Raw genomic sequence first — 56,599 nt, 5'->3', positions numbered from 1 at the left:
CCGGCCTCAACTGCGGTTTCTTTCCCCCGCCGGACACGTTCGCGGCGCGCTGGCGGCGGGACCGGCGCTTCACCCCGCAGATGGCGGAGCCGGAACGTCATCGTCGCCTCGCCCTGTGGCGCGATGCGGTGCGCCGGGTGACCGCTCCAGTCCCGGCCGGTGGGGAACGGCCTTGACCGACGCGACAGAGTGTCGCCATCTGATGGCAAGATCCAAGTCGGGAGGAGAGGCCGTGGCACAGGACAGCAGCGCCCGGGAGCGCATGGCCGGTCCCCAGGCGGAGATCCCGGCACGGACGGGCGATGGCCAGCAGGGGGGCTTCAGTGCCGCCGAGCGGGCCGCCATCTATCGCTGCATCACCGAACGGCGGGACGTGCGGCGCAATTTCCTGCCCGATCCGGTGCCGGACGAGGTGCTGGGGCGGGTGCTGGCAGCGGGCCATGCGGCCCCCTCGGTGGGCTTCCTGCAACCCTGGAACTTCATCGTCATCCGCGATCCCGCCACCAGGACGGCCCTGCATGACGCCTTCACCCGTGCCAATGGCGAGGCCGCCCGGATGTTCGAGCCGGAGCGGGCGAAGCTCTACCGTTCCTTGAAGCTCGAAGGCATCCTGGAGGCGCCGCTGATGCTGTGTGTCACCTGCGAGCGCGATCGCGCCGGGCCGGTGGTGCTGGGGCGCACCCACCAGAGCGAGATGGACATCTATTCCACCGTCTGCGCGGTGCAGAACATCTGGCTCGCTGCGCGGGCGGAGAATCTGGGGGTGGGCTGGGTCTCCATCCTGTCGCTGGCGGACCTGCGGGCTATTCTCGGCATTCCCGAGCCCATCGTGCCCATTGCGCTGCTGTGCGTGGGCTATGTGGCCCGCTTCGAGACGACGCCGGATCTGGAGCGGGCCGGCTGGCGCAAGCGCCTGCCGCTGGAAGATCTGGTGTTTTCCGAGCGCTTCGGTGTCCTTGCCTCCGGCAAGGGGGTGAGCTGAACGGCGGGAGGAAAAGGTTCGCCGCGAAATCGGGTGGCCGGCGCCGGCACGCTTTGGTGCAATGGGCCAAGCCCGATAGGATGGAGATGCCCCGTGCTGGCGCTCGATGCTCCCGCTTTTCGCCTGTTCCCTGCCGCAGGTCCCATGATCGCGACCCCCGCCACGCCCCTTGAGATTGCCGCCTGTGACTATGACGTGGTTCACCGGGCGGTGGAGTACATCTCCCACCACATGCGCCGCCAGCCGGAGGTGGAGGAGATCGCCGCCGCCGTGGGCGTGTCGTCCCGGGCGCTGACGGACCTGTTCCGCCGCTGGTGTGGCCTCACCCCCAAGGCGTTCCTGCAGGCGGTGACCCTCGACCGGGCCCGCCGGGTGCTGGCCGAAAGCCCCAATGTGCTCGATGCCGCGCTGGAGCTCGGCCTGTCGGGGCCCGGCCGGCTGCATGATCTGTTCGTGGTGCACGAGGCCATGTCGCCGGGCGAGTGGAAGACCGGCGGCGCCGGGCTGCTGATCCGCTACGGCTTCCACCCCTCGCCGTTCGGCCAGGCGCTGGCCATGTCCACCGGCCGGGGGCTGTGCGGCCTCGCCTTCGCGGATGCGGGCGAGGAGGTGGCGGCGCTGGCCGACATGCGGGCCCGCTGGCCCAATGCGGATTATGTGGAGGATCCCGCCGCCACCGCGCCTTTGGTGTCGCGCATCTTCAACCCCACCGCCTGGCGTGACGACCAGCCTTTGCGCATCGTCTTCATCGGCACGGATTTCGAGATCCGGGTGTGGGAGACGCTGCTGCGCATCCCTATGGGCCGGGCCACTACGTATTCCTCCATCGCCGCCCACGTGGGCAAGCCCAAGGCGGCGCGGGCGGTGGGCGCCGCCGTCGGCAAGAACCCGATCTCCTTCGTGGTGCCGTGCCACCGGGTGCTGGGCAAGAGTGGGGATCTGACCGGCTATCACTGGGGCCTCACCCGCAAGCGCGCCATCCTCGGCTGGGAGGCCGGCAAGGCCGGCGCCAGCGCGTGAGCGGGGCCGGCTGAACGCGGCCCCGGCGCGCCGCGCTCAATCCCGCGACAGGGCTTCCACCGGATCCAGCAGGGAGGCGCTGCGCGCGGGCAGGTAGCCGAACACGCCGCCGATGAGGCTGGATGAGACGAACGCCAGCACGATGGAGGCGCCGGAATAGACCAATGTGAAGTTCGACCCCACATAGGTGAACAGCACGCCGAAGCCGAGCGCCGTGCCAATGCCCAGCACGCCGCCAATGAGGCACACCAGCACCGCCTCGATCAGGAATTGCTGGAGGATGTCGGAGCGCCGGGCGCCCACCGCCATGCGCACGCCGATTTCCGCCACCCGCTCCGACACCGACACCAGCATGATGTTCATCACCCCGATGCCGCCCACCAGCAGCGAGATGAGGGCGATGGCGGCAATCAGCAGGGTCAGCGTCTCGGTGGTGGAGGTGATGGTTTTCCGGATATCGTCGGTGTTGAGGATGAAGAAATCCTGCTTGCCGTGGCGCTGGGTGATGAAGTCGGTCACCGCCGTCTCGGCCAGGGCAGTATCCACATCGTCCGCCACCCGCACGGTGATGGAGCGCAGTGAGGTGGTGCCGAGCAGGCGCGCCTGCACCGTGGTGTAGGGCAGGTAGATGGACAGGTTCTGGCTGGAGCCGAAGCCGCCCTGCTGCTGCTCGGCGATGCCCACCACCCGGCACGGCACGTCGCCCACCAGGATCACTTCGCCGATGGGGTCGCCGGGGAAATCGGCGAACAGGGTCTTGCGGGTGTTCTCGTCGATGACCGCATCCTGGGCGTAGGTGCGCACCGCCTCGGCGTCAAACAGGCGGCCCTGGGCGAGCTTGGTGCCGCGGGCGGTGAAATACTGTTCGCCCACGCCATTCACCAGCGCGCTCGCCTCGATGGAGCGGAACCGCACCGTCTTGGAGGTGGAGACCGTGGGCGTCACCGCGGCCACATAGGGCTGGTCCGCCAGCGCCTTGGCATCGGCCACCACCAGCGTGGTGATCTTGCCCGAACGCACATCGCCGAAGGTCTTGCCGGGGAACACCTCCAGCGTGTTGGTGCCGAGCGAGGAGATGTTGGCGAGCACTTTCTGCCGCGAGCCCTCGCCCAGCGCCACCACGCACACCACCGAGGCGATGCCGATGATGATGCCCAGCATGGTGAGGAAGGTGCGCAGCCGATGGGCGTTCATGGCCAGCAGCGCCATGCGGAACGCTTCCTGGAAGCGCATGATCAGCGCCTGGAGGGGATGACCGGCCGGCTGCGCCGCGGCGGCCACCGCCTGCGCCTCGCCGGGGTCGGCGGCGACGACGGGGGGCGCCGGGGCCTTGCCAGTGCGGCGATCGGAGATGATGGCGCCATCGGAAAATTCGATGATGCGCTCGGCCCGGGCCGCCACGTTCATATCGTGGGTGACGATGACGATGGTCTTGCCCTCGGCGTGCAGCTCATCGAGGATGCGCAGCACTTCCTCGCCGGAGGTCTTGTCGAGGGCGCCGGTGGGCTCATCCGCCAGGATCAGGTTGGCGCCGTTCATCAGCGCGCGGGCGATGGAAACGCGTTGCTGCTGGCCGCCGGAGAGCTGGCCCGGGCGGTGGCCGGTGCGCTCGCCCATGCCGAGCCGCTCCAGCAACTCCAGCGCGCGGGTGCGTCGGGCGCCGGCGGTCCAGCCGGCATAGATGGCCGGGATTTCCACATTGCCGAGGGCGGTCAATTCGCCCAGCAGGTGATAGCGCTGGAAGATGAAGCCGAAATGTTCGCGCCGCAGCGCCGCCAGCTCGTCGGGGGCGAGGCTCGAGGTCTCGCGGCCGGCGATCTTGTAGCTGCCGGAGGTGGGGCGAGCGAGGCACCCCAGGATGTTCATGAGGGTGGACTTGCCGGAGCCCGAGGCCCCGACAATGGCCACCATCTCTCCCTGCTCGATGGTGAGGTCGATGTCCTTGAGGACGGTGAGAACCCCCTCGCCGGCGGGATACTCGCGCCGGAGCTTGTGGAGTTCGATCAGCGGCGTGCCCATGGCGGATCCGTCACAGGCCCATGGGCGGCGGCGGCATGCGCCGTGCGGCGCTGGTGCCGCCAGCGCCGGAGAGCTGACCAGTGACCACCGTTTCGCCCGCCTTCAGGCCGGAGCGGATCTCCGCCCGGGTCTTGTTGTTGAGGCCCACCTCGACGAACCGGGTGATCACCTCGCCATTGGGCTCCAGCACCCGCACCGCATAGCGCCCGTCCTTCTGCTTGGCGCCGAGCGCCGCCGAGGGGATGGTCAGGGCATTCTTGGCGCTGCCAAGCACGATATGGACCTCGGCCGTCATGTAGGTGCGCAGCTTCCCGTCCGGGTTCGGCACGTAGAAGATGCCGTTGTAGTAGATGGCGCTCGACGTGGACGTGCTGGATGAGGACTTGCTGCTGCTGCTCGAGGTGGAGGAGGTGGAAACGAGGCTGTCGCTGGTGATGGATTCCGGCGCCGGCTCGATGAACTCCAGCTTGGCCTCGTAGCGCTGGTCCGGTTCGCCGATAATGTTGAAATAGAGGCTCTGGCCCGGCTTCACCTTCACCACGTCGGCTTCGGAGATCTCGGCGCGCACCATCATGGTGTCGAGGTCGCCGAGGATGACGATGGTGGGCGTGGTCTGGTTGGCGTTCACCGTCTGGCCTTCCTGGCTGACGATGTACAGCACGGTGCCGTCCATGGGCGCGGTGATGCGGGTGTAGCCGAGGTTCACCCGGGCGGTGTCCACCGCCACCTCGGCCTCGATGATCTGCGCCTCCAGGGCGGCGATCTGGGCCCGGGTGGTGGCCACATCCGCCTGGGCGGTCTCGAAATCAGCCTGGGAGACGGCGGTCTGCGCCACCAGCTTCTTCTGGCGGGCAAGGGTCTGCTCGGCCAGCACCAGGGTTGCTTCTTTTTCCTGCTTCTGCGCCCGCATGTTGGCGACCGATGCCTCGGCGGTGCGCAGGGAATTCTGCTGGGTGACGGAATCGATCTCCGCCACCAGGTCGCCCTGCTTGAGCTTCTGGCCGAGCTGCACCTTGATGGAGGTGACGCGGCCGGACACCTGGGCGCCCACGGCCACCAGCTTGGCGGGCTTCAGGGTGCCGGTGGCAAGCACCGTCTCTTCCACCGTGCCGGTGGTGACCCGGGCGGACATGATCTTCGGCGTCTCGGGCGGGAAGAGGGTGTCCTTCAGCAGCAGTGCCGCCACCAGCGCGGCGATCACCAGCGCGCCGATGATGATGGCCCGCCGGCGCCCGGGCACGCGAAGCGCAGCGGTCATGGTCGCGCCTCCAGCGGCGGACGGGCAGGCAGGGCAGGCAGCGCGGACGCGCGCGGGGGCAGGAGAGAGGTCACGGGCGTCTCACGGTTGAAGGGCTGAGAAATGGGGGCCGGTGTTCTCATCCACCACGGCGGGGGTCATCACCTCCACGTCGCCGTCCCATCCGCCGCCCAGCGCCTTGTTGAGGGCAATATAATCGGTGGCCATGGCCACCCGGCTCTGCAGCAGTGAATCCTCTGCTGAATAGAGCGAGCGCTCCGCATCCAGCACGTCCAGGAAGCTGGTGGAGCCGTTCTGGTAAAGGGTGCGCGACAGGCGGGTGGCGTCCCGATAGGAGGCGGCCGATTCGGCGAGCTTGCCGGACTTGATGCGCTCCTGGGTGAGGGAGACCACCGCATTCTCCACATCCTCCAGCGCCGTCAGGATGGCCGCATGGTAGGCGAGGAACGACTGGTCGCGCTGGGCGGCGGCGATATCCACGGCAGCTTTGAGCTGCCCGCCGGTGAACACCGGCACGGTCAGGCTGGGCCCGTAGGACCAGCTGATGGAGGAGCCGCGGGCGAGATCGCCGAGCTTGGTGCCCTGGGTGGTGAGATTGCCGGTGAGGCTGACGGCGGGATAGCGGTTGGCCTCCGCCTGGCCCACCAGGGCGGTGGATTGGCCGAGCGTCCGCTCAGCCTGGCGCACGTCCGGCCGGTTGCGCAGCACGTCGGCCGGCACCCCCTTCGCCACCCGCAGGCGGGGGCTGGGAATGGCGCCGCCACGGCTGAGCTGCGCGGTGAGGGCGCCGGGCGGCTGGCCGGTCAGAACGCTGAGGCGATGGACGCTCTGGGCGAGGGCGGCGCGCAGCTCCGGCACGTTGGCTTCGGTGGAGGCGGCGAGCCCGGCGGCATTGGCGACATCCATGGCGCTGGCGCCGCCGGCCGCGAGCTTGGTGCGGGTCAGGGCCTCGGTCTCGCGCTGGGAGGCGGCGGTGCGCTGGGCAAGGGCCATGCGGGCCTGGTAGCCGCGCGCCTCCACATAATTGGAGGCGATGTCGCCCACCAGGGTCAGCAGCGTGCCGCGCAGCTCGTCCTCTGCCGCCTGCATGGCGTATTTGGAGGCTTCCACCCCGCGCCGGTTGGCGCCGAACAGGTCCAGCTCCCAACTGGCGTCGAAGCCGGCCTGGTATTGGGTGTAGAGGCCGCCGACGGTGACGTCGCCGCCACTGGACACACGTGACCCATTGTCGCCGCGAGTCGCCGATGCGGAGCCGTCCACCTGCGGGAACAGGCCGCCCACCTGCTGGCGATAGGTGGCGCGGGCCTCGCGGATCTTGGCCTTGGCGGTGGCCACGTCGAGGTTGCCATCCACCGCCTGGGCGATCAGGGCGTTCAGGGTGCGGTCGTTGAGGCGCTCCCACCAATGGGCGAGCTGGGGCGGTGCCGGCTCCTTGCGCTGGTGCTGCTGATCGCTCCAGCGCGCCGGCAGGTCGAAGGCGGGGGTCACATAGTCCGGCCCCACGGCGCAGGCGGAGGTGCTCAAGGCAAGAGCGAGCGCCACGAGCGTCCCGATCCGCCGGTCGACGGCGAAGCACAGGCGTGGAGAGAAGGGCGCTTGAAGCGCGCGAAGATCGACGAACCGGCTCAAAGGGCCCTCACCGGCGCACAGGCGCATGCGCCGCCATGCCGGGTGGCAGGGAGACGGAACCAGGGAAACGTTTGGGCCAAAGCCTCCGCCCTGCGGCCGTGACCAATAGGAGGCAGTGTATTGGCACGTGAAACTCGATAAGAAGCGCTATTTAAGAAACTGCTCATTACCCTTATAATCGGTAAACGAAACTGTCAATGTGGAGGAACTGCATGTCCGGGGCCGAGGCTGTCAAGGCGCGCCCCTTGAATGAGAGCCATTCCAGTTCCGGGGGAGACCCTCGCCATCGCGGCCGGCCAAAAGGGCAGGCGGATGGCGCACGGCGCACGCACGTGGTGCAGTTGGCCCATCACCTTTTCGTGTCCGAGGGCTATGGGGGCACCACCATGGACGCGGTGGCGGCGCGATGCCGCATGTCGAAGCGCACCCTCTACCGGCTCTTTCCCGGCAAGGTGGAGCTGTTCGCCGCGGTGGTGGACGCGCACCGCCAGAGCATGCTGGCCCTGCCCGGCAATTATGACCACCTGCCGCTGGCCGCCGCGCTGGAGGCGATCTTCCGTATCGACATCACGCCGGAGGAGGAGCGCGATCGCCAAGCCCTGCTGCGCCTGGTGCTGATCGAGGGCGTTCATTTCCCCGAATTGCGGGAGATCCTCGGCCGTTGCGGGGGCGAGCCCTCGCGCGCGGCGCTGGCGGACTGGCTGCGCGGACGGGCGGAGGCCGGCGAGATCCTCTGCGACGACGCCCCGGCCATGGCCGGTCTTCTGATGGACATGGTGTTCGGCGCCGCTTTGCCGAAGGCGCATGGTCGATTGGAATGGGCCGGTGGCGCCGCGCAGCGGGAGCATCTGCGCCGCTGCGTCGGTGTGTTCCTGAACGGTGTCGTGCCGCGCGGTTGAACGGCCGGCTCAGCCGTGGTGCGCTGGCCCCTTCGGGTGGCCAGCGGGGGCCCCGTGGGGGGAGGCGCCGTGGCCGGGCATGCCGTGGGGTGACGTGCCGTGGGGCGACATCCCCCCGCCATGGGGATGGCCGCCGCCCGCCGGCGGCTTCTGGGCGGCTGGGGGTGTCGCCCGTGGCTTCAGCTCCACGTCGGGGATCTGGCCCACCAGCTGGCAAAAGACGTCGCCGCGCACCTCGAAATTGGGAAACTGATCAAAGCTGGCGCAGGCGGGGGAGAGCAGCACCACCGGATGGGGCAGGCCGGAGCTTGCAGCATCGGCCGCGGCGGCGGCGACCGCCTTGTCGAGGGTGCCGACGCGGTCATGGGCGACCCGGCCGCCCAGGGTCTCGGCGAAGGCGTCCGCCGCCTCGCCGATGAGATAGGCCTTGGCGATGCGGTCGAAGAAGGGTGCCAGCGGGGTGATGCCGCCGGCCTTGGGCTTGCCGCCGGCGATCCAGAAGATGTGCTCGAAACTGGCCAGCGCCCGCTCGGTGGCGTCGGCATTGGTGGCCTTGCTGTCGTTCACGAACAGCACGTCGCTCCGGGTGCCCACCTGCTCCATGCGATGGGCGAGGCCGGGAAAGCGCGTCATGGCCACGGCGATCACCTCGGGCGCGACACCCACGGCGCGGGCCGCCGCATAGGCGGCGGCGGCGTTCTGGGCGTTGTGCACGCCGCGCAGGGAGCCGATGCCGCCAAGGTTGAGGCGGAAGCGCTCGGCGCCGCCTTCCGACACCACCAGGGTCTCGCCGTCGCGCCAGATGCCATCGGCGAGCGGGCGGCGCATGGACAGGCGCACCACGTGCTTGCCGGCCCGCTCGGCCCGGTCCGCCATAGCGGCGGAGAAGTCATCGTCCACGCCCACCACCGCGGTGCCGCCGCCTTCCACGCCGGTGACGAGCCGTTCCTTGATGGCGGCGTAATTCTCGAGGGTGCCGTGGCGATCGAGATGGTCCGGGGTGATGTTGAGCATCACGCCTACGGAGGGGTCGAGGCTGGGGGCAAGGTCGATCTGGTAGGAGGAGCACTCCACCACATGCACCCGGCCGATCTTGGGCGGGGCGAGGGAGAGGAGGGCGGTGCCGATATTCCCGCCCATCTGCACATCGCGCCCGGCCACCCGCAGGATATGGGTGATGAGGGCGGTGGTGGTGCTCTTGCCGTTGGTGCCGGTGATGGCGATGAAGGGTGAGCGGCGGGCGATGGCATGGCGCTCGCGGCAGAACAACTCCACGTCGCCGATCACCTCCACCCCGGCGGCGCGGGCGAGATCCACCGACCAGTGCGGCCTGGGATGGGTCAGCGGCACGCCGGGGGAGAGCACCAGCGCCTGCACCGGTGTCCAATCGATGGCGCGCAGGTCCTGCACGGTGATGCCCGCTTCGCCGGCCTTGCGCCGCGCGGCTTCGGAATCGTCATAGGCGATCACCTGGGCGCCGCCGGCGACCAGCGCCTGCGCGGTGGCCAGGCCCGAGCCGCCGAGCCCGAAAAGGGCGACGGTCTGGTCCTTGAGCACGGTGACGGGCGTGATGGGGTGTGGAGGGCTGGCAGGAGCAGTGCTGGCGTGCGACGTCATGGCGGGCAATGTCTCGCTGAAGGCAATGGAAGCCGGCGGGCCAATCTCGCGCCTGCTCTAGCCCTCCAGGTCTCGGGAGGGAAGAGGGTTGGCGCCCTGTCGCGACCATTGGACTGTCCGCGACACAGTGACCGTAGGAAAATCCCGAGATTGACATGATCACACATTAAAAACATTGAATGTATGATCCGATGATCGGGAGGCGACGATGACAGCGAATGTGGGTGGGATCGACCGGGTGTTGAGGTTCGTGGTGGGGATCATCCTGCTGCTGGTGCCGTTCTTCGGCGGCAGCGTTCCCGCTTTGGCCGGGCTCGGCAACTGGGCATGGCTGATCGGCGCGGTGGGTCTGGTGATGCTGCTCACCGCCATTTTCCGCTTCTGCCCGGCCTATGTGCCGTTGGGCATCAAGACCTGCGGGAAGTGAACGCGCCGTGGCAGGTGCCGTGTCAGGTGCCGCGGCCAGCGTGAAGGCGCCCGGCGGAGCTGCTCCGCCGGGCCTTTTCTTGATCAGCGCAGCTTCAGGGTGGCGAGGCCGACGAGGGCCAGCACCACGGCGATGATCCAGAAGCGGATCACCACCTGCGGCTCGGTCCAGCCGAGCTGCTCGAAATGGTGGTGGATGGGCGCCATCTTGAACACGCGCTTGCCGGTGAGCTTGAACGAGGCCACCTGGACGATCACCGACACCGCTTCCAGCACGAACAGGCCGCCCACCACCGCGAGCACGATCTCGTGCTTGGTGGCCACCGCCACGGTGCCGAGCAGGCCGCCCAGAGCCAGCGAGCCGGTGTCGCCCATGAACACCTGGGCCGGCGGCGCATTGAACCACAGGAAGCCGAGGCCGGCCCCCATCACCGCGCCGCAGATCACCGCCAGCTCACCGACGCCGACCACGTAGTGGATCTGCAGGTAATCGGCGAACACCACGTTGCCCGAGAGATAGGCGATGAGGCCGAACGTGCCGGCCGCGATCATCACTGGCACGATGGCGAGGCCGTCGAGCCCGTCGGTCAGGTTCACCGCATTGCCCGCGGCGACGATGACGAAGCCGCCGAAGAACACGAAGAACACGCCGAGATCGAGCAGCAGGTCCTTGAAGAAGGGGAACGACACCGCCGTGGCGAGGCCCGGCTTGCCCACATTCATGATGACCACGACGGCCACCCCGGCGATGACGGCCTCGATGGCGAGACGGGCCTTGCCCGACAGGCCGTTGTGGGTCTGCTTGGTGACTTTCAGGTAGTCGTCATAAAAGCCGATCATGCCGAAGCCGAGGGTCACCAGCAGCACCACCCACACATAGGGGTTGGCAAGGTTCGACCACAGCAGCGTCGCCACCACGATGCCCGAGAGGATCATCAGGCCGCCCATGGTGGGCGTGCCCTTCTTAGTGAGCAGATGCGACTGGGGGCCATCGGTGCGGATGGGCTGGCCCTTGCCCTGCTTCAGCCTCAGGGTGGAAATCATGGACGGGCCGAACAGGAACACGAACAGAAGCGCCGTCACCACCGATCCGCCGGTGCGGAAGGTGATGTAGCGGAAGACGTTGAAGGCGGAGAACGACTGGTGGAGTTCGGCTAGCCATTGCAGCATGGGTCATCCCTCGAGGAGCGCGTCCTCGCTCGTACGGAAGCGTTCGGAAAGGCTCTTCACCAGCGGTCCCATGCGGCTGCCGTTGGAGCCCTTCACCATCAGCGTGTCGCCGGCGCGCAGGGCCGCCGCCACCATGGGTTCGAGATGGCTGGCATGGGCGGCATAGCCACCACGGCGCTCGCTCGGCAGCTTCTCCCACAGGGTATGCATCAGCGGCCCGCAGCAGAACACCTGGTCGATACGACCCTGGATGAGCGGTTCGGCGAGGCCCGCATGCATGGCGGCGGCGTCCTCGCCCAGCTCCAGCATGTCGCCGAGCACGGCGATGCGCCGGCCGCGCGGCCCCACCGGGGTGCGGCTCAGCACGTCGATGGCCGCCCGCATGGAGGCCGGATTGGCGTTGTAGCTCTCGTCCAGCAGGGTGGCGGTGCCGCCCTTGAGCGCCAGGGTCACGGGCACGCCGCGTCCGGGCGGCGGCTTGAGGCGGGACAGGGCGAGGGCCGCCAGCGCCAGGTCGGCCCCCACCAGCTTGGTCGCCGCCAGCACCGCCAGCATGTTTTGAACGATGTGGCGGCCCGGCACGGAGACCTTGAGGGTCACGTCGGTGCCCATCACGTCCACCACCGCCACCGAGCAGGATGGCTGCAGCGCCACCGTTTTTAGCCGCACGTCGGCGCCGGCGCTCTCGCCGAAGGTGACGATGCGCGACACGCCCTTGGCCAGAGCGGAGGCCTTCAGGCGCTCGAACAGGGGATTGTCGAGGTTGAGGACGGCCGTGCCGGCCGGCTCCAGGCCGTCGAAGATCTCCGCCTTGGCATCGGCGATCTCCTCGATGCCGGAGAATTGGGCGATGTGCACCGGTTCCACCGTGGTGATGATGGCCACATGGGGCCGCACCAGCTTCACCAGCGGGGTGATCTCGCCGGGATGGTTCATGCCGATCTCGAACACGCCGTAGCGCGCCTCGCGCGGCAGCCGGGCGAGGGAGAGGGGCACCCCCCAGTGATTGTTGTAGGAGGCGGCCGAGGCATGGGTCTCGCCGTCGGCGCCCAGCGCCAGGCGCAGCGCCTCCTTGGTGGTGGTCTTGCCCACCGAGCCGGTGACCGCGACGATCCCCGCCCCCGAGCGGGCGCGGGCGGCGCCGGCAAGGTCGCGCAGGGCGGCGAGCACGTCGTCTACCAGCAGCAGCGGCGCCTCGGCGCCGAAGCGCTCCGCCTTGCTTTTCTCCACCACCGCGACGGCGGCACCGGCCTTCAGCGCCGTTTCCACATAATCATGGCCATCGGAATTCTCGCCGGCGATGGCGAAGAAGGCGTCGCCCGGGCTGAGGGTCCGGCTGTCGATGGAGATGCCGGTCACCCCATCGGCGGTGAACGCCCGGGGGGTGGCCGCCATGGCGGTCGTCATTTCATCGCGGCCGTAGAGACGCCGCGCACCGCTGCTCATGCCCGCACCTCCGTCAAAGCGGCGAGAACTTCCGCCGCATCCGAGAATGGATGTGTGCGGTCGCCGATGATTTGGCCCGTTTCGTGGCCTTTTCCCGCCACCACCAGCGCATCCCCCGCTTCCATCATGGCGATGGCGGTATGGATGGCCTCCCGGCGGTCGCCGATCTCGCGGGCGCCGGGGGCGGCGGCGAGGATCTCGGCGCGGATGGCGGCCGGGGTTTCGCTGCGGGGATTGTCGTCGGTGACGATCACCACATCGGCCTTTTCGGTGGCGATGGCGCCCATGATGGGGCGCTTGCCCCGGTCGCGGTCACCGCCACAGCCGAACACCACCATGAGCCGACCCTTCACCGCCCCCCGTAGGGTGTCGAGCACCGCTGCCAGCGCCTCGGGCTTGTGGGCATAGTCCACGAACACCGGCCGGGCGGGATCGTCGCCGATCCGCTCCAGCCGCCCCGGCACCCCCTTCAGGGTGGTGAGGGCGCTCAGGGCGGCGTCGCGATCGGCACCGCAGGCGATGGCAAGGCCGGCGGCCACCAGCGCATTGTCGGCCTGGAACCGACCCGCCAGCGGCAGCAGGATCTCGTCGCCGCCGCCAAAGCGGATACGCTGGCCGGTGCCCTCGGGGGTAATGTCCAGCACCTCGATGGTGGCGCCGGCGAAATCGTCGCCAAAGGAGAGGGTGCGCAGGTCCCGCGTCTCGGCCCAGGCGAGGGCGGTGGCCGCATAGGGGGCGTCCAAGACACCCACGGCGGTGGCGTCGGGTGGTAGCAGCTCGGTGAACAGCCGCAGCTTGGCCTTGAAATAGGCCTCCACGGTGGGGTGGTAGTCCAGATGGTCGCGGCCGAGATTGGTGAAGGCCCCGGCGGTGAGGCGCACGCCGTCCAGCCGGCGCTGGTCGAGCCCGTGGGAGGAGGCTTCCAACGCCATATGGGTGATGCCTTCCCCCGCCAGCCGGTCGAGGGTGGCGTGCAGGTCCACCGGATCGGGCGTGGTGAGGCTGCCATAGGTGACGGCATCCGGCGTCACCACGCCGATGGTGCCGAGATAGGCGGCCCGATGGCCGAGGGTCTCCCAGATCTGCCGCAGGAAATACGCGACGGAGGTCTTGCCGGCGGTGCCGGTGACGGCGGCGATCACCGCCGGCTGGCGGGTATGCAGCCGCGCCGCGGCGAGGGCGAGGGAGCGGCGCACATCGAGCGAGAAGGCGAACGCCACATGGGCGTAGGAGCCGCCGGCGGGCGGCGCGGGCAGCGGCGCCACCGGCTCCAGCAGCACGGCGGTGGCGCCCCGGGCCACCGCATCGGCGATGAAGCGGGCGCCGTCCGCATGGGTGCCGGGGATGGCGACGAACAAGAAGCCCGGCTTCACCTTGCGGCTGTCGGAGGTCACCCCCTCGATGCGCTGCGCGGCGGCGTGGGGCGCGAGAATGTGGGCGTGGCCGCCGAGAAGGGATCCGAGGGAGTGGTGTGTCATCGGATCTCCTCATGGCACCGGCGTGGGGCCGGGATCAAGGGTTGTTGCCGCGCGGGCGGCACAACGGGAGCGGCGCATCAGCGGCTGGCCGTCACCTTCTGTCCGGCGTTGCGCAGCATTTCCTCGGCAGAGGGCAGGTTCTGGCGCGGCGGCACGCCGAGCATGGGGGCGATGCGCTCCACCACCTTGCCGGCGGTGGGCGCCGCGTTCCAGCCGGAGGTGGCGAAGCCATAGGTTTCCGGGGTGGCCTTGGGCTCGTCCAGCATGATGAGCACGAGATATTGCGGCCGGTCCATGGGGAAGATGGCGGTGAACGAGGTGAGCAGCTTGTGCTTGGCATATCGCCCGTTCACCACTTTCTCGGCGGTGCCGGTCTTGCCGCCGACCATGTAGCCGGCGATGTCGGCCTTCTTGGCGGTGCCCTTCTCGGCGTTGAGGCGCATGATGTAGCGCATCTTGTCCGAGGTTTCAGTCTTCAGCACCTTGGTTCCCAGCTTCTGCGCCTCTTCCTGGTTGCGCTTGATGAAGGTGGGCGGGATGAGATAGCCGCCGTTGACCATGGAATTGACCGCCATGACGGCCTGCAGCGGCGCCACGGACAGGCCGTGGCCGAAGGCGATGGTGGCCGAGCTCAGCTCGCCCCAGTTCTTCGGCACGATGGGCAGCGAGCTTTCCGGCAGCTCGGTGCGCAGGCGGTCGAGCTGGCCCATCTTCCGCAGGAACGCCTTGTGGGCCTCGACCCCCAGAGACAGCACCATCTTGGCGGTGCCGATGTTGGAGGAGACGAGGAAGATCTCAGGCACGCTCAGAACCCGGTTCTCGGCGTGATAGTCGGAGATCTTGAAGCGGCCGAAATGCAGAGCGCTGCGGGCATCGAACGACGAGTTGAGGCCGATCTTGCCGCTGTCCAGTGCCATGGCGAAGGACATGGCCTTGAAGGTGGAGCCCATCTCGTAGACGCCGGTGGTGAGGCGGTTGAGATAGGCGTCGTCAGCCGGGTTGCCGGGCACGTTGGGATCGAAATCCGGCAACGAGACCATGGAGACAATCTCGCCGGTGTTGACGTCGGTGACCACGGCCATGGCGTGCAGGGCGGAGAACTTCTCCTTCGCCTTCATCAGCTCGTCGCGCACCGCATGCTGCACCCGCATGTCGATGGAAAGCTGCACGGGCTCCTGCTGGCGGTCGGTGGCGAACCCGGCCATGTGCAGGTCGGACAGGCCGCGTCCGTCGATCCATTTCTCGATGCCGGCGATGCCCTGGTTGTCCACGTTCACGCCGCCGATCACGTGCGACAGGATGGGGCCATCGGGATAGATGCGGCGGTTCTCCCGGAGGAAGCCGATACCCGGCAGGCCGAGCCGGTAGATGGCGCGCTGCTGGGTCGGGGTGATCTCCCGCTTCAGCCAGGCGAAGCCCTTGCCGGAGTTGAGCCGCTTGCGGGTCTCTTCCACATCGAGGTCGGGCAGGATCTTGAGCAGGCCCTCCAGCGCCTCGTCGGGATCGATGAGGCGGCGCGGCTCGGCGAACAGCGACGGCGACTTCACGTCGATGGCGATGATATCGCCATTGCGATCGACGATGTCCGGCCGCGCCGAGGAGACGGCGTCGGACCCGCGCCCGCGGGTGGCGCCGGGATCGGAGGTGAGCGCGAGATGGGTGAGCTGGGCGCCGATGGCGGCGAACACCAGGCAGAAGGCCCCCATCACCAGCCGGATGCGGCTGCGCCCGACGGCCTCGGCGGAGCCGCGATCAAGGCCGAACAGGCCGCGCACGAACCCGCGTCCGCTGCGATAGGCCAGCCCGCCCACGTCGGCGAATAGGCGCGCCAGCAGGCGGCCGAGGCCCAGGAGCATCGCCAGCAGCAGGGCGCCGAAGCGGCCGGCGCCGCGGGCGACGCCGCGTCCGGCGAGGATCAGGAGGCCGTTGAGGGCGTCGGTGAGGCTGGCGTCCGATGCGGGCCTGGCGACGCGGCCGTCAGGGTCGGCGGCGTTCGGTTCGGGCGCGGACGGGTCGGGGGGCAGCTGGGACGTGGGCTTGGACATGGGGACCTCGTCAACGTCCGCTGAGGAAACCGTTGAAGAACGTGCGCACCGCATCGGGCGCCTGGGCGGGCTCGGCGGCAGCGACGGGCGCGGCGACCGGCGGCAGGACGGCCGACGGGGGCGCCGGGCGCGGGGGCGCGACGGGGCGGGCCTGCGAGGGTCGGGGCGCCAGCGCCGTGTTGGCGGGCACGGTGAGCGGCTTGGAGGGCGGCGGCCTCAGGGCGGACGCGGCCGGCGCCGTACTACCCGTCGCGCCGCTGCCCGGCGCCGTGGGGGTCACCGGTCCGCGGCTGACGGAAGAGGTGACGAGCGGTGTGTCTTCCAGCGCCTCGATGATGCCGCCGATACCGTCGTTGCCGCTGCTCGGACGCTCCGGCAGGCTGGCGAGATCGGAGATGGAATCGACGTCGAGCCGCTTCAGGTCCAGGTGGCGCTCCACCAGGCCCTGTATGTACATGGGAGAGGTGCGACGGGCCCATTCCGCCTTCAGCACGCCGATAACCTCGCGCTCCTTGCGGATCTGGCTGCGCAGGGTGGCGAGCCGCTCGGCCTCGGCGGTGGACGCGTATTTGAGCTGGTACACCACCGCTGCGGTGATCAGCAGCGCGCCGACCATCACGATGTTGGCGACACGAAACATTCTTTCAACGTCTCCGCCCATGCCGTTGCGGTGAGGGGGCGGGAAGAAGCCCCATCAAGTCACCGCCCGGATGCGCCGGAGCGTTCGTACGTTCGGCCGCGCGAAGCTTCGCGGACCTGGCGCGCGGATTGTCTGCCACTTCGTCGGGACCGGGCTCCACCGCACCCTTCGCCACGAGGCGGAAGGCGGGTTCCGGTCCTTCTCCGAGCGGCAGATGGCGCGACGCGGACGGTGCCTTTACCCTGTTTGCCAGAAAAGTCTTAACGATCCTGTCTTCCAGGGAATGGAAGGTCACAACCACCAGTCGACCACCCGGCTTCAGCACCCGCTCGGCCGCCGCCAGGGCGTCCACCAGCTCCTGCAGCTCCTCGTTCACGGCGATGCGCAGGGCCTGGAAGGTGCGGGTGGCGGGGTGGATCTCCCCCGGCTTCGCCCAAACCACCCGGGCGACGATTTCGGCCAGTTGGGCGGTGCGGGTGATGGGCGCCTCGGCGCGGGCCTTGACGATGGCGCGGGCGATGGCGCGCGAGTGCCGCTCTTCGCCGAAAGTCCACAGGATATGGGCGAGGCGCACCTCGTCGAGGCTGGCCACCACGTCGGCGGCGGAAAGCCCATCGCCGCCCATGCGCATGTCGAGGGGACCGTCGCGGCGGAAAGAGAAGCCGCGCTCCGCCTCGTCGATCTGCATGGACGACACGCCGATGTCCAGCACCACGCCGTCGAGGGGCGTGAAGCCTTCCTGCTCCGCCAGAGCGTCGAGTTCGGAAAAGCGCCCTTCCACCAGCCGCAGGCGGCCGCCGGAGGCCGCCACCAGGGCCTGGCCGCCGGCGATGGCGGTGGGGTCGCGGTCGATGGCGAGCACCCGGCAGTCGGCGGCCTTCAGGATGGCGCCGGTATAGCCCCCCGCGCCGAAGGTGCCGTCCACATAGGTGCCGGCGTCCTTCGGCGCGAGATGCGCGAGAACCTCACGGAGCATCACCGGGAGATGACGGGCCGGTCCGCCTACGGCGTCGGTGGGGCCGACCCCGTGGCCCGTCGTCATTCTGTGTTGCCCCCTGGGTTCGCGGCTCGGGAGCCGATGGCCCGGCGCAGCTCGCGCACCCTTTGGGTGGCCTCCGCGAGATGCGCCTTCAGCCGCTCCGGTTCCCAGATGCGGAATTTGTGCCCGAGCCCCACGAACGCCACCTGATCGGTGATGCCGGCGTGGGCCTTGAGTGTTTCGGTCAGCACCACCCGGCCTTCCGGATCGATGCGTAATGTCTCGCTGGTGCCGTAGAGCGCGGCGGCCAGCTCCTCGCGTTCCTCGGAATAGGGCGGGTAGCGGTCGATCAGCGCGTCGATCTCGCCGATCAGCCGGTTGCCGCCCGCATCCAGCGCGGGCTCGGCGAGGCTCGGGTGGCAGTACAGGCCCTCCGCGCCATCCTTGGCGAGCACCGTCCGATACGGCGCCGGGATGGAAACCCGGCCCTTGGCGTCGAGGCGCATCGTGTAGGTGGACACGAAGCGGTCCATAGGAGCGCTCCTCGGCGCCGGGGTGCCTTCAGGTACAGCGGGCAGCTCTTGCGAGGACGCGCCCGGCGACGGCGGGAGCCGTCCGACATGTTCTTGGGTAAGAATGGGCTAACATGGGAAAACATGGGCGTCAATGGAATCGGGCGGGCGGAGGACCCTCTCGCGGCGCCGGTCCGACCGGTGATGGCCTCTGCCGTGGGGGTACAAAAGGTGGGGCTTTGGCTAGGATGGCGGCTGTCGCCGCGCGGCGTTCGGATGGGGATGAGCGCACCATGGGTTCCCGCCTCTATTGGCTCGCCACCCTTGGTGCGCTGCTCGCCGGCCTGGCTCTGCTGGTGCTGGAGCCGGCGGTGATGGGCGATGTCCGCAATGACCTGTTCGATGCCTATCAGCGGGCCGATCCGCCGCCGTTCGACGCCGACCTGCCGGTGCGCATCGTCGACATCGACGACGCCGCCCTCGCCCGCGTCGGCCAATGGCCCTGGCCGCGGACCACTCTGGCGCGGCTGGTAGACCAACTTGCGGCAGCGGGTGCGGCGGTCGTCGCCTTCGACATGGTGTTCGCCGAGCCCGACCGGCTCGATCCCGCCCGGATCGCCGCCGAGCTGCCGGCGGAGATCCGGCCGCGCCTTGCGGCGCTGCTGGCCGACCGGGAGCCGAGCGACGCCCGCCTCGCCCGCGCCTTCGCCGCTGTGCCCACGGTGTTGGGGGCGGTGCTGACGCAGGGGCCGGGCGGCGCCTATCCGGTCAAATGGGGGCTCGCCGTCGCCGGCGACGACCCAGTGGCCCAGCTGCCGCATTTTTCCGGCGCGGTGGCGCCCCTGCCGGAGTTCGCCCAGGCGGCGGCCGGCATCGGCGCCCTCAACTGGCTGCCGGATCGCGACCAGGTCGTGCGGCGGGTGCCGCTGCTGCTCGATCTCGATGGACGCCTGGTGCCCGGCCTGGCCGCCGAGGCGCTGCGGGTGGCGCAGGGCGCGTCCACCTATCTGGTACGGGCCACCGGGGCGAGTGGGGAGAGCGCGTTCGGCGCCGCGCGGGGCCTCGTCTCCGTGCGCATCGGCGCTTTCACCATCCCCGCCGATGCGGCGGGTGCGGTGCGGGTGCGGTTCGGGGCCAGCGATCCGCACCGTTTCGTCTCCGCCGCCGATGTGCTGGAGGGCCGCCTCGCCGACGATGCGATGGCCGGCCGGATCGTGCTGGTGGGCACCAGCGCCGCCGGCCTCAAGGACACCCGAGCCACCCCCATCGCCGCTGCGCTGCCGGGGGTGGAGGTGCAGGCCCAACTCTTGGAGCATATGCTGCGCGGCGCCCGGCTGGTGCGGCCCGATTGGGCCCGGGGGGCGGAACTGGCGCTGGCGGCGCTGCTCGGCCTTGGCCTCGCTTTGGCGTTGCCCCGGGTGCCGGCGCTGGCCGCCGGGGCCGGCGTCGCGCTGGTGCTGGGGGCGCTGGCGGCCGGCTCCTGGCTGGCGTTCCGCCGCGCCGACCTCCTGCTCGATCCCATGGGGCCTGCGGCCACTGCCCTCCTGGTCTATGGCGTGGGCGTGCTGGCGCTCTACCGGCAGGAGCAGCGGCAGAAGGCGTGGGTGCGCGCGGTGTTCGGCCGGTTCGTGGCGCCGGCGGTGGTGGCCAGGCTCGCCGAAGCGCCCGACCGGCTGGCCCTGGGCGGCGAGACCCGCGAGCTCACCATCCTGTTCTGCGACTTGAGGGACTTCACCACTCTGTCGGAGACCCTGGACGCGCAGGCGCTGACGCGCTTCATGAACGCCTATCTCACCCCCATGACCGAGGTGGTGCTGGCCCATGGTGGCACCATCGACAAATATATCGGCGACGCCATCATGGCGTTCTGGAATGCGCCGCTGGACGAGCCTGCCCATGCCCGCAAGGCGGCTCTGTGTGCCCTTGCACTGGTGCGCCGGCTGGAGGCGCTCAACGCCGACTGGCGGGCGGCGGCGGAGCGGGAGGGGCGGGTGTGGCGGCCGGTGCGCTGCGGCGTGGGCCTCGCCACCGGGCCCTGCTGTGTGGGCAATCTCGGCTCTGAGCAGCGGCTCGAATATTCCTGCCTCGGCGACGACGTGAACCTCGCCTCCCGCATCGAGGGGGCCACCAAGGGCTTCCACACCGACATCCTGGTGTCGGAGGCGACCCGGGCCGCCGCCGGCAGCCTCGCCTTCCTGGAGGTCGGAGCGCTGACCCTGAAGGGCAAGTCCAGGCCGAGCCGGCTGTTTCTGCTGGCCGGAGATGCGGCGTTCGCCAGCTCCGAAGGGTTCCGCCTTTTGGCCCAGCGCCACCAGCACCTGCTGGCGACGCAGGCGGCAGGCGAGCGCGCCGCCGTACGGGCGCTGGCCGCCGAGCTGGCGCGGAGCGCGCCCGAGCGGCTGCGGCCCTTCTATGAAGGCTATGGGGACCGGAGCGCCTGAGGCGCCCCGATCAGGCCGGCTCCGGCACCGGAACCGGGGCGAGCGCCCCCACGGTCTTCAAGGCGAACAGATAGACCAGGGCCACTTCGTCCAGCCGGTCGAAGCGGCCGGCGGCGCCGCCGTGGCCCGCATCCATATTGGTGCGCAGCAGGAGCGGCGCGGTGCTGGTCTTGGCGGCCCGCAGCCGCGCCACCCATTTGGCCGGCTCCCAATAGGTCACCCGCGGATCGGTGAGGCCGGCCAGAGCGAAGATGGCCGGATAGGCGGCGGCATGCACATTATCCACCGGCGAATAGCCGCGCATGCGGGTGAAGGCGTCCGGATCTGTGATGGGATTGCCCCATTCCGGCCATTCCGGCGGCGTCAGCGGCAGGGTGTCGTCCAGCATGGTGGTGAGCACGTCCACGAACGGCACCTCGGCGACGATGCCGGCGAACAGCTCCGGCCGCATGTTGGCGATGGCCCCCATGAGCATGCCGCCGGCCGAGCCGCCATGGGCGACGATGCCCTCGGGCCGGGTGAATTTCTCCGCCACCAGATGCTCCGCCACCGCGATGAAATCGGTGAAGGTGTTGGTCTTGTGGGTCAGCTTGCCGTTGGCATACCAGCGCCAGCCCTTGTCGGTGCCACCGCGGATGTGGGCGATGGCATAGATGAAGCCGCGATCCACCAGGGAGAGCCGGCTGGTGGAGAAGCTGGCCGGTATGGTGATGCCATAGGCCCCATAGCCATAGAGCAGCAGCGGGGCGGAGCCATCCAGCGCCGTGCCCTTGCGATAGAGCAGGGAGACCGGCACGGTTTCCCCATCGGCCGCGGGGGCGAAGATGCGGCGGGTGACATAATCCGCCGGATCATGGCCCGAGGGCACTTCCTGGCGCTTCAGCAGGGCGCGGGCGCGGTCCGCCATATCGTAGGACCACACCTCGGACGGCGTGGTCATGGAAGCATAAGTGAAGCGCACCTCGGTGGTGTCGAAGGCAAAGCCGGGGTGCAGCCCCAGGGCATAGGCCTCCTCGTCGAACGCCACTGCATGCTCGGCGCCGGTGTCGAGGGCCCGCACGATGATGCGCGGCAGGCCCGCCTCCCGCTCCAGCCGCGCCATATGGTGGGCAAACACCGTGTGGCTCAGGATCATGCGGCCGGGAGCATCGGGCACCAGATCGCGCCAATGGGCCCGCTCGGGGGTCGCAGTGGGGGTGGTGACGATCTTGAAGTCTTCGGCCCCGTCGGCATTGGTGAGCAACACCAGACTGTCCACGCCGGCAAGGGCGGGGTGATGCTCCACCTCATAGCGTACCCCGGGGGTGCGGGCCGCCACCAGCCGCGGCGGCGCCGCCGGATCAGCGAGATCGATGAGGTGGACCTCGGAGGTCTCGTGATCGCCGCAGGAAATGAGGCCGAAGGCGCGGGACTGGGTTTCGCCCAGCGACACGAAGAAGCCCTTGTCCGGCTCCTCATAGATCAGCACATCAGCCTCGGGGGCGGTGCCGATGTGGTGGCGGAACACCTTGGAGGGGCGGTGCTCCGCATCGCGCCGGATATAATAGAGCGCCGCGCCATCGGTGCTCCACAACAGATCGCCGGTGGTCTCGGTGATGATGTCCGGCAAGGCGGTGCCGGTGGCGAGCTCGCGCACCCGCAGGGTGTGAAGTTCGGAGCCCTGCTCGTCCACCGCCCAGGCGAAGCGCTGATGGTTGGGGCTGTGGCGCCAGCCGCCGAGGTGGAAATAGGCCTTGCCGGCGGCTTCCTGGTCGCCATCCAGCAGGATTTCCTCCGGCCCCTCAGGCCAGGGCTTGCGGCAGGCGAGGGGGTGCTGGCCGCCCTCGCGATGCCGGCTGTAATAGGCAAATGGGCCGTCCGGGGCCGGGACGGTGGAATCGTCTTCCTTGATGCGGCCGCGCATCTCCGCCACCAGCGCCTGCTTCAGGCCCTCCAGCGGCGCGAAATAGGCGTCCGCATAGGCGTTTTCCGCCTCCAGATAGGCGCGGATGTCGGCGGCGAGCAGCTTGGGGTCACGCATCACGTCGCGCCAATTGTCGGCGCGCAGCCACGCATAATCATCGGTGAGGGGGACGCCGTGAACGGTGCGGGTGGTGGGGCGGCGGTCGGCGTGTGGAGGCTCAAGCGCCGCCATAATCGGCTCCTTCATCGGTCTCGAGGGTCAAGGCGGTGCCGTTCATGCAGAAGCGCAGGCCAGTGGGCGCCGGTCCGTCTGGAAACACATGGCCCAGGTGGCTGTCGCAGCGGGCGCAGCGCACCTCGATCCGGCGCATGCCATAAGAGGTATCTTCGTGCGTCACCAGCGCCTCGGGTGAGACCGGGGAGAAGAAGCTGGGCCAGCCAGTGCCGGAATCGTATTTCGCCTCGGAGCGGAACAGCGGCGCACCGCAGGCCACGCAGCGATAAAGGCCGATGCGCTTCTCGTCCCAATAGGGGCCGGTGAAGGCGCGTTCGGTGCCGTGCTCGCGGGCGACGCGGAACTGCTCAGGCGTCAGACAGGAGCGCCATTCCGCCTCGCTTTTGACGACCTTGGCTTCGGATTCCCGGTCCGCAGGAGTTGGGCCGGACGATGGATTGGTCATGGGACCCCCGCTGTGCTCGGGATGCGACGTTGAAGAGGTAGGCACCCCTGCCGCCCGTGACAAGGCACAGGCCCGTCAAAAGCCGCGCGCCCGGCCGCTTCCGCTTTGCACAAATGCTTGACGGAAGTACATGGGCGGGGCGGAATTTCTACTTGCATTTGCGGAACGGCGAACATACCACGTCAATGATGCAGAAGGGGTGGAAGCGGTCGTTTTCCGCTTTTTCGGCATCTCGGGCCCGGATGGGGCAGGCGCCTCAGGCGTATTGCCGGTCGCGGGCATGGTTTCGTTTGCAGGCACAAAGAAAGTCCCATGAACGACGAAACGGAATCGACTCCCTTCATTGCTCTGGTCGCGGATATCGTGTCGGCTTATGTCAGCAACAATTCCGTGGACTCTGCGGAACTGCCGGCATTGATCGGTGACGTGCATGCTGCGTTGCAGCGGATCACGCAGGTGGAGAGCGAGCCGGAGGTCGAGCCGCTGAAGCCGGCCGTGCCGGTGAAAAGGTCGATCACGCCGGATTTCATCATCTGCCTGGAAGACGGCAAGAAGTTCAAATCGCTGAAGCGGCACCTGCGCACGCAGTACAATATGACGCCGGAGCAGTACCGGGAGAAGTGGGGACTGCCCGCTGATTACCCGATGGTCGCGCCCAATTACGCCGCCGCCCGCTCCGAGCTCGCCAAACAGATGGGCCTCGGCCAACAGCGCCGCGGGCGCTGAGCGTCGCGCGGCTTCAGGTCGGCGTTGATCCGAAGCGCGGGCGGCGGCGCCCGCGCTTGTCTTTCCGGCCTGGCGGCTGCGGTCGCCGCGGAGTGGCCACGAGGGTGGCGCTCGCGAACGCGTCCGGCGGCTTTGGTCCCGGCGGCTGCCGACGTCGTTCGCAGACCGATGCGAAGGGCGACCGGGGCGTTCAGCCCAGCCAGATGCCCACCAGCGCGGCGGCGATGATCCACAAGGCGATGTTGCCCCACAGCGCCCGCTTGGCCTCGGCGCGGCCGATGCCGTCGAGGGAGTCCGCCGACAGGTGGATGCCGTCGCGGGTGGCCTCGTCCAGCTGCTCCACCACCCGCGCGGTGCGGCTGAGCAGGCCAGGCAGAGTGGTGGCGAAATGGCCCACCTCGCCCAGCCCCATGCCGGCGCGCTGCAAGTGCCCCACCGGGCCGAGATTGCGGGCGATCCAGTCTTCCACCACCGGCGCCGCCGTGCTCCACATGTTGAGCTGCGGATCCAGCGACCGGGCGACGCCTTCCACCACCACCATGGTCTTCTGCAGCAGCAGCAGCTCCGGCCGCGTCTGCATGTCGAACAAAGCGGTCACCTCCAGCAGCAGGGCCAGGAGGCGGGCCATGGAGATCTGGTCGGCGCTGCGCGAATGGATGGGTTCACCGATGGCGCGGATGGCCAGAGCGAAATCATCCACCGAATGGTGGAACGGCACATAGCCGGCCTCGAAATGCACTTCGGCCGTGCGCCGCCAGTTGCGGGTGATGAAGCCGTAGAGGATCTCCGCCAGGAACCGACGTTCCTTGAGGCCGAGCCGCCCCATGATGCCGCAATCCACCACCACCAGGCGGCCCTGGGCATCCACGAACAGGTTGCCGGGGTGCATGTCGGCGTGGAAGAAGCCGTCGCGCATGGCCTGGCGCAGGAAGGACTGCATCACGATCCGGGCGATCTCCTTGGGATCATGCCCGGCGGCGATGATCGCCTCCTTGTCGGAGAGCTTGATGCCGTCGATCCACTCGGTGGTCAGCACGTCGCGGGTGGAGCGGTCCCAATCCACCCGGGGCACGTGCAGGTCGGGATCGTCCTTGGTGTTTTCCGCGAGCTCCGCATAAGCGGCGGCTTCCAGGCGCAGGTCCATCTCCATGGAGACGGAGCGGGCCAGGGTTTCCACCACCTGTTCCAGCCGCAGCCGGCGCGCCTCGGTGAAATTCGCCTCGGCAAAGCGCGCCAGCCGGCGGAAGCTCGCCATGTCGGCGGAAAAGCGCCGGTGCAGGCCCGGGCGCAGCACCTTCACCGCCACCGCGCGGCGGGTGCCGTCGGGGTCCACCACTTCGGCCTTGTGCACCTCGGCGATGGAGGCGGCGGCCACCGCCGGCCCGAAGGTGGCGAACACGGCGTTCAGGGGCCGCTCGAAGGCGTCGGTGACGATGGCTTCCGCCACCTGCTGGCCGAACGCCGGCATGCGGTCCTGCAACACTTCGAGGTCGCGGGCCACCGCCGCGCCCACCACATCCGGACGGGTGGCCAGGAACTGGCCGAGCTTCACATAAGAGGGGCCGAGCCGGGACAGAGCGGCGGAAAAGCGCGCCGCCCGCGTGCCGGCATCCTTGCGGGCGATAAGGCGCGCGAGCCGCAGCAGCGGCCGGGCCAGCGGCGGCACGGTGGCCGGCGACACCAAAGAGAGCACGCCCTCGCGCGCGAGCACGTAACCGGCACGGGCGAGCCGTGCCGCATCGGCGACAAGAAAGATCACGTCAGGCGCCTTTCGGCCGGGTCCGCCCGGCCATCAGATCCGAAAACCCCAGTGCAGCGCCACCACGCCGCCGGTCATGCGCATGAAGTCCACCCGGCCGAAGCCGGCGTCGCGCATCATCTGGGCGAAGGTGTCCGCATTGGGGAAGCGGCGGATGGATTCCACCAGATACTGGTAGGGCTCGGCATCGCCGGCCACCCGCCGGCCGATCTCCGGGATCACCTTGAAGGAATAGGTCTCGTAGATCTTGTCCAGCAGCGGCACGTCGACCTTGGAAAATTCCAGCACGAAGGCGCGGCCGCCGGGCTTCAGCACCCGGCGCATCTCCTGGAGCGCCTTGGGGATGCGCGGCACGTTGCGGATGCCGAAGGCGATGGTGACGGCGTCGAAGCTGCGGTCGGCGAACGGCAGCTCCTCGGCGTTGGCGTCCTGGAAGTCCACCTTGGTCGAGAGGCCGCGCTTCTCGGCGCGCTCGCGGCCCACCTGGAGCATCTCGGTATTGATGTCGGCCACCGTCACCCGGGTGCCGGGGCCGCCAGCCTCGGCGACCCGGAAGGCCACATCTCCGGTGCCGCCGGCGAGGTCGAGCAGGTGGAACGGGCGGTCGTTCACCGGCGGGCGCAGCTTGGAAACCAGCGCGTCCTTCCAGACCCGGTGCATGCCGGCGGACATGAAATCGTTCATGATGTCGTAGCGACGGGCCACCTTGTGGAACACGTCGTCCACCAGCGCCTGCTTCTCGACGAGCGGGATGGTGCGATAGCCGAAATGGGTCTGAGAGACCTGCTCGGACGCCTGCGGGGCAGGCTCGGCCGCGGCCGACGTCGGCGACGGGAACGGGGCGGAATTCGGGTCCGTCATGATGGGTCGACACCACGTACGCTGTTCTTAACGGGGCGGGACCTTAACGGATGATGGCGCGCGATGCCATGTCGGTGGACATATCGCCCGTGCGCCCGAACGTCTCCGGGCGCGGCGCGCCGCAGCGGGGCGCCGGAGCCGAGAGAGTGGGAGTGGAGACGTGAACGGAAAGCTGCCTCCCCCGCTCAGCGTGACGAGCGGGAGGGCTTGCCGAGGCCCGAGACATCGAATTCGAGGCCGTCGCGGCTGTAGCGCGGTTCAGACGGCTTGCTGGTGAGCGAGCCGGGAAATGGCAGGCCGCCGATCTTCAACCCGCGCTTGCGCTTGCGATCCGCAATTTCCTTCCGCATCGGAAAGAGTGGAATGTTGATTGTGATGGTCATAGCCGCTCTCCAACTGTATTGGCCGGTACAAGTCGGCAAAGAAATGTAACGATCTTTAACAATTTCGTAACATATCCATGCCGCGAGGGCGTGCATCTATGGCACTCCCCCATCACGCCTCCGGAAGGGGGCGTTTATTTGGCCTTGATGGGTGTGAAGCAGGGCTTATTCGAGATGGCCATCGAGCCATTGGTGATGTGGTTAAGCAAGTCTATACGACGGCGGCCTGAGACAGGCGCCACTGGGCCAGCATGGCGCGCAGGGCAGCCGGCTTTAGGGGCTTGTGGAGGATCACCATTTCGGCGGCGTGGGCGGCTTCGCGCACGGCCTGGGTGCGATCGGCGGTGATCAGTACGGCGGGAAGCTTCCCCAATTTCCACCGCAGCGACATCACCGCGTCGATGCCGGAGCCGCCATCCAGGTGGTAATCCACTAGGGCCATATCGGGCGGGGCCTTGGCCTCGTGCACGGCGGCCAGGGCGGAGGTGGCATCGCTCGCCGTCATCACGGTGCAGCCCCAGCCGGTCAACAGCAGGCGCATGCCTTCGAGGATGGCCGGCTCGTTGTCGATGACCAGCAGGCACAGGCCCGCCAGGGGCGCGCCGGCCGGGGTGGGGCGCGGGGTGCAGGAACTGCTCTCGGGCACGGGCACCGACAGCGGCATCTCCAGGGCGAACACCGAGCCCTTGCCCTGCACCGAACGCAGCGCGATGGGGTGATCGAGCACCCGGGCGATGCGCTCGACGATGGACAGGCCGAGCCCGAGGCCTCGCGCCACCCGGGCCCCCTGGTCGAGGCGCTGGAACTCCTCGAACACGGTCTTCTGCTGGGCGGAGGGGATGCCGATGCCGGTGTCCCAGACCTCGACCCGCATGCGCCCGCGCGCCCGGCGGCAGCCCACCAGAATGCGGCCCTGGGGGGTATATTTGATGGCGTTGGAAATCAGGTTCTGCAACAGCCGCCGCAACAGCCGCCGATCGGAGCGCACCGCCAGGGTGCTCGGCACGAACCGCAGGTCCAGATTCTTCTCGCGGGCCAGCGGCTCGAATTCGATCTTCAGCTGCTTGAGCACCTCGTTGATGCGCAGCGGCGCGACCTCGGGCTTGAGGGCGCCGCTGTCGAGGCGGGAGATGTCGAGCAGGGCGCCGAGGATTTCCTCCACCGCCTCCAGCGAGGCATCCACATTGGCGGCCAGTCGCCGCTCCTCCGGCCACTTGGCCCGTTCCACCAGGCTGGTGACATAGAGCCGGGCGGCGTTGAGCGGCTGCAGAATGTCGTGGCTGGCGGCGGCGAGAAAGCGGGTCTTCGACAAATTGGCGTCGTCGGCGGCGGCCTTGGCGCTCTCCAGCGCCCGGTTCAGGCGCTCCAGCTCCTCGGTGCGCTCGCGCACGCGCCGTTCCAAGGTTTCATTGGCCCGCTCCAGCGCCTGGGCGGCCTCCACCGAGGCGGTGATGTCGGTGAAGGTCACGGCGATGCCGCCATCGGGCATGGGATCGGAGCGGGTCTCCACCACCAGCCCGCGCTGGTGCAGCCGCTCCGAGAAGGTCGGCGCCGGATGGACATAGCGGGCGAGGCGGGCGGACAAGTCCTGAGCCCGAATCTGAGCCCGCGCCGCATCCGGCTCCTCGTCATAGGGCACGTTGGCGAGAATGTCGCGCAGAGCGGCGCCGACCGTGTAGCAGTCGGCGGGCAGCTCCAGCATCTCGCCGAACTGCCGATTCCAGCACACCAGCTTCAATTCTCGGTCGAACACGGCAATGCCCTGGTGCACATGGTCGATGGCGCTCTGCAGCAGCTCGCGATTGTACTGGATCGCGGCGGAGGCATCGTCGAGCAGCTTCAGGGCGGCCTTGGCGGACACGTCGCGCTTGCGCAGCAGCAAGGAGAGCACCAGCCGCGAGGAGGCCGCGCCCACCGCCGCCGCCAGCAGGTGCTCGGCGTGGCGCACGGTGGCGGCATCGGCCTCGCGCTTGGGATCGAGGCTGACATTGTGCACCCGGGCGAAGGTCTGGAAGGCCGCCTGCGCGCGCTCCTGTCCCAGATAGCGCTCCACGGTGCCGATCACCTCGCCCATGGTGACGGTGGAACGCCAGCGCAGGAAGGCCGGGCGGTGGGGCGGGCGATCCGGGCTCTGGCCGACGAACACATCGGCCTGGACCCGCTCGATGGCGCTCTGCCGGGTCAGGAACGAGACGACCACCAGCACGAGCGTATTGATGGCAAGGCTCCAGGCCACCCCATGGGCCAGGGGACCGGCGGTGAGGCCGAACAGGGCGGTGGGGCGCAGCAGTCCCAGCCCGAACGGTCCCTCGGTGGTGATGGACTGTGCCAGGAGGCCGGCTTCCACCAGGCTCGGCAGCATCAGCGTGTAGGCCCACAGAGCGGTGCCCACCAGGATGCCGGCGATGGCGCCCTTGGCGGTGGCCCGCCGCCACAGCAGCCCGGCGGCGAAGGCGGGACCCACCTGGGCCACGGCGGCGAACGACAACAGGCCGATCTGCGCCAGCTGCACTTCGCCGATCAGCCGGTAATAGAGATAGGCGAGCAGCAGCAGGAAGAAGATCGCTACCCGCCGCACCAGCAGCAGCAGGGCCACCATGTCCTCGCGCGGGGGCGTGGCATCCTGACGCCGGTCGGCGTGGCGGCGCACCAGCAGCGGCATCACCAGGTCGTTGGAGATCATGATGGCGAGGGCCACGCTTTCCACGATCACCATGGCGGTGGCCGCCGAAAGGCCGCCCACGAAGGCCAGCAGCGCCAGGGCATCGGCGCCGGCGGCCAGCGGCACCGCCAGGACGTACATGTCGCTGTCCACCAGGCCGCGTGGAAACAGCGTCATGCCCGCCAGCGCCAGGGGCACCACGAACAGGTTGATGAGCAGCAGATAGAGGGGAAACAGCCACCGGGCGCGGCGGATCTCCTGCTCGCCATTGTTCTCCACCACCGCCACGTGGAACTGGCGCGGCAGCAGCATGAAGGCGCCGCCCGACAGCACCGTCATGGTGATCCAGTTCTCCAGGGACAGGCCCTGGGTGAACGGCGCGGTGACGCCGGCTTCCCGCGCCACCCGCCATAGATCGGCGGGCCCGGAGAAAATGAAGAAGGTGACGAGCACGCCCACCGCCAGGAAGGCGGCGAGCTTGACCAGGCTCTCGGAGGCGATGGCCAGCATCAGGCCATCCTGGTGCTCGGTGGCATCGGTATGGCGGGTGCCGAACAGGGCGGCGAACGCGGCCATGGCGCAGGCCACGAACAAGGCGAGATCGCCCACCAGCGTGCCCTGTGCCGCCTGCCCGGCGAAATAGCCCAGCATGGCCAGCAGCGAGGCCGAAACCGCTTTGAGCTGCAAGGAGATATAAGGAATGGAGCCGACCAGGGCCACCAGCGCCACCAGCGCGGCGATGCCCTGGTTCTTACCGTATCGGGCGGCGATGAAATCGGCGATGGAGGTGATGTTGTTGGCCTTGGCGAGCCGCACCACCCGCAGGAAGGCGGGGGCCGCCACGGTCATCAGCAGGATCGGGCCCAGATAGATGGTGAGGAAATCCAGCCCCTGGGTGGTGGCAAGGCCCACCGAGCCGAAGAAGGTCCAGGAGGTGCAATAGACGGCAAGGGCCAGGGAATAGATCAAGGGGCGCGGCGCGCGGCGCCGGGCGGCGGGGCGCGGACGGTCGCCGAAGCTCGCGATGGCGAACAGAAAGCCGATATAGGCAAGCGCCGCGAAGATGACGACCGAAGCCTGAAGCATGTCCCCCATCCGGCGGCGGGGCGGGCGGCACCGTCGCCTTGTCTTGTCCTTGTTCCGCAACTCAGCATTTGGGCCCGGCCTTGTCCAGCGGCTCCCGGCCCTTGGGGTGTCGCGGGCTCCCGCTGGCCATGGCCGGCGCGCGGGGTCGTCAGCCCTGCGTCGGTGTGGACTTGGCTTTTCGTGCCGGTTTGTCGGCGGCCCGCTCGGCGGCCTGTTCCAGGTGATGGCGCAGGGTGGTGATGTCGCGTTGCAGGCGGATGAGGTCGGCGATGTCGAAGCCGGTGGCGTCCAGGATGCAGGCGGGGATGGCCCGCGCCCGCGCTTCCAGGGCGCGGCCTTCGGCGGTGAGGTGCAGGCGGACGACCCGTTCGTCGGCGCGATCGCGGGTCCGGCTGATATGCCCCATGGCCTCCAGCCGCTTCAGCAGGGGCGTCAGCGTGCTCGACTCCAGGGAGAGCCGCTCCCCCAGGGCGCCGACGGTCTCGTCGTCCCTTTCCCACAGCGCCACCATGACCAGATATTGCGGATAGGTGAGGCCGATGGCGTCCAGCAGCGGCTTGTAGATGCGGTTGAAGGCATGGCCGGTGGCATAGATGGAGAAGCACAGCAGCTGATCGAGCCGGGGAAACGGCAAAGCGGGGGCGTCGGAAGCGGTGGTGGGTTGGGCCGTTGGCTGTGTCATGGAAGCGGGACCTGAGGTGGAACTGGCTTAAAATAATTATCGCACGATCTAATCGCAAGCGCTTGACAGCCGTGCGGCGTCGGCAGATATATCGTGCACGATTTAATCGCCAGAGATTAAATGCGTTCGAAAGGAAAAGCCATGTCTGTCAACGTTCTCTATCGCACCTCCGCCCGCGCCACCGGTGGCCGGGACGGCCGTTCCGGCACCCTTGATGGCACACTCGACGTGAAGCTGGTGACCCCGAAGGAGTTGGGCGGTCCCGGTGGGGCAGGTGTCAATCCGGAGCAGCTGTTCGCCACCGGCTATGCGGCCTGCTTCCTGGGGGCCATGAAGTTCGTCGCTTCCCAGGGCGGCGGCGCCAAGGTGCCGACGGAGGCGAGCGTGACCGCGACGGTGGGCATCGGCCCGCGTTCGGAAGGGGGCTTCGGGCTCGACATCGCTCTGGCCGTGGACCTGCCCGGGGTGGACCGTGCCGCCGGTGAGGCGCTGATCGCCAAGGCGCACGAGGTGTGCCCCTATTCCAACGCCACCCGCAACAATGTGAATGTGGCCCTGAGCCTGGTTTGAGGCTTCCGCCCCGCAGCGGTCGGCCTTCGGTCGCCGCGGAAAGGCGTCGCCCCCGCCGTCTCAGCTCGCTTCGCTGCGCAGCGCCTGCTTCTCCCGCCGGCGCTGCACCGAGGAGGGAATGTTCATGCCTTCCCGATACTTGGCGACGGTGCGGCGGGCGATGTCGATGCCGTCATCCTTCAGCTTCTGCACCAGGGTGTCGTCCGAGAGGATGTCATCGGGGCTTTCGGCATCGATCAGCGACTTGATGCGATGGCGCACCGCCTCCGCCGAATGGGCTTCGCCGCCGCCCGAGGCGGAGATGGCGGAAGAGAAGAAGAACTTCATCTCCACCACGCCGCGCGGGGTGGAGATGTATTTGTTGGAGGTGACCCGCGAGACGGTGGATTCGTGCATGCCGATGGCATCCGCCACCGTGCGCAGGTTCAGAGGCCGCAGATGGCGCACACCGTGCAGCAAGAAGGCATCCTGCTGGCGCACGATCTCGCTCGCCACCTTCAGAATGGTGCGGGCGCGCTGGTCCAGGGAGCGGGTGAGCCAGCTGGCGCTCTGCAGGCATTCCGCCAGGAAGCTCTTGTCCTCGGCGGACTTCGCCACCTTGGCCACGGTGGCGTGATAGCTCTGGTTCACCAGCACCCGCGGCAGGGTTTCCGAATTCAGCTCCACCAGCCACGTGCCCTCCGGGCCGGGCCGCACATAGACATCGGGCACCAGCGGGTGCACCACGCCGGAGCCGAACGCCAGGCCGGGCTTGGGATCGAGCCGGCGGATCTCGCCGATCATGTCGGCGATGTCGGCCGCATCCACGCCGCAGATGCGCTTCAGCGCGTTGCGGTCATGCTTCGCCAGAAGCTCCAGGTTTTCCACCAGCGCCTGCATGGCGGGATCATAGCGGTCCCGCTCCTTCAGCTGGAGGGCCAGGCACTCGGCGAGGTTCCGGGCGCCGACGCCGGTGGGCTCGAAACTCTGGATGAGCCGGAGCACGTCCTCGACCTCATCCAGCGGCGCGGCCAGCTGCTCGGCCACCTGGGCGATGTCGCCGGTGAGATAGCCAGCCTCGTCGATCAGACCGATGAGGTGCAGGCCGATGAGCCGCCGGGCAGGATGGGTCTCGGCCACCGCCAGCTGGGCTTCCAGGTGATCGGCCAGGGTGGTCTGCGCGGTGAGGAAGGCCTCCGGGTTGTAGTCTTCGCTGCGCTCACCGCCGCTCCACTCCCCGGGGGAGGACGGCAAGCCGGCGGCGACGGTCTCGGTGGCGCGCACGGCGGGCGCATCGTCGGGAAAGACATTGCCGAGATCGGTATCGAGCCGGGTTTCCATCTCCGCCCGGCTGGGTTCCATCGTCTGCTCCAGCCAGTCGCCGGATTGGGCGTCCCGCTCGGCGGCGGGCGGCTCCGGCGCTTCGATCTCCGGGCTCTCGGCCGGACCCCCATCCTCGCTCGCCCGCTCCAGCAGCGGGTTGCGCTCCAGCTCCGCCTCCACATAGGCGACCAGCTCCATGTTGGAGAGCTGCAGCAGCTTGATGGCCTGCATCAGCTGCGGCGTCATCACCAGGGACTGGCTTTGCCGGAACTCGAGCTTGGGGGTCATCGCCATTCAGCAGCCCTCCCCGGAGAATGGGATGAGGGATCTCACAGGCGGAACTCCTCGCCGAGGTAGAGCCGCCGCACGTCGGGATTGGAGACGATGGCTTCGGGATCGCCTTCCATCAGCACCGCGCCGGAATGGATGATGTAGGCCCGGTCGATCAGCCCCAGGGTCTCGCGCACATTGTGGTCGGTGATGAGCACGCCGATGCCGCGGGTGGTGAGGTGGCGCACCAGAGCCTGGATGTCACCCACCGCAATGGGGTCGATGCCGGCGAACGGCTCGTCCAGCAGCATGAAGGACGGGCGGCTCGCCAGGGCGCGGGCGATCTCCACCCGGCGCCGCTCGCCGCCCGACAGGGCGATGGCGGGCGATTTGCGCACATGGGTGATCTTGAACTCCTCGAGGAGGGCTTCCATCTCCTCGACCCGCTTCCGGCGGTCGGGCTCGGTCACCTCCAGCACACCCATGATGTTGCCTTCCACCGTGAGGCCCCGGAAAATCGAGGCCTCCTGCGGCAGGTAGCCGATGCCGAGCCGGGCCCGGCGATACATGGGCATGGGGGTGACGTCATGGCCGTCCAGCTCGATGCGGCCGGCATCCGCCTTCACGAGGCCGGTCACCATATAGAAGCAGGTGGTCTTGCCCGCGCCGTTGGGGCCGAGCAGGCCCACCGCCTCGCCGCGCCGCACATACATGGAGACGTCACGCACCACCTTGCGGCCGCCATAGCTCTTGGCGAGGCCATAGGCGGCGAGCGCACCGGTGCTGGTGTCAAGATACGGCATGTCGGTCGACATGCCGGTGATGACGCCCGCCGGCGCAGGGGCGCGAGACGTTTCGGCGAAGCTCATGTCCGAGGCCTCCTCCATCCGCCGGATGGCAAATGGGCTGGGTTCATTGTCGTGATCATGGCCAAGACTGGCCTGAAGCGCGTGCGCGGCATGCAGAGCGGTGTCGCTTTCCGGACCGTCGATGATCTCGCAGTGCCGATGATCACCTTGGCCCGACGCGGGGGTCGCGCCCCTGCCGAGCAGGGAAAGGACGTTCAACTCTACCTCCGGCCCACAGCCGTTCAGCGTTAGGTTTAGAACGTCCGTGCCGCCGATGCAACGTTACATGCAAAAAATGGGCCGAATGCTTCAGCGCAGCAAAGCCCGTCGCCGGGGCGGCGCATTGCAATGGACCTTGACCCGCAGTGGGGTACGCTCTGGCGGTTGCGGCGCCGCCCGTCGGAGGGTGCGCCGCGGGGTCGCGAAGCGGGGGTCAGCGGTTGGGTGCGGCCGGCGGGGCCTGGTTCTTCAAGCTGCCGGGCACGATGAGGCTCTCCACGCGCCCGCCCTCGAACCGCGACACACCGGTCACCAGGTTCACGATCAGCTTCTGGCCCCGGATGACGTTGGGGCCCTGGGTGAGCACCACCGGCTTGCCCACCAGGGTCACGGTGTTCGTCTTCATGTCGAACACGCCGTTCTCACCGGTGGCCGTCTGGTCCTTGGTGCGCACCACCACGCCGCCGGTGGCCTCCAGCTTGCGGATCTGCCCCTGCTTCATGGCGCTGCCGGCTTCGCCAGCCGCCGCCGGTGCTGCCGGGACGGTGGCCTGCGCGCCACCCTGCGGGGGTGTCGCTGCGCCATTGGCGGCGTCCTGCCCGGCCACGGAACCTTCGTAATAGACCAGCAGGTCCTTGGAATTGAGGGTGGTGTCGCCCTGCACCACCACCACGTTGCCGGAGAACACGGCCACCTTGTCCTTGTCGCGCACCTCGAGGGAGTTGGCGTTGATGCGGACCGGCTCGTCGCGGTTACGCGCGAAGCCCTGCAGCGCGTTGGGCACGTTCTGCCCCTGGGCCGCCGCACCGGTCGGCGCGGTGAGGGTCGCCGTCGTCGCCAGCAGCGTGGCGAGCAGGAGGGCGCCGAGGTTCTGGCGGCTCATCGGGTTCATGGCTGCGATACCGGTCGTGAGGGAGGAGTGGGGGGCGCGCCGTGGCCGGGAGCCGGCGCGGCAGCGGGCCTGTTGGTGGCAGGGTCGGGGATGGACCCGGTGGCCGCGCCCGGATGGCTGTCCTTGTTTCCGCGCGGAGGGGCCGACTTTTGCAGGCTGGACAGGCGGAAATCGAGCTGCACGTTGCCCTCGAACAGCGCCTTCTCGCCGCGATCGCTGACGGTCAGCCTGTCGGCGACAAGCTTGCCGTCGAGATAGGTGAAGGTCACCGGCTCGCGGCTGACGATGGTGCCCGCCTTCACATCCACCTCGGCATTGCGCAGGTGCCCGCCGTAACCGCCCTTCATGGCGAGATCGACGCCATCGTCCAGCCGGATGAACTGCGTCTTGGTGTCGACGCTGCCGGTCTTGGCGGCGATGGTGGTCCAGCCCTTGTCGGCCATCTCCAGTCGGGCGTCGATGTCCGACAGGTCGATGACGTCGGGCCGGGTGAGGTCCTGGGTGGCGGTCTTGGCGGTGACGCTGTAGCCGCGATTGTCATCCGTGAAGCCGGACAGCTTCGGCAACTCCATGGTCAGGCGCGAGCCGGACAGGGTCAGGTGGCCGATGTCGAACGGCAGGTCGAGCTTCACCTGCAGGCGCGCGAGCAGCGATCCCGCACCGAGGATCACGACGGCGGCGACGATGCCCAGGGGCAGAAGGCGGCGAATCCACCGCACGCGCGCGCTATGGCGCTGCGCCTGCTGGAAGTCCGGCGGGCGGGGCGCGGAGAAGGCGGCAGCCTCGGTGGTCGTGGGGAGCTCTTGTGGCGACACGTGTCGATTCATCTTCCCTTCCGGTGGCAAGGTGAATTCCGGCCTCCGTCATCCGCCCGCGATCGAAGACGTACGCGCGCGGTCATCGCGCACGGTCCGCCGGGGGCCGGATCACGCATCGCCCCACGTGCCGGGCGGCCAAATTGTCCGAAATGGGCACCGCGCGCAAGCCTGCGCGTTAAGGGCTTGGTGCGGCGCACATTTCTCGCGGACGTTTCAGGAGTGGGCGAAAATATCCTGTTCGTCCCAGCCGGCAAGGTCGAGGGCGGCGCGGGCCGGCAGGAAGGCGAAGCAGGCGGCGGCGAGGCCGGTGCGGCCTTCCCGCGCCAGCATCTCCTCCAGGCGCGCCTTGAGCGCGTGCAGGTGCAGCACGTCCGAGGCCGCATAGGCCAGCTGGGCGTCGGACAGCTCGCCCGATCCCCAGTCCGAGCTCTGCTGCTGCTTGGAGATGTCCACATTCAGGAGCTCGCGCACCAGATCCTTCAGGCCATGGCGATCGGTATAGGTGCGCACCAGCCGGGAGGCGATCTTGGTGCACCACACCGGCTGCGGCATCACACGGAAGGTCTGCTGCAGGATGGCGATGTCGAACCGGCCGAAGTGGAACAGCTTGGTCACGTTCGGGTCGGTGAGCAGGCGCACCAGGTTGGGGGCGCTCTGGGCGGTGGCGCCTTGGGGAATCTGCACCAGATCGGCGCTGCCGTCGCCGTTGGAAAGCTGCACCAGGCACAGGCGATCGCGGAACGGGTTGAGACCCATGGTCTCGGTGTCGATGGCGACCACCGGGGCGGCGATGAAATCGTCGGGCAGATCGCCCTGATGCAGGCGGATGTTCATGGCGTGCAGGCTCCGGCAACGGGGTTCGTCAATAGGTTTCGACATGAAGGGTGGGCGCGCGGATGGCGGCTGCGGCGTCCGGTGGCCTTGCTCTTCGTTGAGGCGAGGCGCCGGCGCAGCGCAAGGTTGCGAGACTATGGGCGAGCCGGACCAAATGTCCTGTTCGGCCCGCATTTTCCCGTTGGTCCACCTGCGCAAGCGCGGCGCGCTCGTATAGTTTGCTTCTTAGCGAAGCCCTGGGGTGCTGTCGATGCGGGGAAGGCGGCATCCGTGTCCAGGGCCGCGCGTTGTGCAGACCAGATCCGAATGCTCGGACGGGGGTTTTCATGAAATGGTGGTCGATGTGGGCGAGCGCGCTCGCCGTGTTGATAGGTGTGGCCGTGGCACCGCTGCCGGCGGATGCGCAGCCGCTGCCGCCCGGCAGCTACATGCGCACCTGTCGCGATATTCAGGTGCGCGGGTGGAATCTGGTGGCCCTGTGTGAAACCCGCCAGCGCGGCGTGTTCACCACCAGCCGTCTGGACAATTTCCCCTCCTGCCGTGGCGACATTTCCAACGTGAACGGTCGCTTGTGGTGCGAGCGTCGGGCGGGGCCGCCGCCCGGTCCTCCGCCGGGGCCGCCCCGTGGGCCGCTGCCGCCCGGTTCCTATCTGCAGAGCTGCCGCAATGCCGTCGTCATCGACGGCTGGCTCGGCGCGGCCTGCCGGGACACGCGCGGCAATTGGCGGCCCAATCAGCTCAACCTGAGGACCTGCTCGGCCCACGGCGATATCGCCAACATCAACGGTCGGCTGGTCTGCCGCTGACCCAAGGTCGAAAAGGGGGTGTGCGCGCACGCCCCCTTTTCCATATCCGATGGGCCGACGGCATGAGGGACCGGGCATGGGAGTGAGGGAGCTGATAGTGGCGGGCGGCGGGCTGGCCCTTGCCGCGCTGATGGTCGGGATGCCGGCCCAGGCTCAGTCCGTGCCGCCGGGCAGCTATCTCAACAGCTGTCGTGACGTGCGCGTGGTGGCGGGCTGGCTGAAGGCCAGCTGCCAGGACCGCAGCGGCCGCTGGGTGGAAGCCACCACCGCGCCGAGCTGGTGCGCGCCGGGCAATGACATCGCCAATGAGGATGGCCGCCTGACCTGCAAGGCCGGCGCTGCTGGCGGCGGCTTCGGTGAGCGCGCGCCGCCGGGGTCCTACATGGCGAGCTGTCGGGACATTCGCATGGTGGCGGGCTGGCTGAAGGCCAGCTGTCAGGATCGCAGGGGCCGCTGGGTGGAGGCGACCACCGCGCCCAGCTGGTGCACGGGCGGCCGTGACATTGCCAATGAGGATGGCAGGCTCACCTGCCGATAGAGGACGCAGGGCAAGCGACCAGGAATAACGGCCGGACCGGCCCCATGGCCGGCCCGGACCGGAGCGTCAGCGCTTGAGGCCGCGCACGTCGCGCACGGCGCCGCGGGCGGCGGAAGTGGTGAGCGCCGCATAGGCCTGAAGGGCCTGCGACACCACGCGCTTGCGGTTCTCCGGCTTGAAGGCCAGATCGCCTTTCGCCTCCATGGCGGCGCGGCGGGTGGCGAGCACCTCGTCGCTCACCGCCACGCGCATGATGCGGTTCGGGATGTCGATCTCGATGATGTCGCCTTCTTCCACGAGGCCGATGGCGCCGCCTTCCGCCGCTTCCGGCGAGACGTGGCCGATGGACAGGCCTGAGGAGCCGCCGGAGAAGCGCCCGTCGGTGACCAGGGCGCAGGCCTTTCCGAGGCCCTTCGACTTCAGGTAGGAGGTCGGATACAGCATCTCCTGCATGCCGGGGCCGCCGCGCGGACCTTCATAGCGGATCAGCACCACGTCGCCGGGTTGGATGCGCCCGGTGGAAAGAATGGCTTCCACCGCCGCGTCCTGGCTCTCGAAGATGCGGGCCGGGCCCTTGAAGGTGAGGATGGAGGCATCGACGCCCGCCGTCTTCACGATGCAGCCATCGAGGGCGATGTTGCCGAACAGCACCGCAAGGCCGCCATCCTTGGAATAGGCGTGGGCGAGATCGCGGATCACGCCCTTTTCCCGGTCGGTATCCAGGGTGTCCCAGCGGCTGGCCTGGCTGAAGGCCACCTGGGTGGGCACGCCGCCGGGGGCGGCGCGATAGAAGGTGGTGACGCTCTCCGCCGTGGTGCGCTTCACGTCCCAGCGGTCCAGGGCGTCCTTCAGCGTCGGCGCATGGACGGTGGCCTGATCACTATGGATGAGGCCGGCCCGGTCGAGCTCGCCGAGAATGGCCATGATGCCACCGGCCCGGTGCACGTCTTCCATATGGATGTCGGCCACGGCGGGGGCCACCTTGCACAGCACGGGCACCTTGCGGGAAAGGCGGTCGATGTCGGCCATGGTGAAGGGCACTTCGCCTTCGTTGGCGGCGGCCAGAAGGTGCAGCACCGTGTTGGTGGAGCCGCCCATGGAGATGTCCAGCGTCATGGCGTTCTCGAACGCCTGGAAGGTGGCGATGGCGCGCGGCAGCACGCGCGCATCGTCCTGCTCGTAATAGCGGCGGGCGAGATCGACGATGAGGTGGCCGGCCTCCACGAACAGCCGCTTGCGGTCCGCATGGGTGGCGAGGATGGAGCCGTTGCCGGGCAGCGACAGGCCCAGCGCCTCGGTGAGGCAGTTCATGGAATTGGCCGTGAACATGCCGGAGCACGAGCCGCAGGTGGGGCAGGCGGAGCGCTCCATCACCTGCACGTCGGCATCGGTGACCTTGTCGTCGGCCGCCGCGATCATGGCGTCGATGAGGTCCACCTTCTTCGGCCCGGTGGAGAGCAGCACCTTGCCGGCCTCCATGGGGCCGCCGGAAACGAACACCGCGGGAATGTTGAGGCGCAGCGCCGCCATCAGCATGCCGGGGGTGATCTTGTCGCAATTGGAGATGCACACCATGGCGTCAGCGCAATGGGCGTTCACCATATACTCGACGCTGTCGGCGATGATCTCCCGGGATGGCAGCGAATAGAGCATGCCGTCATGGCCCATGGCGATGCCGTCATCCACCGCGATGGTGTTGAATTCCTTGGCGACGCCGCCTGCCTTCTCGATCTCGCGTGCCACCAGCTGGCCGAGATCCTTCAGGTGCACGTGTCCCGGCACGAACTGGGTGAAGGAATTCACCACCGCGATGATGGGCTTGCCGAAATCTCCGTCCTTCATGCCTGTGGCGCGCCACAGGCCGCGGGCGCCGGCCATGTTGCGGCCGTGGGTGGAGGTGCGGGAGCGGTATTGGGGCATGTTCCTCTTCGCCTTCTCATGCGCGGGTGCGGGGCCGACACCTTCGTGCGCATCGACCCCGGGCAACGCAACATTATGACCGCTGTCTTAGTGCGAATTCGGGCGAAAGGAAGCCTTTTCCGCCATGCGCGGCCGGCGCCGGCCGCGCGGGAGGCCTGCGCCGCGGGCATGCGGACGAGGCGCCGATACCAAGAGGGTCAGGCGGGAGGGTCGTCGTCGGCGCTCCAGGCGCGGATGGTGCCACGGGCCCGGCCCCGGGCGGTGGTAGCGAGGCCGTAGTGGGCGGCGAGGCGCTGAAGGGCCAGTCCCAGCACTACCTTGGCGGTGCGTGGCGGCCAGCGGCGTTCCCCCTCCACCGCCTCCAGCCCCTTGAGGAAACAGCAGACGTCCAGCAGCACACCAGACAGCTCGGGCCCCACGGCCGCCAGCGCGTGGCGCAGCCGCTGGCGCGCCGCCAGGACCATGTCGGTGAAGGCCTCGGGGCTCCGGCCGCTGGTGATGAGCGCCGACCAGTTGCTGGTGACGCGGGGCGTGAGCTGGGCGCGGGTGAAGTCGGCGCGCAGGCGCTCGCCGGCGGCGAGCTGGGCCTCGTCCACCAGCGGCCGCCCATCCTTGCCGTTGCGCCGTGCCAGCCAGGTGAGCGGGCTTTCCGCCAGATTCAGAGACGGTGCTGGCGGCGCGGCGCTGGCGGATGCCGGCGATCCTTTGCGGCGTCGGGGCCGGGTGGTCCGCGACGCGGGGGTGCCCTCGCAGGAGGCGGTGGCGCCGGGGTGTGGGGCGTTCTGACCGGCAGGCATGCCTCAATCCTCCACGGCCCAGCGGGCGCAGGCTTCCAGCAGGCTGACCCGACGGTCGAAGCTGGTGCCATCGCGCAGGTCCTCGATGCGGCGGCAGGCATGGGCCACGGTGGTGCGGTCGCGCTGGAACACGCGGGCGACATCGGCTTGGGACAGGCCGAGGCCCACATGGGCGACATACATGGCCAGCTGACGGGCGGCTGCCACCGGTGCCGAGGAACGCTTCAGATTGAGCAAGGCGTCCGTCGCGATGCCGCTGCTGGCCGCCACCAGGGCGATGGCGATCCGGGCGCCATCTGCGGTTCGGCCCTGCGCACGGGCACCGGTGGTGCGGCCGGGGGCGGGTTGGAGGTGCGCAGATACAACTTCAAACTCAGGCATGGCAACCTCGAATAGTAGGTATCTTTTCCTACACCCATCATGCGGCGCTGCAAGGGCACGGGGATGCTCCGGCTGCGCATCGCCTAAGTGAGGTGAATAAAAAATATTATTTTGTAATGATATGCGTGATTTTTCGCCCGCCGATGGTGCTTCATCGTTCTAGGAACTTATCCCCCTTGTTCCGGCCTTGGGCACAGTGTTTGCCTCTCGGAGGATGGAGCATGAGGGCGAGCGAGGCGAAAATTCACCGGACGCGCATTCGCGCCTTTCGAGCGGAAGACGGCAAGGCCCAGGTCGAGCGCGGCACGGCGGCGCTGCGGGTTCTTTATCCGGCGCCGCTGGATCTGCTGCGGGCGCTTCGCCAGGCGCGGCGGGCGCGTCTGCAGGGCAGCATCCACTACGACGTGGCCCGGCACGCGGCCTTGATGCGGCTGGCGCGGGACGCGGGGACGGTCAGTGCGGACGGGGAGCCAGGGAACTGAGGTCGAGGCGCCGGCTTCGGCGCGGACCTCATGTGCGGCGGTCAGGCGTAGACATCAGAGGTCGGTGGTCCGTCGGGCCAGTCCTCTCGGCCATATCCATCGTGCGACCTCGCCCCAGCCCCTGTCTACCTCCGCTGAGACATGCAAAAGGGACGGCGTGCGGTGCGCGCCGTCCCTGAGGATGATCGGGCCACTGTTGCGGCGGGACTCAGAGCCCCTCGAACAGGGCCGTGGACAGATAGCGCTCGGCGAAGGAGGGGACGATGGCAACGATGGTCTTGCCGGCCATATCGTCCCGCACCGCGATCTCGAGGGCGGCAGCGATGGCGGCGCCGGAGGAAATGCCACCGGGGATGCCCTCATAGCGGGCGAGCGCGCGCGCGGTGTCGAAGGCCGTCTGGTTGCCCACCGTCACCACTTCGTCGATGACGGCACGGTCCAGCACCTCGGGGACGAAGCCGGCGCCGATGCCTTGGATCTTGTGGGGGCCGGGGGCGCCGCCCGACAGCACCGGGGAATCCTCGGGCTCCACCGCCACCATGCGGATGGCGGGCTTGTAGGCCTTGAGCACCTGGCCGATGCCGGTGATGGTGCCACCGGTGCCGACGCCGGACACCACCGCGTCCACCTTGCCGTCGGTGTCGTTCCAGATCTCCTCCGCGGTGGTGCGGCGGTGGGCCTCCGGATTGGCCTTGTTCTTGAACTGCTGCGGCATGACCGCCTTCGGCAGTTCCTGGATGAGCTGCTCGGCCTTGGCCACGGCGCCCTTCATGCCGAGGTTGGCGGGGGTCAGCACCAGCTCGGCGCCCAGCAGTGCCAGCATCTTGCGGCGCTCGATGGACATGCTCTCCGGCATCACCAGAATCAGGCGGTAGCCGCGCGCCGCCGCCACGAAGGCAAGGGCGATGCCGGTGTTGCCGGAGGTGGGCTCCACCAGCACGGTGTCGGCGTCGAGCACGCCGGCCTGCTCCATGGCATCCACCATGGCCACGCCGATGCGGTCCTTGACGCTGTTGATGGGATTGAAGAACTCGAGCTTGGCGAGAATCTCCGCCTTGGCCCCGCGCAGCTGCGGCAGCCGCTTGAGGCGCACCAGCGGGGTGTTGCCGATGGTGTCGGTGATGGAATCGTAGACGAAGCCACGGCCCGGGCGGGGCAGTTTGGCGGGAATGACCTTGGCTGCGGAATCGGCCATGGTGAGCTCCTTGAATTCAGACGATGTCGGACCCGCGCCGCGGGTCGTCAAATGGCAAAATCAATGCGTTCCGGGGCGAAGCCATGGCCGCTGCCATCGGCTGCCTGGCACAGGTCTTCCAGCGAGACCGCGTCGAGGGCGGTGTCGAAGGTCGCCTCCGCCGCCGCCACAGCCGGTTGCACGACGTCGCTGACCAGCGGAGGCAGAACGATGTCCTTCTCTTCCTCCGCCCCTTCCACCACGCGGACAATCTCAGCCACCGAGATGCGGCGCCGCTCGCGGGCGAGCTCATAGCCCCCACGGGGGCCGCGCACGCCCTTCAGCACGCCGGCATGCACCAGCGCCTGCAGCACCGGTTCCAGCCGCCGGGGCGGCAGGCCGTGGCGCGCCGCAAGGGCCTTGGCGGCAACCGGGGTGCCGCGCGCATGGACGGCGACATCCACCACGGCGGCGATGGCGAGAAGGCTCTTGTCGGATAAACGCGGCATTTGACTGTAACTAATCCAACCTCACATGCCGGATAGTCCCGTTGAACCAAAACCACCGGCGCCGCGTGCAGTTTCTCCCAAATCCCCGGATTCTTCCAGCATTATTTGCGGCGCGGGGCTCACCACCAGTTGTGCGATGCGCATGCCGCGGGTGAAGGTCACCGGAGCCGGGCCGTGGTTGATGAGGATCACCTTCACCTCGCCGCGATAGTCGCTGTCCACCGTCCCGGGCGCGTTCAGCACGGTGATGCCGTGTTTCAGCGCCAGCCCCGAGCGCGGCCGCACCTGGCCCTCGAAGCCGGGCGGCAGCGCCAGGGCGAGCCCGGTGGGCACGGCCACGAAGGCGCCCGGGGCCAGGGTCAGCGGCGCGTCGGCGGGCACGGCGCAGCACAGGTCGAGCCCGGCGGCGCCGGGGCTCGCATAGGCGGGCAGCGGCAGGTCGTCGGCGCCGTCCAGGCGTTGCACGCGCACGCGCGGTGCAGGGGAAGTCATATCTATTCTCCTTCGAGCGCGGTGGCGATGCGCGCCACCAGGCGATGGGCCACCTCGACCTTTGAGGCCGAAGGCCAGTCCTCGACCCCTGTGGCGGTGACCAGATGAATGGTGTTGCTGTCGCCGCCCATGATGCCGGTCTCTGGGGAAACGTCATTGGCGACGATCCAGTCGCAGCCTTTCCGGGCGCGCTTGGCCTGGGCGTTCTCCAGCACCGTCTGGGTCTCGGCGGCGAAGCCCACCACCAGCCGGGGGCGGGCCGTGGGGTGGCGGGAAATGGTGGCGAGGATGTCCGGATTCTCCACCAACGTCAGGATGGGCGCGCCGGCCGGGCCCTTCTTGATCTTTTGGCTGGCGGCGTCGGCCACCCGCCAGTCGGCCACCGCTGCGGCGAATATCGCGACATCCGCCGGCAGGCTGTTCTCCACGGCCGCCAGCATGTCGCGGGCGCTCTCCACATGAATGACCTCAACCCCGGCCGGATCCGGCGCCTCGGCCGGTCCGCTCACCAGAACCACCTCGGCGCCGGCTGCGGCTGCGGCCGCAGCGATGGCGTGCCCCTGCTTGCCGGATGAGCGGTTGGCGATGTAGCGCACCGGGTCGATGGGCTCGTGGGTGGGGCCGGAGGTGACCAGCACCCGGCGCCCCGCCAGGACGGTGGGCATCGGCGCGGCGCGCGTGGCGTCGAGCCGGGCGATGACGGCATCGAGAATCTCCTGCGGCTCGGCCATGCGCCCTTCGCCGAACTCGCCGCGCTCGGCCATGGCGCCGGCGTTGGGGCCCACCACGGCGATGCCGTCGGCCTGCAACTGCGCCAGATTGCGCCGGGTGGCCGGATGGGCCCACATGCGCGGATTCATGGCCGGGGCGATGAGCACCGGCTTGTCGGTGGCCAGCAGAGCGGTGCTGGCGAGGTCATCCGCATGCCCCTGGGCCATCTTCGCCATCAGGTCGGCGGTGGCCGGGGCCACCACCACCAGGTCGGCTTCACGGGACAGGCGGATGTGGCCGATGTCGTGCTCAGCGGTGAGATCGAACAGGTCGCAGAACACCCGCTCGCCCGAGAGCGCGCCCACGGCCAGCGGCGTGACGAACTGCTGGGCGGCGGCGGTGAGGATCACCCGAACGGTGGCGCCGCGCTCCTTGAGCCGGCGGATCAGGTCGAGACACTTATAGGCGGCGATGCCACCGCCGATGATGAGGAGAATGCGCTGCGCGCCGAGCATCGGCCGGCTCCGGAGTGTGGGCCACGGGACAGGCCGCCGGTCGCCCGGTGGCTCAAAGCGCATATAGCCTGCGCGTCGCGCCGAGGCGAGCGGCAGGCCGCATCATCTCTTTGCGGGATGCGTCTGGAGCGGGGATGCGCACAACCTGGGGGCGGAAAAAATGCCGGGCTTGCCGCTGGCGCGCTGGCAACATCTTTATGTGACGATTACACTTTTGCTGTTCAGTCGAGGTTCTTGGGGGGACGAGAGCGATGGCGCAGTCGGAGACTGCTGATGACCTGCGCCTGACCGCACTTGGGGGGGAGTTTGCCGATCCCGAGCGGGAGGCGGCGTTTCGCGCCGATCGTCTGAATGAGCTGAAGCGACATGTGCGGATCATGTTCGCCCTGTCGGCGGTGCTGAATGCCCTTTTTCTCCTGAGCGACTGGCGGTTCGAGGGCACCGCGCATTTCGTGGTGGCCCTCTCGGCGCGCTTCGCCGTGATCTTCATCGCCTTGATCTGCCTGGTGGCGGTGGATGCTGTCCGCACCGCCCGGCAGCTCGATGCGGTCTCGGTGCTCTGGCAATGGGTGACCGGCGCGGGCGTGGCGGTGCTGGTGGCGACCCGCAGCGAGCTCGCCTTGTTCGTGGTGGTGCTGCTGCCGACGATCCTCTATCTCACCGTGCCGGCCGCCTTCTGGCTGTCCGTCGGCAGCGGCGTGGGCGTGAGCGTGATGCTGCTGATCGGCTATATCGATTTCGCCGAGCCCTGGCGGGTCTCCATCGGGCTTACGGTGGCCGTTGCGACGCTGAATGCCGCCCTGATCATCGTGCTGTCGCGGGCCAATCGGCGCGATCGTCTGCAGTGGGCGGCGGTGGCGGCCCAGCGCCGCACCAACGAGCGGCTGCGCGAGAGCGAAAACCTCCTGGAGAAGACCTTCCATGCCGTGCCGCTGCCGCTGGTGGTGACCACGCGCGACGGCGGGGAGGTGCTGAAGTTCAACGAGGCGGCGCGCCGCTATTACGGCACGTCCGCCGATCTGGTCCCCTCGGTGCGCATCCTCGACCTTTACGTGCAGCCCGGCGATCGCAGCCAACTGATGGCGCGGCTGGATGAGGACGGCTACGTGACCGATTTCGAGACCAGCATCCGCCTGTCCGACGGCAGCGCGCGGAAAGTGTTGCTGGCCGCCGCGCGGATCGAGATGGAGGGGGCCCCGGGCCTGGTTTCGGCGGTGATCGACGTCACCGAGCGCAATGCCATCGAGCTGCAGGTGCGCCATGCCGCCACCCATGATGCGCTGACGGGCCTTCCCAACCGGCCGGCCTTCCACGCGCGGCTGGAGGCGGCGCTCGCCACCCGGCCGGCGGGGCAGGGGGTGTGCCTGATGCTGATCGACCTCGATAGCCTGAAGGACGTGAACGATTCCCTCGGTCACGATGCCGGCGATGTGGTGTTGTCGGAAACCGCCCTGCGCCTGCGCGCCCTGGTGGGTGAGCGCGGTGTGGTGGCACGGCTGGGCGGCGATGAATTCGTCGTGCTGCTGGTGGCGCCAGATGCGCTGGATGTCGGCCGGCGGCTGGCGCAGCGGATCGTTTCCGACCTGCGGCGGCCGGTGCCCCACCAGGGGCGCCAGCTCTCCACCAAGGCCAGCGTCGGGGTGGCGTCGTGTCCCGAGCATGATTGCAGCTACAGCGAATTGATGAAGGACGCGGACCTCGCCCTTTATGCCGCCAAGCAGCAGGGGCGGAACCGGGTCATGATCTATGCGCCGGCCATGCGCCAGGTGGTGTCCGAGCGGCTCACGCTCCTGCGGGAGATGATGGGGGCGCTGGCCGATGACCAGATCGTGCCCTATTACCAGCCCAAGGTGTCGCTGACGACCGGTCGCCTGGCGGGCTTCGAGGCCCTGGTGCGCTGGCGCCGCTCGGCCCACACGGTGCTGGCCCCTGCCGCGTTTGAGATGGCGCTGATGGACCGGGAGCTGTCGGTTCTGATCGGTGAGCGCATGGTGCGCAAGGTCACCAGCGACGTGCGGGGCTGGATCGAGGCGGGCTACGACTGCGGTCGCATCGCCATCAATCTGTCACCGGCGGAGTTCACCTACCGGGACCTCGCCAGCCGGCTTCTGCGGCAGTTTCATGCGGCCGGCGTGGAGGCGGATCGCTTCGACGTGGAGATTACCGAGACTGTCTTTCTCGGTCGCAATTCCGATCATCTCGCGCCGACGCTGGATGAACTCTACCGTGCTGGGGTGCGGGTGGCGCTCGACGACTTCGGCACCGGCTATGCCGGCCTCATCCATCTCAAGCAGTTGCCCATCGACACCATCAAGATCGACCGCGGTTTCGTGAAGGACATCGAGCAGGATGCGTTTGACACGGCGATTGTGTGTGCCGTGATCGAGCTCGGGCGCAATCTCGGCATGCGGGTGGTGGCCGAAGGGGTCGAAACCGCGGGGCAGGCCCGCTTCCTGCGCGACCGCGGCTGCGAATATGCGCAGGGTTTCCTGTTCCGGCGGCCCATGCCTTCCGCCGAGGTGCCGGAGTTTCTGCGGGGGGAGGGGGCGGCCGCCGCGGCCGCGCGCCTGGCCCTGTTCATCTGAGGTCCGTGGCTTCAGGCCGTGACGACTTCTTTGTTTGTATACGAATACTGAAACGGTCGGGATCAGAGAAGTTGAACCGTGGTTGCCAGCAGAAATCGCGAGCGGTTCGCAACATGTGCGCGACATGAAATGTCGGATCCGTCCCCTCTGGCTTTCGAATTCTTCCGAGTCTCGGTCGCGCAGCCCGGCCGAACCCGTCAGAACGGTGATGCGACGAAAAAGATAAGGAAATATCTCGGATCGAATTCTCGCATGACGCCAGACTGTTATATGTCTACGCATATTTATTGGGCAGTTTTGCCTTCAGGTTGTGCACGACATAAGAACCAAACTAAATCAAAATGTCGCTAAACAGACAAAATGGGTGAGGGGGAACGGTCGGGGTGACGGAGAAAGCACCATGCCCTTTGAAGATGTGGTTTCGGTGGAGCGGGATGCCGCGCACGCGCATGTGCCGCTCGTCTCGTTGAGCGATGTGGCCCTTACCGGGATCTATGAGATCTCGAAGATCCTGACGGCTCCGACCCGCCTGGAAACCACTCTGTCGAGCGTCGTCAATCTTCTCTCCTCTTTCATGCAGATGCGCCACGGCGTCATTTCGCTGCTGGAGGACGATGGCATTCCCGACATTACGGTCGGCGCCGGGTGGAACGAGGGAACGGACGAGCGCTATCGCGCGCGGCTGCCGGAGAAGGCCATCGGCCAGGTGATTGCCACCGCGGTGCCGCTGATCGCCGAGAATGTCTCTTCCCATCCCGCGTTCAGCCCGGCGGACGTCACCGCCCTTGGTGCGACGGACGACACGCGGGTGTCGTTCATCGGCGTTCCCATCCGCGTGGCGTCGCGGGTCATCGGCACGCTCACCATCGATCGGGTGTGGGACGGGCGCTCGGTGTTCCGGCTTGATTCCGATGTGCGCTTCCTCACCATGGTGGCCAACCTGATCGGCCAGACCGTGCAGCTTCATCGCGTGGTGTCGCGCGATCGCGAGCGGCTGATGGCGGAGAGTGGCCGCCTTCAGAAGGAATTGTCCGAGCTCAAGCCCATGCGCGAGCGCAAAAAGGTCTATGTGGACGGCATCGTCGGCGACAGCCCCGAGATTCGCGCGCTGCTGGACAAGATTACCATCGTCGCCAAGTCCCATTCCCCGGTTCTGCTGCGTGGGGAGTCCGGCACCGGCAAGGAGCTGATCGCCAAAGCCATCCATGAATTGTCCGGCCGCGCCAAGGGGCCGTTCATCAAGCTCAATTGCGCGGCTCTGCCGGAATCCGTTCTGGAATCCGAGCTGTTCGGCCATGAGAAGGGCGCCTTCACGGGTGCCGTGGGCGCGCGCAAGGGCCGGTTCGAGCTCGCCGACAAGGGCACCTTGTTCCTCGACGAGATCGGCGAGATCTCCCCCGCCTTCCAGGCCAAGCTGCTGCGGGTGCTGCAGGAGCAGGAGTTCGAGCGGGTCGGCGGCACGCACACAATTAAGGTGAACGTGCGGGTGGTGGCCGCGACCAATCGGAATTTGGAAGAGGCCGTGGCGCGCAATGAGTTCCGCGCCGATCTCTACTATCGGATCTCGGTGATCCCGGTGCTGGTGCCCTCCCTGCGCGACCGCCGCGGCGACATCCCGCTGCTCGCCAATGAGTTCCTGGACCGCTTCAACCGCGACAACGGGCGCGACCTGCTGTTCGGCCGCGACGCCATTGACGTGCTGATGCACTGCGGCTTCCCCGGCAACGTGCGCGAGCTGGAAAACTGCGTGCAGCGCACCGCCACCCTGGCCCAGGGCAGCGCCATCCACAGCGACGACTTTGCCTGTCGTCACAACGAATGCCTGTCGGCGCTGCTGTGGCGCAATCCCACCGATATCGCCACGCGGCGGCCGGTGGACATTCCTCTGCCGGTGGTGGCCGCTGCGCATGGCGCGGGGGCCGCGGCGTCCGAGCCGGCCAATTCCAATACCGCCCCGCACGGCGCCTTCGGCGTACCGCCGGCGTCGGTCACGGTTCCTGTCCCGGCGCTGCCGGGCGCTCTGGCCGGGCCCGCCCCGGCGTCCTCGCCGCTGGTACGCGCCGCGTCCCCCGAGTTCGACGACATGTCGGAGCGGGAGCGGCTGGTGGATGCCATGGAGAGGGCCGGCTGGGTGCAGGCGAAGGCCGCGCGCCTGCTGGGCCTCACGCCCCGCCAGATCGGCTACGCGCTGAAGAAGCACGACATCGAGATCAAGCGCTTCTGACGGGCTGTCGCACTTGCGACAGCATGTCGGGGCCGCGACAGCGACAAGTCCCGACAGTCTGAAAAATAATAATTCCAGATCAATATGTTATGATCTGGCACGCGGCTTGAAAGGAGATCTTGCCTGCCATCATCTGCACAATGCGGAGCTAGCCCATGGCCTACAAGATCATTACCTCTCAATGCACCGTGTGTGGCGCGTGCGAGTTTGAATGCCCGAACGCCGCCATCCGCATGAAGAACGACACCTATATCATCGACCCCAAGAAGTGCACCGAATGCGAGGGCAGCTTCGACTCCCCGCAGTGCGCCGCGGTGTGTCCGGTGGAGAATACCTGCGTGCCAGCCTGACGTTCTGCCGGACGGGATCTGCGCGAAGGGGTGTTCGGCCCGGTGGCCCTCGCTCATCCCCTTGCGGCAGAGTGGCCGGCGCGGTGCTTTGCATCCGTCGGCGGCTCTCCCTTTCCGGTCAAGCGCTCATCCCCTGAGGCCGGTGGCCTGGGGGCTGACCGGGGTGCTCGGCCCAAGGTGGGCGCGGGGAACTTTCAGGATCGTGGCTGCTTCCGTTGGAGGCGGCTGTTTCGAGCGGACGGCGCCACTGACGGGCGCGTCCGGATGCCAAGACGGTGCGCCAGGCTGGGTGCGCGTGAGACTGAAAAGTTGAACGGAGGACAAAATGGCGGCCGTACAGGACACAGTCGAACAGGTTCGCTCCATCGACGTCGACCAGTATAAATACGGCTTTGAAACCAATATCGAATCGGAAAAGGCCCCCAAGGGTTTGTCCGAGGAGGTCATCCGATTCATTTCGGCGCGCAAGGATGAGCCTGAATGGATGCTAGAGTGGCGGTTGGATGCCTACCGCCGTTGGCTGAATATGGCGGAGCCGACCTGGGCGCGCGTTGATTTTCCTCAAATCGACTTTCAGGATCTCTATTATTACGCGGCACCGAAAAAGTTTAAGGCGCCGAAATCCCTCGACGAGGTCGACCCCGAGATTCTGAAGACCTACGAGAAGCTCGGTATCCCCCTGCGGGAGCAGGAGGTCCTCGCCGGCGTCGAGATTCCCGAGGGTGAGCGGCCGAAGATCGCGGTGGACGCGGTGTTCGACAGTGTCTCGGTGGCCACCACCTTCAAGGAGGAGCTGAAGGCCGCCGGCGTGATCTTCATGCCCATCTCGGAGGCGCTTCGCGAACACCCTGACCTGGTCCGTCAGTATCTCGGCACGGTGGTGCCCACCACCGACAATTATTATGCCACTCTGAACTCCGCTGTGTTCTCCGATGGCTCCTTCGTTTACATCCCGCCGGGGGTGCGCTGCCCGATGGAGCTGTCGACCTATTTCCGCATCAATGAGAAGAACACCGGCCAGTTCGAACGCACGTTGATCATCGCCGACAAGGGCGCTTACGTGTCCTATCTTGAAGGCTGCACGGCGCCCATGCGCGACGAAAACCAGCTGCACGCCGCCGTGGTGGAACTGGTGGTCCTGGACGATGCAGAGATCAAGTATTCTACTGTCCAGAACTGGTATCCGGGCGATGCCGAGGGGCGTGGCGGCATCTATAATTTCGTGACCAAGCGCGGGGATTGCCGCGGCAGGAATTCCAAGATTTCCTGGACCCAGGTGGAAACCGGATCGGCCATCACCTGGAAATATCCGAGCTGCGTGCTGCGCGGGGAAGGCTCGTCGGGCGAGTTCTATTCCATCGCCATCTCCAATGGCCGCCAGCAGGTGGATTCGGGCACCAAGATGATCCATCTGGGCAAGAACACCACCAGCCGTATCATCTCCAAGGGCATTTCCGCCGGGCGATCCAACAACACCTATCGCGGACTGGTCTCGGCCCACCGCAAGGCCACCGGCGCCCGCAACTTCACCAATTGCGACTCGCTGCTCATCGGCGAAACCTGCGGCGCGCACACGGTGCCCTATATCGAGGCGAAGAACCCCTCCGCCCAGTTCGAGCACGAGGCGACCACCTCCAAGATCTCCGAGGACATGCTGTTCTATTGCATGCAGCGCGGTCTGTCGCAGGAAGACGCGGTGGCGCTGGTCGTGAACGGCTTCGTGCGCGATGTGTTGCAGCAGCTGCCCATGGAATTCGCCGTCGAGGCTCAGAAGCTCATCTCCATCAGTCTTGAAGGCAGCGTCGGCTGAACCCGTCGTCGACATCTTGAACCAGAGGATCCGTGTCATGGCCCCCTTGCTGGAAATCCGCGATCTTCATGCCGAGATCACCGGCGGACGGAAGATCATCAATGGCATGAATCTCACCATCAATCCGGGTGAGGTGCATGCCATCATGGGGCCCAACGGCGCCGGCAAGTCGACCCTGTCCTATGTGCTGTCCGGTAAGCCAGGCTATGAGGTGACCTCCGGCGAGGTGCTGTTCCGTGGCGTGGATCTTCTTTCCCTGTCGCCGGACGAGCGGGCCGCGCAGGGCATGTTCCTGTGCTTTCAGTATCCGCTGGAGATCCCGGGCGTGTCGAACATGGCATTCCTGCACACGGCGGCGAACAGCCAGCGCAAGCAGCGCGGCGAGCCGGAGCTGACGTCGCCCGAGCTGGTGCGCAAGGTGCGGGAGCTGGGCAAACAGCTCGGCATCGATACCGACATGCTGAAGCGTCCGGTGAATGTCGGCTTTTCCGGTGGCGAGAAGAAGCGCAACGAAACCCTGCAGATGATGCTGCTGGAACCGTTCCTCAGCATCCTGGACGAGGCGGACTCCGGGCTCGACATCGACGCCTTGAAGGTGGTCTCCAACGGCGTGAACGCCATGCGCTCGCCGGACCGTTCGTTCCTGGTGATCACCCACTATCAGCGCCTGCTCGATTATATCGTGCCCGATGTGGTCCACGTGTTCGCTGCGGGGCGGATCGTTCATACCGGTGGCAAGGAGCTGGCGCTGGAGCTGGAAGCCACCGGCTACGCACAGTATCAGAACGAAGCGGCGTGACGACCATGGCAGCCGAAATCCGCCTCATGAAGACCGCCGCAGAGTTGGCCCTGGCCGACGCTTTCGCAACCCTCAAGTCCCGCCTTCCGGGCGATGCGGCGGTTGCCGCGCGTCGGGTCGATGCCTTCGAGGCCTTCGCCGCCACGGGGCTGCCCCATCGCCGCGTGGAAAGCTGGAAATATACGGATCTGCGCACGCTGCTGCGGGACGCGCCGCCTCTGGCGCTGCTGCCGACCCCTGAGCAGGTCGCTGGGGCGGCTGCGGCCTGTCCCATGCTGGCGGGCATGGATCTGCGGCGGCTCTATGTGGTGAACGGCGCGTTCGCGCCGGATATCTCTGATCTGGCGGGGCTTGAGAGCGGCCTCACGATTACCTCGCTGGCCAGCGCGCTGGCCGTCGGGGATCCTCTGGTGGCGACGCATCTGGGCCAGACGGTGCCGAGCTCCGATGCCGCATTGGCGCTCAACACCGCTTTCATGGGTGATGGCCTCGTCATCTCGGTGGCGCCCGGCGCTCTGGTCACTCGCCCCCTGCACCTGGTGTTCGTCGCCACCGAGCCGGCGGCGGTGGCCATGTTCACGCGCTCCCTGGTGGTGCTGGGTGAGGGCGCGCGCCTGAGCCTGGTGGAAAGCCACGAGGGGCCGTCTGGCGTCGCCTACCAGATCAACACCACCCTGGAAGCTGTGGTGGGAGACGGCGCGCAGCTGGATCGGCTGAAGCTGACCCTTGAGGGCGGTGAGGCGCTGCACATCGCCACGCTCTTGGCACAGGTTGGGGCGTCCGCGACCTTCGCGAACACCAATTTCACCATCGGCGGGGCGACGGTGCGCAACCAGATGCTGGTGCAACTGGATGGCGCGGGCACCGAAGCCCGCATCGGCGGCGTCAGTCTGCTGGCGGGCAAGCAGCACAGCGACACGCTGCTGGCCATGGAGCACATCGCGCCCCATTGCCAGAGCCGCGAGCAGTTCCGGGCTGTGGTGGATGGCGCGGCGCAGGATATCTTCCAGGGCCGGATTTCGGTGCGCCCTGGCGCGCAGAAGACCGATGCACGCATGATGAGCCGCGCGCTGCTCCTCTCCGACACGGCGGAATCCGACAACAAGCCGGAATTGGAGATCTTCGCTGACGACGTGCAATGCGGCCATGGCTGCACCACCGGATCGCTCGATCAGCAGGTGAAGTTCTATCTCATGGCGCGCGGCATTCCCGAGAAAGAGGCGGAGGCGCTCCTGATCCAGGCTTTCGTTGGCGAGGTGATTGATGGTATCGCTCATGAAGGGGTCCGCGCGGCTCTGAGCGACGCGACCCGAACCTGGCTCATCGAGCGGAAGTGAGATTCATGCATCCCGCTGTGACCAACGGCGGCTATGACGTCATGCGAGTGCGCGAGGATTTCCCAATCCTCGGCATCGAGGTGAACGGCAAGCCCCTCGTCTATCTCGACAACGGTGCTTCGGCCCAGAAGCCGCTGGCGGTTCTGGATCGCATGCGTCACGTGTGCACCCACGAATATGCCAATGTGCACCGTGGCCTGCATTACCTCGCGAACGCCTCCACTGAGGCTTACGAGGGGGGGCGCGAACGGGTGGCTCGCTTCCTCAATGCCCGGCGCAATGAGGAAATCGTCTTCACCCGCAATGCCACTGAGGCGGTGAACCTGGTGGCGGCCACCTTCGGGCGCACCCATATCGGCGAGGGCGATGAGATCGTCCTGTCGATCATGGAGCACCACGCCAATATCGTGCCCTGGCATTTCCTGCGCGAGAGCAAGGGCGCGGTGCTCAAATGGGCGCCGGTGGACGAGGACGGCAACTTTCTCCTGGACGAGTTCGAGGCGCTGCTGACGGCGCGCACCAAGCTCGTCGCCATCACCCAGATGTCGAACGTGCTCGGCACCACGGTCCCGGTGAAGGAGGTGACGCGCATCGCCCACGCCCGCGGCATTCCCGTGCTGGTGGATGGCTCGCAAGGGGCGGTGCATCTGGACGTGGATGTGCAGGATATCGACTGCGACTTTTACGTCATTACCGGCCACAAGCTCTACGGGCCTACGGGGATCGGCGCGCTCTACGGCAAATACGACATTCTCGAGGGTATGCCGCCGTTCAACGGTGGCGGCGAGATGATTCGCGAGGTGCGCCTTGATACGGTGACCTATGGCGATCCGCCTCATCGTTTCGAGGCCGGGACGCCCGCCATCGTCGAGGCGGCAGGGCTCGGGGCCGCGCTGGATTACATCAACTCCATCGGCAAGGAGCGGATCCGCGCCCACGAGCAGGATCTTCTGGCTTACGCCATGGAGCGCCTGCGGGAGATGAATTCCATCCGCGTCATTGGCACCGCCAAGGAAAAGGGCGCCATCATCTCGTTTGAGATGAAGGGGGCGCACGCCCATGACGTGGCAACGTTGATCGACATGGATGGCATCGCCGTGCGGGCCGGGACACATTGCGCCATGCCGCTGCTTGACCGCTTCGGCGTCACCGCCACTTGCCGGGCGTCGTTCGGTCTCTACAACACCCGTCAGGAAGTCGACGCGCTCATCGATGCCCTGAAGAAGGCCGAACGCATGTTCGGTTGAGGTTTTGGCGGCCGGCTCTGATGCCGGCCGCACGCCGTTCTGACGGCGCACATGCGGAGCCCCTCGTCGCAGCCCGCCGGTGCCTCCTGCGGGTCTCAGCCTACTCCGGTCTCTGCCATTTCTTGCCTTCCAGGAGCGCCGCGCGCCCTTGCCTTAGCGGGCTCTGGCCGCGTTGTCCTGCCTCTCACGACCTTCCGGCTTGGTCCGAAGCGGCGATCGCCGCTGATCGTCGGCCCATTGCGCGGCATGGCGATCACCCCACCATGTGGCATGCCAAGGGCGGTTCGCGCCGCCGCTCCCTGTCTCCGCAGGAGAGGGGAGGGGCCAGTGGTGGAAGGTGTTTCGTTTCCAACAGAGGCCCGACCCGTGTCGTGCGGCTTTCGCGGATGTCGGGTTCTCAACACAGGCGCCTTGCGCCGGGCTTGGCGTCTATCCCTCTACATTTGAATAGTTTTTGACTGCGATCCGAGCTGGCACGGTCGTTGCTATCTCTTATGGCGGGCAACGGGTTGCAGACGTTGCGGCGCCACTTCGGTGGCCTCGCACGGTCTCCGAAGCGCCACTGGCACAGGCACGTCCGGGCAACGGGGACGCGCCGCCCGACCGGCACAACCGCCTCAGGCGTTTTGCCGACACCGGCTGAAGTTCATCAGGAGAGCAAGATGTCTTCTCTGCGACAGATCGCGTTTTACGGCAAGGGTGGTATCGGCAAGTCCACCACCTCCCAGAACACCCTGGCTGCGCTCGCGCAGATGGGTCACAAGATCCTCATCGTGGGTTGCGACCCGAAGGCGGATTCCACCCGCCTGATCCTGCACGCCAAGGCCCAGGACACCATCCTGTCGCTGGCGGCCAACGCCGGCTCGG

Annotated in this window: 49 protein-coding genes (1 of these 49 cut by a window edge); 19 read left to right on the top strand and 30 right to left on the bottom strand. The window is 67.9% G+C overall.

Features of this window, described 5'->3' with window-relative positions; all coding sequences use genetic code 11:
- From glpK to MEU52_RS20430, 3 genes are all read left to right on the top strand, one after another.
- A protein-coding gene (gene glpK, locus MEU52_RS20440) for a glycerol kinase GlpK (protein WP_238123641.1) crosses the window boundary here: on the top strand, positions 1–176 show its 3' portion. 1,342 nt of this gene lie to the left of the window's left edge; only the last 176 of its 1,518 coding nucleotides appear in the window; the start codon falls outside the window, past its left edge; it ends in the stop codon at positions 174–176.
- Between the two features lie 86 nt (positions 177–262).
- Positions 263–982 (top strand): 5,6-dimethylbenzimidazole synthase, encoded by a 720-nt coding sequence (gene bluB / locus MEU52_RS20435; protein ID WP_238123697.1) that lies wholly within the window; start codon positions 263–265, stop codon positions 980–982.
- A gap of 144 nt (positions 983–1,126) precedes the next feature.
- On the top strand, positions 1,127–2,002 hold the full coding sequence (locus tag MEU52_RS20430; protein ID WP_238123696.1) for a methylated-DNA--[protein]-cysteine S-methyltransferase: 876 nt from the start codon (positions 1,127–1,129) through the stop codon (positions 2,000–2,002).
- A gap of 36 nt (positions 2,003–2,038) precedes the next feature.
- Here the strand turns inward: MEU52_RS20430 and MEU52_RS20425 are convergent, their stop codons facing one another.
- The 3 genes from MEU52_RS20425 to MEU52_RS20415 form a co-directional block, all read right to left on the bottom strand.
- Entirely contained in the window at positions 2,039–4,021 is a 1,983-nt protein-coding gene (locus tag MEU52_RS20425; protein ID WP_238123640.1) for a MacB family efflux pump subunit, read from the bottom strand.
- 10 nt (positions 4,022–4,031) lie between these two features.
- Positions 4,032–5,279 carry an efflux RND transporter periplasmic adaptor subunit gene (locus tag MEU52_RS20420; RefSeq protein ID WP_238123639.1) on the bottom strand — a complete coding sequence of 416 codons (1,248 nt, stop codon included), beginning with the start codon at positions 5,277–5,279 and terminating at the stop codon, positions 4,032–4,034.
- 81 nt (positions 5,280–5,360) lie between these two features.
- Positions 5,361–6,935: an efflux transporter outer membrane subunit gene (locus tag MEU52_RS20415; protein ID WP_443267858.1), complete on the bottom strand. Its 1,575-nt coding sequence runs from the start codon at positions 6,933–6,935 to the stop codon at positions 5,361–5,363.
- A gap of 308 nt (positions 6,936–7,243) precedes the next feature.
- On the opposite strand from MEU52_RS20415, the gene MEU52_RS20410 reads away from it, so the two are divergent.
- On the top strand, positions 7,244–7,807 hold the full coding sequence (locus tag MEU52_RS20410) for a TetR/AcrR family transcriptional regulator (RefSeq protein ID WP_238123695.1): 564 nt from the start codon (positions 7,244–7,246) through the stop codon (positions 7,805–7,807).
- A gap of 9 nt (positions 7,808–7,816) precedes the next feature.
- Here the strand turns inward: MEU52_RS20410 and murD are convergent, their stop codons facing one another.
- Complete coding sequence (gene murD, locus MEU52_RS20405; protein ID WP_443267903.1) at positions 7,817–9,379, bottom strand: UDP-N-acetylmuramoyl-L-alanine--D-glutamate ligase; 1,563 nt, start codon at positions 9,377–9,379, stop codon at positions 7,817–7,819.
- 253 nt (positions 9,380–9,632) lie between these two features.
- On the opposite strand from murD, the gene MEU52_RS20400 reads away from it, so the two are divergent.
- Entirely contained in the window at positions 9,633–9,851 is a 219-nt protein-coding gene (locus tag MEU52_RS20400; protein WP_238123636.1) for a YgaP family membrane protein, read from the top strand.
- A gap of 83 nt (positions 9,852–9,934) precedes the next feature.
- On the opposite strand, the gene mraY is transcribed toward MEU52_RS20400, so the two are convergent.
- The 7 genes from mraY to MEU52_RS20365 all read right to left on the bottom strand — a co-directional run bounded on the left by mraY (position 9,935) and on the right by MEU52_RS20365 (position 18,141).
- Positions 9,935–11,020, bottom strand: coding sequence for a phospho-N-acetylmuramoyl-pentapeptide-transferase (mraY, locus tag MEU52_RS20395; protein WP_238123635.1), 1,086 nt, complete (start codon positions 11,018–11,020; stop codon positions 9,935–9,937).
- Positions 11,021–11,023: 3 nt separating this feature from the next.
- A complete protein-coding gene (locus tag MEU52_RS20390; protein ID WP_443267855.1) occupies positions 11,024–12,466 on the bottom strand; it encodes a UDP-N-acetylmuramoylalanyl-D-glutamyl-2,6-diaminopimelate--D-alanyl-D-alanine ligase in 1,443 nt (480 codons plus the stop codon).
- A complete protein-coding gene (locus MEU52_RS20385; RefSeq protein ID WP_238123634.1) occupies positions 12,463–13,944 on the bottom strand; it encodes a UDP-N-acetylmuramoyl-L-alanyl-D-glutamate--2,6-diaminopimelate ligase in 1,482 nt (493 codons plus the stop codon). Before MEU52_RS20385 ends, MEU52_RS20390 begins: the two co-directional genes overlap by 4 nt.
- A gap of 77 nt (positions 13,945–14,021) precedes the next feature.
- Positions 14,022–15,800 (bottom strand): peptidoglycan D,D-transpeptidase FtsI family protein, encoded by a 1,779-nt coding sequence (locus MEU52_RS20380; RefSeq protein WP_443267900.1) that lies wholly within the window; start codon positions 15,798–15,800, stop codon positions 14,022–14,024.
- 199 nt (positions 15,801–15,999) lie between these two features.
- Positions 16,000–16,629 carry a cell division protein FtsL gene (gene ftsL, locus MEU52_RS20375; protein WP_238123632.1) on the bottom strand — a complete coding sequence of 210 codons (630 nt, stop codon included), beginning with the start codon at positions 16,627–16,629 and terminating at the stop codon, positions 16,000–16,002.
- Between the two features lie 4 nt (positions 16,630–16,633).
- Positions 16,634–17,671, bottom strand: a complete 1,038-nt coding sequence (rsmH, locus tag MEU52_RS20370) for a 16S rRNA (cytosine(1402)-N(4))-methyltransferase RsmH (protein WP_238123631.1) — start codon at positions 17,669–17,671, stop codon at positions 16,634–16,636.
- On the bottom strand, positions 17,668–18,141 hold the full coding sequence (locus MEU52_RS20365) for a division/cell wall cluster transcriptional repressor MraZ (protein ID WP_238123630.1): 474 nt from the start codon (positions 18,139–18,141) through the stop codon (positions 17,668–17,670). The genes rsmH and MEU52_RS20365 overlap by 4 nt, the downstream gene beginning before the upstream one ends.
- 272 nt (positions 18,142–18,413) lie before the next feature.
- On the opposite strand from MEU52_RS20365, the gene MEU52_RS20360 reads away from it, so the two are divergent.
- Complete coding sequence (locus tag MEU52_RS20360; RefSeq protein ID WP_238123629.1) at positions 18,414–20,561, top strand: CHASE2 domain-containing protein; 2,148 nt, start codon at positions 18,414–18,416, stop codon at positions 20,559–20,561.
- Between the two features lie 10 nt (positions 20,562–20,571).
- Here the strand turns inward: MEU52_RS20360 and MEU52_RS20355 are convergent, their stop codons facing one another.
- Both MEU52_RS20355 and msrB read right to left on the bottom strand, forming a co-directional pair.
- Positions 20,572–22,695 (bottom strand): S9 family peptidase, encoded by a 2,124-nt coding sequence (locus MEU52_RS20355; RefSeq protein WP_238123628.1) that lies wholly within the window; start codon positions 22,693–22,695, stop codon positions 20,572–20,574.
- Positions 22,682–23,143, bottom strand: a complete 462-nt coding sequence (gene msrB / locus MEU52_RS20350) for a peptide-methionine (R)-S-oxide reductase MsrB (protein ID WP_238123627.1) — start codon at positions 23,141–23,143, stop codon at positions 22,682–22,684. Before msrB ends, MEU52_RS20355 begins: the two co-directional genes overlap by 14 nt.
- Before the next feature lie 312 nt (positions 23,144–23,455).
- On the opposite strand from msrB, the gene MEU52_RS20345 reads away from it, so the two are divergent.
- Complete coding sequence (locus tag MEU52_RS20345; RefSeq protein WP_238123626.1) at positions 23,456–23,869, top strand: MucR family transcriptional regulator; 414 nt, start codon at positions 23,456–23,458, stop codon at positions 23,867–23,869.
- A gap of 190 nt (positions 23,870–24,059) precedes the next feature.
- Here MEU52_RS20345 and ubiB read toward each other — a convergent pair whose 3' ends face one another.
- The 5 genes from ubiB to MEU52_RS20320 form a co-directional block, all read right to left on the bottom strand.
- Entirely contained in the window at positions 24,060–25,628 is a 1,569-nt protein-coding gene (ubiB, locus tag MEU52_RS20340) for a 2-polyprenylphenol 6-hydroxylase (RefSeq protein WP_238123625.1), read from the bottom strand.
- A gap of 33 nt (positions 25,629–25,661) precedes the next feature.
- Positions 25,662–26,489 carry a bifunctional demethylmenaquinone methyltransferase/2-methoxy-6-polyprenyl-1,4-benzoquinol methylase UbiE gene (gene ubiE / locus MEU52_RS20335; protein ID WP_238123624.1) on the bottom strand — a complete coding sequence of 276 codons (828 nt, stop codon included), beginning with the start codon at positions 26,487–26,489 and terminating at the stop codon, positions 25,662–25,664.
- 185 nt (positions 26,490–26,674) lie between these two features.
- A complete protein-coding gene (locus MEU52_RS20330) occupies positions 26,675–26,968 on the bottom strand; it encodes a hypothetical protein (RefSeq protein WP_238123623.1) in 294 nt (97 codons plus the stop codon).
- Between the two features lie 115 nt (positions 26,969–27,083).
- The gene (locus tag MEU52_RS20325; RefSeq protein WP_238123622.1) at positions 27,084–30,620 is read right to left on the bottom strand and encodes a NahK/ErcS family hybrid sensor histidine kinase/response regulator; all 3,537 of its coding nucleotides are present in this window, start codon (positions 30,618–30,620) and stop codon (positions 27,084–27,086) included.
- 148 nt (positions 30,621–30,768) lie between these two features.
- Positions 30,769–31,302: a MarR family winged helix-turn-helix transcriptional regulator gene (locus MEU52_RS20320; RefSeq protein ID WP_238123621.1), complete on the bottom strand. Its 534-nt coding sequence runs from the start codon at positions 31,300–31,302 to the stop codon at positions 30,769–30,771.
- Positions 31,303–31,443: 141 nt separating this feature from the next.
- Between MEU52_RS20320 and MEU52_RS20315 the strand changes: the two genes are divergently transcribed.
- Entirely contained in the window at positions 31,444–31,872 is a 429-nt protein-coding gene (locus MEU52_RS20315) for an organic hydroperoxide resistance protein (RefSeq protein ID WP_238123620.1), read from the top strand.
- 60 nt (positions 31,873–31,932) lie between these two features.
- Here the strand turns inward: MEU52_RS20315 and rpoN are convergent, their stop codons facing one another.
- The 5 genes from rpoN to MEU52_RS20290 form a co-directional block, all read right to left on the bottom strand.
- On the bottom strand, positions 31,933–33,468 hold the full coding sequence (gene rpoN / locus MEU52_RS20310) for an RNA polymerase factor sigma-54 (RefSeq protein WP_238123619.1): 1,536 nt from the start codon (positions 33,466–33,468) through the stop codon (positions 31,933–31,935).
- A gap of 35 nt (positions 33,469–33,503) precedes the next feature.
- Positions 33,504–34,331 (bottom strand): LPS export ABC transporter ATP-binding protein, encoded by an 828-nt coding sequence (lptB, locus tag MEU52_RS20305; protein WP_238123693.1) that lies wholly within the window; start codon positions 34,329–34,331, stop codon positions 33,504–33,506.
- A gap of 394 nt (positions 34,332–34,725) precedes the next feature.
- A complete protein-coding gene (locus MEU52_RS20300) occupies positions 34,726–35,394 on the bottom strand; it encodes an LptA/OstA family protein (protein WP_238123618.1) in 669 nt (222 codons plus the stop codon).
- 5 nt (positions 35,395–35,399) lie between these two features.
- Positions 35,400–36,230, bottom strand: coding sequence for a hypothetical protein (locus MEU52_RS20295; protein ID WP_238123617.1), 831 nt, complete (start codon positions 36,228–36,230; stop codon positions 35,400–35,402).
- Positions 36,231–36,434: 204 nt separating this feature from the next.
- On the bottom strand, positions 36,435–37,055 hold the full coding sequence (locus tag MEU52_RS20290; protein WP_238123616.1) for a ribonuclease D: 621 nt from the start codon (positions 37,053–37,055) through the stop codon (positions 36,435–36,437).
- Between the two features lie 326 nt (positions 37,056–37,381).
- On the opposite strand from MEU52_RS20290, the gene MEU52_RS20285 reads away from it, so the two are divergent.
- On the top strand, positions 37,382–37,861 hold the full coding sequence (locus MEU52_RS20285) for a CVNH domain-containing protein (protein WP_238123615.1): 480 nt from the start codon (positions 37,382–37,384) through the stop codon (positions 37,859–37,861).
- 76 nt (positions 37,862–37,937) lie between these two features.
- A complete protein-coding gene (locus MEU52_RS20280; protein WP_238123614.1) occupies positions 37,938–38,399 on the top strand; it encodes a CVNH domain-containing protein in 462 nt (153 codons plus the stop codon).
- Positions 38,400–38,465: 66 nt separating this feature from the next.
- Here MEU52_RS20280 and ilvD read toward each other — a convergent pair whose 3' ends face one another.
- The 3 genes from ilvD to MEU52_RS20265 all read right to left on the bottom strand — a co-directional run bounded on the left by ilvD (position 38,466) and on the right by MEU52_RS20265 (position 41,497).
- On the bottom strand, positions 38,466–40,319 hold the full coding sequence (ilvD, locus tag MEU52_RS20275; protein WP_238123613.1) for a dihydroxy-acid dehydratase: 1,854 nt from the start codon (positions 40,317–40,319) through the stop codon (positions 38,466–38,468).
- A gap of 197 nt (positions 40,320–40,516) precedes the next feature.
- Positions 40,517–41,116, bottom strand: a complete 600-nt coding sequence (locus MEU52_RS20270; protein WP_238123612.1) for a DUF6456 domain-containing protein — start codon at positions 41,114–41,116, stop codon at positions 40,517–40,519.
- A gap of 3 nt (positions 41,117–41,119) precedes the next feature.
- Positions 41,120–41,497, bottom strand: a complete 378-nt coding sequence (locus MEU52_RS20265; protein WP_238123611.1) for a helix-turn-helix domain-containing protein — start codon at positions 41,495–41,497, stop codon at positions 41,120–41,122.
- A gap of 221 nt (positions 41,498–41,718) precedes the next feature.
- On the opposite strand from MEU52_RS20265, the gene MEU52_RS20260 reads away from it, so the two are divergent.
- Positions 41,719–41,979, top strand: coding sequence for a hypothetical protein (locus MEU52_RS20260; RefSeq protein ID WP_238123610.1), 261 nt, complete (start codon positions 41,719–41,721; stop codon positions 41,977–41,979).
- A 208-nt stretch (positions 41,980–42,187) separates the two neighbouring features.
- On the opposite strand, the gene cysK is transcribed toward MEU52_RS20260, so the two are convergent.
- Genes cysK through coaBC form a run of 4 tightly spaced genes read right to left on the bottom strand, consistent with a single transcriptional unit; the run spans position 42,188 to position 45,380 of the window.
- Positions 42,188–43,174, bottom strand: a complete 987-nt coding sequence (gene cysK / locus MEU52_RS20255; RefSeq protein ID WP_238123609.1) for a cysteine synthase A — start codon at positions 43,172–43,174, stop codon at positions 42,188–42,190.
- Between the two features lie 47 nt (positions 43,175–43,221).
- Complete coding sequence (locus MEU52_RS20250) at positions 43,222–43,662, bottom strand: RrF2 family transcriptional regulator (RefSeq protein WP_238123608.1); 441 nt, start codon at positions 43,660–43,662, stop codon at positions 43,222–43,224.
- Positions 43,663–43,683: 21 nt separating this feature from the next.
- The gene (gene dut / locus MEU52_RS20245) at positions 43,684–44,154 is read right to left on the bottom strand and encodes a dUTP diphosphatase (protein WP_238123607.1); all 471 of its coding nucleotides are present in this window, start codon (positions 44,152–44,154) and stop codon (positions 43,684–43,686) included.
- 2 nt (positions 44,155–44,156) lie between these two features.
- Positions 44,157–45,380, bottom strand: a complete 1,224-nt coding sequence (gene coaBC, locus MEU52_RS20240) for a bifunctional phosphopantothenoylcysteine decarboxylase/phosphopantothenate--cysteine ligase CoaBC (RefSeq protein ID WP_238123606.1) — start codon at positions 45,378–45,380, stop codon at positions 44,157–44,159.
- A 251-nt stretch (positions 45,381–45,631) separates the two neighbouring features.
- Here coaBC and MEU52_RS20235 point away from each other — a divergent pair, with 251 nt between their 5' ends.
- From MEU52_RS20235 to MEU52_RS20200, 8 genes are all read left to right on the top strand, one after another.
- Positions 45,632–47,965 (top strand): putative bifunctional diguanylate cyclase/phosphodiesterase, encoded by a 2,334-nt coding sequence (locus tag MEU52_RS20235; RefSeq protein WP_238123605.1) that lies wholly within the window; start codon positions 45,632–45,634, stop codon positions 47,963–47,965.
- Positions 47,966–48,365: 400 nt separating this feature from the next.
- Complete coding sequence (gene nifA, locus MEU52_RS20230; RefSeq protein WP_238123604.1) at positions 48,366–50,189, top strand: nif-specific transcriptional activator NifA; 1,824 nt, start codon at positions 48,366–48,368, stop codon at positions 50,187–50,189.
- A 155-nt stretch (positions 50,190–50,344) separates the two neighbouring features.
- Positions 50,345–50,539 (top strand): 4Fe-4S dicluster domain-containing protein, encoded by a 195-nt coding sequence (locus tag MEU52_RS20225; protein WP_238123603.1) that lies wholly within the window; start codon positions 50,345–50,347, stop codon positions 50,537–50,539.
- A gap of 325 nt (positions 50,540–50,864) precedes the next feature.
- Positions 50,865–52,349, top strand: a complete 1,485-nt coding sequence (gene sufB / locus MEU52_RS20220; RefSeq protein WP_238123602.1) for a Fe-S cluster assembly protein SufB — start codon at positions 50,865–50,867, stop codon at positions 52,347–52,349.
- Positions 52,350–52,386: 37 nt separating this feature from the next.
- Positions 52,387–53,148: a Fe-S cluster assembly ATPase SufC gene (gene sufC, locus MEU52_RS20215; protein ID WP_238123601.1), complete on the top strand. Its 762-nt coding sequence runs from the start codon at positions 52,387–52,389 to the stop codon at positions 53,146–53,148.
- A gap of 5 nt (positions 53,149–53,153) precedes the next feature.
- Positions 53,154–54,485 (top strand): Fe-S cluster assembly protein SufD, encoded by a 1,332-nt coding sequence (gene sufD / locus MEU52_RS20210; protein ID WP_238123692.1) that lies wholly within the window; start codon positions 53,154–53,156, stop codon positions 54,483–54,485.
- A gap of 5 nt (positions 54,486–54,490) precedes the next feature.
- Entirely contained in the window at positions 54,491–55,732 is a 1,242-nt protein-coding gene (locus MEU52_RS20205) for a cysteine desulfurase (RefSeq protein WP_238123600.1), read from the top strand.
- 662 nt (positions 55,733–56,394) lie between these two features.
- On the top strand, positions 56,395–56,599 hold a 205-nt coding region (locus tag MEU52_RS20200), incomplete at its 3' end, for an AAA family ATPase (RefSeq protein WP_238120313.1).

It is taken from the genome of Xanthobacter sp. NM-25 (genome assembly GCF_022138605.1).
Lineage (GTDB): Bacteria > Pseudomonadota > Alphaproteobacteria > Rhizobiales > Xanthobacteraceae > Xanthobacter.
Note: the sequence above shows the minus strand (reverse complement) of the source record. Positions and strands in the feature narration are given on the sequence as shown.

Bases quoted from the DNA above. Each gene is read 5' to 3' on its own strand.
- MEU52_RS20425 (WP_238123640.1), bottom strand. From the start codon at position 4,021: ATGGGCACGCCGCTGATCGAACTCCACAAGCTCCGGCGCGAGTATCCC.
- sufB (WP_238123602.1), top strand. From the start codon at position 50,865: ATGGCGGCCGTACAGGACACAGTCGAACAGGTTCGCTCCATCGACGTC.
- ubiE (WP_238123624.1), bottom strand. From the start codon at position 26,489: ATGACGGACCCGAATTCCGCCCCGTTCCCGTCGCCGACGTCGGCCGCG.
- dut (WP_238123607.1), bottom strand. From the start codon at position 44,154: ATGACTTCCCCTGCACCGCGCGTGCGCGTGCAACGCCTGGACGGCGCC.
- MEU52_RS20285 (WP_238123615.1), top strand. From the start codon at position 37,382: ATGAAATGGTGGTCGATGTGGGCGAGCGCGCTCGCCGTGTTGATAGGT.
- cysK (WP_238123609.1), bottom strand. From the start codon at position 43,174: ATGGCCGATTCCGCAGCCAAGGTCATTCCCGCCAAACTGCCCCGCCCG.
- MEU52_RS20280 (WP_238123614.1), top strand. From the start codon at position 37,938: ATGGGAGTGAGGGAGCTGATAGTGGCGGGCGGCGGGCTGGCCCTTGCC.
- rsmH (WP_238123631.1), bottom strand. From the start codon at position 17,671: ATGACGACGGGCCACGGGGTCGGCCCCACCGACGCCGTAGGCGGACCG.
- ilvD (WP_238123613.1), bottom strand. From the start codon at position 40,319: ATGCCCCAATACCGCTCCCGCACCTCCACCCACGGCCGCAACATGGCC.
- lptB (WP_238123693.1), bottom strand. From the start codon at position 34,331: ATGGAGGAGGCCTCGGACATGAGCTTCGCCGAAACGTCTCGCGCCCCT.
- MEU52_RS20420 (WP_238123639.1), bottom strand. From the start codon at position 5,279: ATGACCGCTGCGCTTCGCGTGCCCGGGCGCCGGCGGGCCATCATCATC.
- MEU52_RS20380 (WP_443267900.1), bottom strand. From the start codon at position 15,800: ATGCTCCTGGGCCTCGGCCGCCTGCTGGCGCGCCTATTCGCCGACGTG.
- bluB (WP_238123697.1), top strand. From the start codon at position 263: ATGGCCGGTCCCCAGGCGGAGATCCCGGCACGGACGGGCGATGGCCAG.
- MEU52_RS20355 (WP_238123628.1), bottom strand. From the start codon at position 22,695: ATGGCGGCGCTTGAGCCTCCACACGCCGACCGCCGCCCCACCACCCGC.
- MEU52_RS20205 (WP_238123600.1), top strand. From the start codon at position 54,491: ATGCATCCCGCTGTGACCAACGGCGGCTATGACGTCATGCGAGTGCGC.
- msrB (WP_238123627.1), bottom strand. From the start codon at position 23,143: ATGACCAATCCATCGTCCGGCCCAACTCCTGCGGACCGGGAATCCGAA.
- ftsL (WP_238123632.1), bottom strand. From the start codon at position 16,629: ATGTTTCGTGTCGCCAACATCGTGATGGTCGGCGCGCTGCTGATCACC.
- MEU52_RS20225 (WP_238123603.1), top strand. From the start codon at position 50,345: ATGGCCTACAAGATCATTACCTCTCAATGCACCGTGTGTGGCGCGTGC.
- coaBC (WP_238123606.1), bottom strand. From the start codon at position 45,380: ATGCTCGGCGCGCAGCGCATTCTCCTCATCATCGGCGGTGGCATCGCC.
- MEU52_RS20320 (WP_238123621.1), bottom strand. From the start codon at position 31,302: ATGACACAGCCAACGGCCCAACCCACCACCGCTTCCGACGCCCCCGCT.
- rpoN (WP_238123619.1), bottom strand. From the start codon at position 33,468: ATGGCGATGACCCCCAAGCTCGAGTTCCGGCAAAGCCAGTCCCTGGTG.
- MEU52_RS20400 (WP_238123636.1), top strand. From the start codon at position 9,633: ATGACAGCGAATGTGGGTGGGATCGACCGGGTGTTGAGGTTCGTGGTG.
- MEU52_RS20235 (WP_238123605.1), top strand. From the start codon at position 45,632: ATGGCGCAGTCGGAGACTGCTGATGACCTGCGCCTGACCGCACTTGGG.
- MEU52_RS20365 (WP_238123630.1), bottom strand. From the start codon at position 18,141: ATGGACCGCTTCGTGTCCACCTACACGATGCGCCTCGACGCCAAGGGC.
- MEU52_RS20330 (WP_238123623.1), bottom strand. From the start codon at position 26,968: ATGCACGCCCTCGCGGCATGGATATGTTACGAAATTGTTAAAGATCGT.
- MEU52_RS20390 (WP_443267855.1), bottom strand. From the start codon at position 12,466: ATGAGCAGCGGTGCGCGGCGTCTCTACGGCCGCGATGAAATGACGACC.
- MEU52_RS20260 (WP_238123610.1), top strand. From the start codon at position 41,719: ATGAGGGCGAGCGAGGCGAAAATTCACCGGACGCGCATTCGCGCCTTT.
- MEU52_RS20290 (WP_238123616.1), bottom strand. From the start codon at position 37,055: ATGAACATCCGCCTGCATCAGGGCGATCTGCCCGACGATTTCATCGCC.
- MEU52_RS20265 (WP_238123611.1), bottom strand. From the start codon at position 41,497: ATGCCTGAGTTTGAAGTTGTATCTGCGCACCTCCAACCCGCCCCCGGC.
- MEU52_RS20300 (WP_238123618.1), bottom strand. From the start codon at position 35,394: ATGAGCCGCCAGAACCTCGGCGCCCTCCTGCTCGCCACGCTGCTGGCG.
- MEU52_RS20270 (WP_238123612.1), bottom strand. From the start codon at position 41,116: ATGCCTGCCGGTCAGAACGCCCCACACCCCGGCGCCACCGCCTCCTGC.
- sufC (WP_238123601.1), top strand. From the start codon at position 52,387: ATGGCCCCCTTGCTGGAAATCCGCGATCTTCATGCCGAGATCACCGGC.
- MEU52_RS20250 (WP_238123608.1), bottom strand. From the start codon at position 43,662: ATGCCGCGTTTATCCGACAAGAGCCTTCTCGCCATCGCCGCCGTGGTG.
- MEU52_RS20385 (WP_238123634.1), bottom strand. From the start codon at position 13,944: ATGACACACCACTCCCTCGGATCCCTTCTCGGCGGCCACGCCCACATT.
- mraY (WP_238123635.1), bottom strand. From the start codon at position 11,020: ATGCTGCAATGGCTAGCCGAACTCCACCAGTCGTTCTCCGCCTTCAAC.
- MEU52_RS20315 (WP_238123620.1), top strand. From the start codon at position 31,444: ATGTCTGTCAACGTTCTCTATCGCACCTCCGCCCGCGCCACCGGTGGC.
- MEU52_RS20345 (WP_238123626.1), top strand. From the start codon at position 23,456: ATGAACGACGAAACGGAATCGACTCCCTTCATTGCTCTGGTCGCGGAT.
- nifA (WP_238123604.1), top strand. From the start codon at position 48,366: ATGCCCTTTGAAGATGTGGTTTCGGTGGAGCGGGATGCCGCGCACGCG.
- MEU52_RS20360 (WP_238123629.1), top strand. From the start codon at position 18,414: ATGGGTTCCCGCCTCTATTGGCTCGCCACCCTTGGTGCGCTGCTCGCC.
- MEU52_RS20295 (WP_238123617.1), bottom strand. From the start codon at position 36,230: ATGAATCGACACGTGTCGCCACAAGAGCTCCCCACGACCACCGAGGCT.
- sufD (WP_238123692.1), top strand. From the start codon at position 53,154: ATGGCAGCCGAAATCCGCCTCATGAAGACCGCCGCAGAGTTGGCCCTG.
- MEU52_RS20430 (WP_238123696.1), top strand. From the start codon at position 1,127: ATGATCGCGACCCCCGCCACGCCCCTTGAGATTGCCGCCTGTGACTAT.
- MEU52_RS20325 (WP_238123622.1), bottom strand. From the start codon at position 30,620: ATGCTTCAGGCTTCGGTCGTCATCTTCGCGGCGCTTGCCTATATCGGC.
- MEU52_RS20415 (WP_443267858.1), bottom strand. From the start codon at position 6,935: ATGCGCCTGTGCGCCGGTGAGGGCCCTTTGAGCCGGTTCGTCGATCTT.